The following is a 56229-nucleotide window of genomic DNA, read 5'->3' as shown; positions in this document are numbered from 1 at the left end:
GCCACCGCCCCGTCCCGGCCCAGCACCTGCCCGTCCACCAGCAGGAAGCCCACGCCGGGGTGGTTGGCCAGGGTGGGCAGCAGCGCGGGGTGCGCCCGCTCGATCCGCGCCCTCGAGGCCCGCCCGGGCACGTCGGGGAAGGAGATCAGCCCGAGGTTGCCCGAGGCCAGCACCACCGGACCGCGGCCCGGTGCCGGGTGGGCCTCCTCCCCCTCCTCCTCCACGGGCCGGTGCAGGGCGGCCAGTACCGCGGCCCGGGCCTCGGCCCCGCTGCGGGTGCGGCCGGCCCGGCGGGAGACGGGCAGTCCGCACCCGGCCCGGACCAGGTCCTTCAGGCTGAGCCCGTACCGGCCGAGGAAGGTCTCCCCGGGGCTCTGGCCGTGGTCCGACAGCAGCACGACGCGGTACTCGCGCGGGGCGTGCTCGGCGACCCGGGCGATGAGGGCGAGGCTCCGGTCCAGCCGGGCCAGCACCCGGTCGGCGTCCCTGCTGTGGGGGCCCGAGTGGTGCGCGACCTCGTCGTAGGCGACCAGGTCGGCGTAGACCGCGGCACGGCCCGCGAGCATGTCGCCGATCACCGCGGCGACGACCACGTCCCGCTCGACCACCGTCGCGAAGGCCCGGATCAGCGGGTAGAGCCCGCCCCGCGCCACCCGCGGGCGGTCCCCCCGGATCCGTGAGCGCAGCGACTGGCCGATCTCGCGGCCCACCTCGGCGACGAAGGACAGCGCGGTGCGCACGGCGTTGGCCGGGTCGGAGAAGTACGCGAAGTAGCCCGCGCGGGAGCGGTTGGCGCGGCCCCGCCGGGCCGCGACGGACAGCACCAGCGCCAGCTGGTCGGCGCCCCCGCCGAACAGGTTGCCCCGGCTGGCGCCGTCCAGGGACAGCAGCCCGCCGTCCCGGGTCCGCGCGACCGCCCGGCGCTGGAGTTCGGCGGCGCTGGTGGGCCGGTTGCAGACCATCACCTCGCCGGTGTCCTTCTCGTACCAGCGGAAGGCCGGCACGTCGAAGTTGGAGCCGTGCAGGAGGGCGAGCTGGCTGGCGCCGGTCTGGCTGGACCAGTCCGTGTGCCAGGGCATGACCCGGTGGCTGCGCTCCAGCCAGCCGGCGGCCGTGGGCATCAGCCCTTCGGCCACGGCCCGGCGCAGCGCCTCGTACCCGACGCCGTCGAGCTGGAGGAAGACCAGCCCGGGGCTGGTGGCGGTGGGCGCCCCGAACCGGCGGCGGCGCCGGTCCGCGAGCCGGTACAGCCGGCGCCGGTAGGCCTCGTCGTCGCGCACCGCGAGCGCGGTGGAGGTGGCCGAGGCCACGGCGGACATCGCGGCGGCCACGACCACCGCCGTCTCGGGCGCGGCAGCGGCGCCCCGCCCGGCGGGGATGAGGCTGAGGGCCATCAGCAGCAGCGAGCCGTTGAGGAAGAAGACGAGCAGCCCGAGCACGAGGGCGGGCACCAGCAGCAGGGCGCGTACGAGGACCGGCCACACCAGCGCGCTCAGCACGCCGAAGGCGCCGGCGCCCCAGGCTGCGGTCAGACCCGTCCGGGTGATGCTGGCTCCGTCGGCGGACTGCAGGCGGAAGTCCGGCAGGAGCCCGGCGAGCGCGAGCATGGTGAGGGTCGACGCCGCCCAGACGAGCACCACGCGTACCAGCGCCCGGCCCGCCGGCCGCCAGCGCAACCGCTCCCGCCACACGCCGCACCCGCCTCGCTCCCCGGCCCGCGCCCGGCCCGCGGTCCCCTCGCCAGCGTCGCACAGGGCGGCGGGGGCGACCGGTCGACACGGGTGGCGCACGGGAGTACGGGACCGGCGGGCGGGTGGCGGTCAGGTGCCGTCGTAGCCGGCGGTCGGCATGGACAGCCGGCGGTGCACCTCGGCCTTCATGGCGGAGGTGTAGGCCGGCTCGTCCAGCCCGGCCGTCTCCAGCCGTACGCCGCGCCGCCGGCACTCGGCGGTGAACTCCTCCACGGAGCGCAGGGCGCGGGCCAGGACCCGGTGGTTGGGGGCGACGAACAGGTCGATCTGCCCCGCGTCCACGTCGCGCCAGAGCCCGCAGTGGTCGGTCCGCAGTCCGTAGAAGAGCAGCTGCCGGGTGACCACGTACCCCTGCTCGGCGGCCCACCGCACGCACATGGCGTGCTGGCTGCGGGTGTCCACGGTGAAGGGGTCGGCGTCGAGGTCCTCGAGCGGGGCCAGGCTGGCGATAGCGGCCACGCGCAGCGCATCCATGGCGCCCGACCCTACTCCGATCCGGGCCCGGGGAGGAGGGGGCCGGCGGGTTCCGCTTCCGCTCGGACGGCGGGCGGCCGGGCGGGGGAGGTCCTAGGCTCGTCCTGTCGAGGGAAGGGGTGCGGGGGTGCCGGTGGAGATCACCTGGTGGGGTCATGCCACGTGCGCGGTACGGGACTCGGGGGTGCGGGTGCTGACCGATCCGCTGTTCGCCCGGCGGCTGGCACACCTGCGGCGGCGGCGCGGGGCGGTGCCCCCGCCGGAAGCGGCGGAGGCGGACGTGGTGCTGGTGTCGCACCTGCACGCCGACCATCTGCACCTGCCGTCGCTGGCGCTGCTGGCTCCCGGCACCCGGCTGGTGGTACCGCGCGGGGCGCGCCGGGCGGTGCCGGCACTGGCGCGGCTGGCGGGGAGCCGGGGACTGGTGGTGACGGAGGTGGTCCCGGGCGAGGAGGTCGGCGTGCGGGAAGGCGTGGGGGCAGGCGTAGGGGCAGGCGTGCGGGTGCGGGCGGTGAGCGCCCGGCACGACGGGCGGCGGATGCCGTTCGGGCCGCAGCGGGCGCCCGCGCTGGGGTACGTGGTCGAGGGTTCGGCGCGGACGTACTTCGCCGGGGACACCGGGCTGTTCGCCGCGATGGCCGAGGAGGTCGGTCCGGTGGACGTGGCGCTGCTGCCGGTCGGCGGCTGGGGCCCGTACCTGGGGCCGGGGCACCTGGACGCGGAACGCGCGGCGAGGGCCGTGGCGGAGCTGGCTCCGGCGGCGGCGGTGCCGGTGCACTACGGGACGTACTGGCCGATCGGCATGGACGCGGTGCGGCCGTACGAGTTCCACGCGCCGGGCGGCGAGTTCGCCCGGCGGTCGGGGCTGCTCGCGCCGAAGGTGGCCGTACGGGTCCCCGCGCACGGGGAGCGGGTGCGGCTGCCGTGACGCCGTGGCGGGTGGCGGCGGACGTGGTGGGGCGGGTGCCGCCGGAGACGGCCCAGCAGGCGGTCGGTTACCCGGCGTTGTTCGTGCTGGTGGCGCTGGGGGCGCTGGTGCCGGTGATCCCGACGGGGGCGCTGGTGAGTTCCGCGGCGGTGGTGGCGCTCCATCAGCGCTCGCTGTCTTCGGCGGTGTTGCTGGTGGTCGTGGTGGCCGCGCTGGCCGCCTTCGCGGGCGACGTCGCGCTGTACTGGCTGGGTTCGCGCGGGGTGCGCTCGCGGGGCGGTTCGCGGTGGCTGGAGTCCCTGCGGGGGCGGACCGCGCCGGAGCGGCTGGAGCGTGCGCGGCTGAAGCTGGACGAGCACGGGGTGCTGGTGCTGGTGCTGTCGCGGCTGGTCCCGGCGGGCCGGATCCCGGTGATGCTGGCCTGCCTGCTGGGCGGGCTGCCGCTGCGCCGCTTCGCCCGGGGTGACGCGCCCGCCTGCCTGGCGTGGGCCGGGACGTACGGGCTGATCGGGATCCTGGGCGGCTCGCTCTTCTCCGAGCCGTGGAAGGGCGTGGTGCTGGCGGTGGCCCTGACGGTGCTGATCGGCGCGGCTCCGGGGGTGTGGCGGCGGCTGCGGCGGGGCAGGGTCGGGCCGTGAACTCCACCTCCTGGGACACCGTCCGCGCCCTCGCAGACCGCTTCGAGGTGGCCGCGGCCGCTCGCGGGGTGCACCCTCCGCAGAGCCACCTCCTCCAAGTGCTCAAGATCGGGGAGGAGTTCGGCGAGGCCGCGCAGGCGGTGATCGGCGCCACGGGGAGCAACCCGCGCAAGGGGTACTCGCACAGCTGGGACGACGTGCACGACGAGGTGTGCGACGTCATCATCACCGGCATGGTGGCGCTGGCCCGGATGCGGCCCGACGCGGCGGCCTACTTCGGGGACCAGCTGGCCCTGAAGGCCGCCCGTTTCCTGCCGGAGCGCGCGCCCTGACCCCGCCGGGCCGGCGCCCGTCGGCTCCGGTCGCGGCGGCGGCCCCGTGTTGCCGTTTGCGGGACGGTCGGGTGGAATGCCCGCATGGACGCGCGCCCGGATGCCCACCCGCACGCCCGCACGCGAGCCCTCCCGGACGGACCGCCGTCCCACCGCGCCGTCCTCGACGAGGTCGGCCCCCGGCTGAGGCGGATGCGGGACCGGCACGGCCTGACCCTGGCCGCCCTGTCGGAGGAGACCGGCATCTCCAAGAGCACCCTGTCCCGTCTGGAGTCGGGGCAGCGCCGGCCGAGCCTGGAACTGCTGCTGCCGCTCGCCCGTGCCTACCGGGTGGCCCTGGACGACCTGGTCGGGGCGCCCCCGGTGGGTGACCCCCGGGTGCGGCTGACGCCCCGCGCGATGCGGGACGGCGGTACGTCGGTCGCACTGACCCAGGGCCTGGGCCCGCTCCAGGCCTACAAGATGGTCATCCCGGACCGGGGCACCGAGCCGGACCCGCGCACGCACGAGGGCTACGAGTGGCTGTACGTCCTGAACGGCCGCCTGCGGCTGGTCCTGGCCGGCCACGACCTGGTCCTCGGCCCGGGCGAGGCCGCCGAGTGGGACACCCGGACCCCGCACTGGTTCGGCAGCGCCGACGGGCGGCCCGTGGAGATCCTCAGCCTGTTCGGCCGGCAGGGCGAGCGGATGCACGTGGTGGCGAAGCCGAAGACGGCCCGGCAGTGACCCGGGTCCAGGTCCGGCCCGTGACCCGTCGGGGATGCGAGGGCGGTGAGCCACCGCTCGGCCGGGTCGAGGAGAATCGGGTGCGGGCCACCGGCCCCGGGCTGTTTCCTCGGCTCGTGAACACGGCGGGACCCGTACGCCTCCGCCCCTGGGCGGACAACGACCTCTGGCTGCTGCGGCGGCGCAATACCGCGGAGATGACGGCGCACCTCGGCGGCCCCGAGTCCGACGCCGCACTCCTCGCCCGTCACAGCCGCTGGACGGTCATGAACTCGAACGCCGCACACGGGGGCGGGTGTTCCGGGTCGGGTCCCCGGCGGGGGACACCGTGGCGAACTCGGCCTCGAACGCGGTCTCCCGCGCGGTGGGCTTCACCCTGATCGCCGAAACGGTGCACGCCTACCCGCCGGGCCGGTACCACGCCGGCAACAACTGCGCTTCCCCCTCCCGTGAAGGCCCGGGAGGAACCCGGGCCGGCCGGTCGTGTTGCCGGCGAGGAGGTGAGGGCTGCCGCAGCGCTCGTCAGGAGCCCTCAAGGGTCCGGGAGGCGCCGATCGGGAGGTCCCAGAGGTCCTCGCGGGGCAGGCCCGCGCGGGTCCAGGCGGCGCGGGCGCGGTGCAGTGGCTCCGTGACGGGCTCCGCCGACAGGACGAAGGTGGCCCAGTGCATCGGGGCCATCCTGCGGGCCCCGAGGTCCAGGCAGGCCCGCACCGCCTCCTCCGGGTCGGTGTGCACGTCGCGCAGCCACCAGCGCGGGGCGTAGGCGCCGATCGGCAGGAGCGCGAGGTCGATGCCGGGGTGGCGCCGGCCGATCTCGCCGAACCAGTGGCCGTACCCGGTGTCCCCCGCGAAGTACACCGTGCGCCCGGCGGTGGTGTCGGTGAGCACCCAGCCGCCCCACAGGGTGCGGCAGGTGTCCAGCAGGGAGCGCTTGGACCAGTGGTGCGCCGGGACGAACTCGAAGCGGACGCCGCCCAGTTCGGCGTACTCCCACCAGTCGAGTTCCGTCACGTTCGTGAAGCCCCGGCGGCGGCACCACCGGGCGAGTCCGGCCGGGACGAAGAGCGCGGTGCCGCGGGGCAGCCGCCGCAGGGTGGGGGCGTCGAGGTGGTCGTAGTGGTTGTGGCTGATCACCACGGCGTCCACGGGCGGCAGTTCCTCCCACGGCACCCCGACGGGCGTCATCCGCGCCGGAGTCCCGAGGATCCGCCGGGACCAGACCGGGTCCGTGAGCACCGTCAGGCCGCCGGTCCGCAGCACCCAGCTGGCGTGCCCGGCCCAGGTCACGGACACCGTGCCCGGCCGCGCCGCCGGCAGCGGTGCGGGCTCGTACGGCAGCTCGGGGATACCGTTCAGCCCGTCCGCGCCGGGCCGGAGCGCGCCCTCGCGGGCGAGCCGGGCGAAGGCGCGCAGCCCCGGGAGCGGGGTGGTCAGCCGGTCCGCGAACGAGCGCGGCCAGAGCCGGTGTTCGCCGAGCGGGCGGGGTGCGGACGGGGCCGGCGCAGGGCCGGGCGGGGATCCGCAGGGCGCGGCGGGGGCCGGCGGCCGCGCGGGCGGGCGGCCCGGCAGCGCGGCCGGGCCGGGGCCGCCGGGGCCGCCGGCCGGCGGGGCGGTCGTCACGGGGGCGTCCGGCTGGTCCCTCATCGCGAAGTCTCCGTTCGGCGGCGGGCGGCCGGCACGGGCCGCACGTCAGTCGGCCAGTCCGGCGAGCACCGACCCGAGCCGGTCGAGCGCGCCCCGGACCTGTGGCAGCGTCAGCGGATCGCGGGCGCCCAGCGCGGCGAGCCGCTCCTGCGGGGTGGCCCCCAGCAGCGGTCCGGTCGACAGCCGTACGCGCAGGGCGCCCAGTTCGTCGGCGAAGCGCTGTCCGCCGGGTGTCGGCGCGCCCAGCCGGGCGCCGAGCCAGTCCTCCAGTTCCATGGCGTCTCCCACGCCGTGCCGGGCGAGTCCGGCACGCAGCGGGGTGAGGTCGGCGTACAGGTGCCGGCCGGCCTGCGGGGGCCGGGCGAGGGCCCCCGCGGCCAGCAGCTCCCGGTGGGCGGCGGCGGCCACCGCGCCGTGCAGGGCGGCGGCGGCGTAGGCGCGCCCGGCGACGGCGTCGGTTTCGTCGAGGGCGTGTGCGGCGGCCACCGCGACGGGGCCCGCGACCAGGGCGCCGGTGGCGGTGAGGACGTCGAGGGTGCGGGCCCTGAGCCAGGTGCCGCTCGGAGTGCCGGGGAAGCGGACCACCGCGGCGGGCCAGCCGCCCGGGAGCAGTGCTCCGGCGAGGTCCACGAGTACGGCCGCCCGGTCGGGGAGCATCTCGGCGGGGCTCAGCACGAGCGTGTGGTGCGGCCGGTGCACGGTGTCGCGCCAGCTCTCGTCGCTGACGACGAACAGTCCGGCGGCCTCGGCCGCCTCGCAGGCCTCGCGCACCATCTCGGGCGGCGGCACGCTGGCGGTCGGGTCGTCGGCCACCGAGAGCAGCAGGACGCGCGGGTCGCCGCCCTCGGCGCGGACCCGGCGTACGGTCTCGAGCAGGGCGTACGGGTCGGGGACGCCGCCGCACTCCGCGGGGGTGGGCACGTGGTAGGCCCGCCGTCCCAGCAGCCGGACTTGTGGGGTCCACCAGGCGGGACAGGGTCTGGGGAGGAGCACGTCGCCGCCGTACGCGCCGAGCAGCGCCAGCAGCAGTGCGGGCGCGCCGGGGCCGGCGGCCACGTTCTCCGGGGCGGTGGGGAGGCCGCGCCGGGCCCAGTGGCGGCAGGCGGCCTCACGCAGCGACGGTCCGCCGCCGGGGGGTTCCGGAGCGGGCCGGTCCGCGGCGGCGGCGAGTACGGAGGTCAGCTCGGGCAGCACCGGGAGCCCCGGCTCGGGGGCGGGCGGACCGTACCTGACGGGGCCGCGCCCCTCCGGGGCCGGGCGTTGCCAGAGTCCGGCGAGCCCTTCCGTCATGCCCTCGGCCATCCCCGACACGTGCCCGCCTTCCGTCTCCACCACCCACCGACCTGCCCTTTATACGATTATTTACAGCGATACGCCCGTTAACCGTCTCGCCACCCCTGCCGTCTCGGCGGCGGCCTCCCGTCGGCCTCGGCGCTCACCCCTTCCTGCCCAGGAGGGCGAGCAGCCGGGTCTGCGCGTCCGCGCCGGGCGGAACGTCCAGCGGCTCCGCGTACATCCCGCTGGCGGCGAGGCCGTCGGCGTACGGCATGACTTCCTTGAGGGAGAACTCGACCAGGTCGCCGGGCAGCCGGTCGTCGGCCCCGATGGCCCGCGAGAGGTCCCAGGCGTGCACGACGCAGTCCGCCGTCAGTTCCGAGCAGTACGCCGACACGCGCGCCGGCCCGTACGAGAGCGTGACCGTCCGCTCCAGCGCGCCCGGCGCCGCGAAGGCGGCGTGCCCGGCGGCCGCGGCCCGCTCCCAGGCGGCCGCCGGGTCCTCGCCCAGCAGGTCGCCGGAGAGCTCGTCTCCGACCTCCGCCACCGTGCGCCCCTCGGTGACCAGCGGCGGCACCCAGAGCTGCTCCCCGGTGACGTGGTTGACCAGGTCCCGCACGGTCCACTCGGTACAGGGGGTGGCCGCGCCCCACTGGGAGGCCGTGACCGCCCGCACCCGCTCACCGAAGAGCCTCAGCGCCGCGGCGTGCCATTCCGGCAACGTCTTCGGCATGGGTCTCACCGTCCTTCACCTCGGGGTGCCCACCCCCGGGGCCCACTGTCCTCGCCCCTCCTCTGCCCTGCCACCGACCCGGCCAATCCCCTTGCGCCACACCCGTGGTGTCCACATGTCAAAACGCACATCTCAAATTACGGGCCGATCCCCTACGGTGATCACCACGCCCCATCGATCCGCCACGACGACGAGGAGTGAGCCATGAGCACCGCCGCCCACGACGGGCACACAGCCCGCGCACCCCACGAGACGGCCGTCTACACCCACGGCCACCACGAGTCGGTCCTGCGTTCGCACCGCTGGCGCACCGCCGCCAACTCGGCCGCGTACCTGATCGGCGAACTGCGCCCGGGCATGCGCGTGCTGGACGTGGGCTGCGGCCCGGGCACCATCACGGCGGACCTGGCGGAGCTGGTCGCGCCGGGCGGCCACGTCACCGGGGTCGACGCGGCGGCCGGCGTGCTGGACCGGGCGAGCGCCCACGCGGCGGAGCGGGGGCTGTCCGGGGCGGTGGACTTCGCCACGGCGGACGTGCACGCGCTGGAGTTCCCCGACGGCTCCTTCGACGTGGTCCACGCCCACCAGGTGCTCCAGCACGTCGGCGATCCCGTGCGGGCCCTGCGCGAGATGCGCCGGGTGTGCCGGCCGGGCGGGATCGTCGCGGTGCGGGACGCCGACTACGCGGCGATGACCTGGTACCCGGCGACCCCGGGCCTGGCGGAGTGGCTGGACCTGTACCGGCGGGTCGCCCGGGCCAACGGCGGCGAACCGGACGCCGGGCGCAGGCTGCTGTCCTGGGCGCGGGCGGCCGGGTTCACCGACGTACGGGCGTCGGCGACGGCCTGGTGCTACGCGACGCCGGAGGAGGTCGCCTGGTGGTCCTCCCTGTGGGCGGACCGCACCACCGCCTCCTCGTACGCGGCCACCGCCACGGACGGCGGCCACGCCACCCCGGAGGCCCTGGCGGCCGCCGCGGGAGCCTGGCACACCTGGGGTGCGGCCCCGGACGCCTGGTTCTCGGTCCTGCACGGCGAACTGCTGTGCCGCGCCTGACCGCCTGACCCGTCCGGCCGCCCGGCCGCCCGGCGGTCATGCTCGCGGCGGGCGCATCCGGAAGTCGTACTCCGGGGGCAGCGGCCGGTCCGTCAGGGCGGCCCACACCTCGGACAGGGTCTCCTCGCCCTCCCGCAGGTCGGCGATCTCGAAGCCCTCCTCGAAGACGCGCCGGGCCGCGCCCACGTGACCCTCGGCCGCCAGGAGCCGGGCGGCCAGCAGCCGGAAGCGGCCCTGCTCGCGCAGCGACGGGCGCAGCCGGTCCCAGACGGCCCGCGCCTCCGCGAGGCGTCCGGCGCCGAGCAGGGCGGTCATGGCCTCCCGTCCCAGCGCGGCCTCGGCGGCCGTCCAGCTGTCGCCGCCCCGGCTCTCCCCCGCCAGGCCCTCGAAGGCCGCCGCGTAGCGGTCGGCGGCCCGCTCCGCGTTCCCGGCCAGGGCGTCGGCCGCCGCCAGACAGCGCAGCAGCGGCCAGCGCGAGGGCGCCTGCGCCAGCCCGCGCTCCCAGCTGCGTACCGCCTGGGCCACGTCGCCGGCGTGCCACTGGGCCACCCCGAGGTGGTACTCGGTCAGCGGGTCCGCCGGGGCGGTCTCCAGCATGTCGCGCCAGTGCGGGGCCACGAGGCAGGTGCCGGGCGGGGCGGCCGCGCGGGGCGCCGGGAGGACTCCGGTGCGCCACAGCTCCAGCCAGGGCTGCTGCTCCTCCTCCAAGGTGGACTCCGGGAAGGGGGTGCCGGGCAGGTCCAGGCCCCCGCACAGCACCTCCAGCGCGCCCCAGCCCGAGCCGTCCGCCAGCCGCTCCCCCGGTTCGGTGTCGGCCTGCCCGCGCCACGCCTTGTACGCCGCGTCCAGGGCCCCGGCCGGCAGGACGGCGTCGAGCGCCGCGGACGCCGCCCCGCGCGCCGCCGTCCAGTCGGCGCCGTGCACCGCCGAGGGCTCCGCCGACAGCGGCCCGTACGCCTCCAGCCAGCTGACCTCCGCGCCGGCCTCCAGCCGTACGTGTTCCAGCTGGGTCCGTGCCAGCCCGGCCTGGATCTCGGCGTAGCCGCCCGTGCCGGGCTCCGTCAGCCACTCCTGCCAGCGCCGGCCGCCCGGTCCCGCGCCCCACACGAACAGCTTGCGCCCGCGCAGGCGTCCGGTGGAGGCCTGCACCAGGCCGTGCCCGTCGGCGTCGAGGGAGGCGATCCAGGGACGGTCCGCGTCCTCGGCCAGGACCTCGTAGAAGAAGTCGGCGGGGTAGGTGCTGTTCAGCGGGTACGTACGGTCGGCGTCCTGCCAGTGCGGCACGGGGACGCGGTGCAGCGTGCGCTCGTAGCCGAAGTGCCAGGCCTCCTCGGCGGGGGCCAGGACGCGGGTTCCGGCGTCCTCGGGGACGGCGGTGTTCGACCACCAGTAGAGGGGGGCGGGCCGTTCGTGCGGGTTGCGCACGCGGACGCCGACGTACAGGAAGTCCGAGTCCGCCGGCAGCCACAGGTCCACCTGGAAGGGCAGGTCGCGCAGCCGCTCCCACTCCCACAGCCGCACCATCACGCCCCCGTCGGGCGCCGGCACGAGCGCGGCGTGCAGCGGGGCACAGGACAGTGCGGTGTGTCCGGTGGCGCCGATGTTCCATTCGACGCCGCCGGAGTACCAGGCTCCGTTGAGCGCGAAGTGGGCGGGCTGGAACACCGGGTTGCGGTAGAGGAGTTCGCGCCCGGTGGGGAGGTGGACGAGGGAGTGGATCCGGCCGCCGAGACCGGGCAGGACGGTCACCCGCAGCCGCCCGTTCTCGATGACGACCGCCTCGAACTCCCGCTCCGCGCGCCGCCGCCCGTACCCGTCGCGGAGCCGGACGGGCAGCAGGGAGCGCAGCGGTTCGTAGCCGATCTGGCGCGCCATGTCGCGCGGCAGCCCGTCGCGCGAACGCTCGTCCAGTTCGTGCACCCCGTCGGGGGCGCGCAGCGCGGGGAGCGGGTTGTCGGGGCCCAAGGGGGCGGCGGGGAGGGTCAGCTGGGCACGTCGGACTGTGGTGGCCATGGGGGAATGGAACACGCGGGTGCGGCCTCGTGCACAGGGGTTCCGCACATCACCACCGGTCAGGATTACGCAAAGGCCCGCGCGGCCGGGTCGTCGCGGTGGCCGGTGCCCGGGGCGGTCAGCGCCCAGCGTTCGTGGTCGCGCCAGGCGCCGTCGACGTAGAGGAACTCGGGGGAGAGGCCCTCCAGGCGGAAGCCCCGGCCCCGGACCAGGGCGAGGGACGCGTCGTTGCCCGGCTGGATGTTCGCCTCCAGCCGGTGCAGGCCGAGACCGGCCCCCTGCTCGGCGAAGGCGTGCGCCAGCAGCAGGTCGAAGCCCTCGCCGAACATCCCGCGCCCCGCGGCGTGCGCGAAGGCCCCGTAGCCGAGCGCCCCGCACTGGAAGGCGCCGCGGACGATGTTGTTGACGTTGACGAAACCGGCGGCGGCCCCGGTGGCGAGCTCGCAGACGAGGAACCCGGCCCGGCTCCCGTCGTCGCCGGTCAGCCGGGCCGCGTAGGGCCCGTACTCCTCGGGGGTCAGCGGCGGGAACAGCCAGGGCCGGTGCAGGGCGCGGCTCTCCCGGACCCGGGCCGTGAACTCGGGGCCGTCGGCGGGCGACAGCGGCCGCAGGCCGACGCGCCGGCCCGTGCGGACGTACTCGGTGGAATGAGGCATCGCCCCAGGTTAAGCACTGTGACAGCATCCCGGTGTGATCATCCTCCCGAGCACCGGCGAGCTGCTGCGCGCGGCCGCCCGCAACAACGCCGAGTGGTGCGCGGCCGTTTCCCGCTCCGGCCACTTCCGCGGCTCGCTCTGGTGCAGCCCGAGGCGTACCCCTCCGCTGTACCCCGACGCCGTCACCCTCGCCCCGGACGTCACGGCCGCCGAGGTGGTCGCCGGGATCGACACGGCCGCCCCCGGCTGTTCGGTGAAGGACAGCTTCGCCTCGGTGGACCTGGCCCCGGCCGGCTTCGAGGTGCTGTTCGAGGCGCAGTGGATCCACCGCCCGGCGGGCGCCGCCGTTCCCGGGGCGGCGCGGGGCGGCCGGCTGGAGTGGGACGAGGTGGCGAGCCCGGCGGAGCTGGCGGCCTGGGAGGCCGCCTGGGACGGCGAGGGGAGCACGGGCCTGTTCCACGAGGGCCTGCTGCGGGAGGGCCTCGTCTTCCTCGCGGGCCGTGACGGGACCCGGATCACCGCCGGGGCCGTCGTCAGCACCGGCGGCGGGGCCGTCGGTGTCTCCAACGCGTTCGCCCACGACGACGCGGACACCGGCGCCGTCTGGGCGGCCGCCCTCGACGCGGCCGCCCGCCACTGGCCGGAACTGCCGGTGGTGGGCTACGAGCACGGCGAGGACCTCGGCACGGCCGTACGCGCCGGGTTCACCCCGCTCGGCCCGCTGCGCGTGTGGCTGCACACCGCTTAGGCGTCTCTGATCGCCCCTCGTATACGCTTCCGGGCGATGACGTACCAACAGGCCGATGGCACCTGGGACTCGACCCTGTCGGCCCGGGAGTTCGCCGCGGTCTCCGGCGTCGGGTTCGAGCCGGTCGGGCAGGTGATGGGCACGGCCGTGTTCCACCTGGGCGACACCGGTGCCTGGGGATGCCCCGGGGCGTGGACGGCGACCAGCGGCCCCTCGGGGCCGTCCTCGCCGTGGAGCCCCTCCATGGCGCCGCTGACGAGGGCCGTCCACGCGGCGCGCAGGCTGGCGCTGCGGCGCGCGGTGGCCGAATGCCGCGCGCTGGGCGGCGACGGCATCGTCGCGGTACGGCTGGTGTCACGCGAACACCGCGACGACGCGACGGAGTTCACCGTCATCGGCACCGCCGTCCGGGCGCGCTCCCGCGTCCGCCCGCAGCACCCCTTCACCTCGCACCTCGGCGGACAGGACCTCGCCCGGCTGCTGCACGGCGGCTGGGTCCCCACCGGCCTCGCGTTCGGCGTTTCACTCGCGATCCGGCACGACGACTGGCGCGGCTCCCGGCCGGCCGGCCGCCGGTTCGTGGGGAATCAGGAGGTCGACGGCTACACCCGGCTGATCGGCCACGTCCGCCAGGACGCCCGTGCCCGCCTCGCCCTCGACGCCCGCAAGCACGGCGCCGGCGACGGGATCGTCGTGGACGAGGTCCGCCTCCGGCTGCGGAGGACCGAGTGCCTGGGCTCCCAGAGCGGGAGCGCACGGGACGTCATCGCGGAAGCCGTATGCGTCGGCACGTCCATCACCCGGTTCGGCCGGTCCCGGCGGCCCGCCGCGGCAGAGCCGCTGACCATCATGAGACTGGAGCGCGAGCACTGACATGACAGGGCAGAACACCACCGGAGGAACGGAACGGATACCGGACGGGCGGGACCTGTCCGAGGACGCGATGCGGCGCCTGGCGCAGCTCCGGCCGGACGACGACAGCGGCCCCGTGTTCACCTCGGACCTGACGGTGAACGAGTTCCTGCTGGTGCGGGAGGCCGGCTTCCGCCCCCTCGGCCTGGTCTTCGGCTGCTCCGTCTACCACGTCGGCTTCCAGGTCGGCCGCTGGTCGAAGAACCAGGAGCTGACCAAGCTGTCCCAGGCCATGTACGACGCCCGCGAGCTCGCGATGAGCCGGATGGAGGCCGAGGCCGGCGCGCTGGGGGCGGACGGGGTCGTCGGCGTCCGGCTGGACATCGAGTTCAAGGAATTCGGTTCGGACCTCGCCGAGTTCATCGCGGTGGGCACGGCCGTCAAGGCGGCGGGCGCCGACCCGGGGCCGGCCGGGACCTGGCTCAACAACAAGGGCAAGCCGTTCACCTCGGACCTCTCCGGCCAGGAGTTCTGGACGCTGGTCCGCGCCGGGTACGCCCCGCTGGACCTGGTCATGGGTTGCTGCGTCTACCACGTGGCGCACCAGGGCTTCGTGCAGGCGCTGGGCAACACGGGTCGCAACGTCGAGATCGAGCCGTTCACCCAGGCCCTCTACGAGGCCCGCGAGCTGGCGATGGGCCGGATGCGGGCGGAGGGGAAGGCCCTGGGTGCCGAGGGGATCGTGGCGGTGCGGCTGGAGCAGCACGAGCGCGGCTGGGGGTCGCACACCACCGAGTTCCTCGCCGTCGGGACCGCGGTGCGGCCGCTGCGCGAGGACCACGTCATCGACCGGCCGACCATGGTGCTGGGCCTCGATGACTGACGACACGGGGGCGGCCCCGGTGGACGTGGGACTGCTGGCCGCGGCACTGCGCCGGGACAGCGCCGACCTGGAACTCCATGCCGGCGTGCTGTCGGCGAGCCTCGCCGACGCGCTGCCGCCCGGCGCGGTCCGGGTCCGGCGCAGGCGTTCCGTGGCGCGGCGGCTGGTGGGGCGGGAGGGGCCGGTCGAGGGACTGGACGTCGTGCTCGGGGAGCAGCGGCTGTCCCTGCGGACGGACCGGGGCCGGACCATCGGCGAGGTCTGCCACGAGGTGCGGGGGATCGTCCTCTCGCGGCGCCGGGTGGGCCTGGACGAGTGGATCGGCGCCCTGGCCGGGGCCCTGGCGGACGCCGCGGCCTCGAACGCCCGCGCCCGGGAGGCCCTCGAACGGTTCCTGTCCTAGCCGTCTTTTCCGGATCTTGCCCGACCCGCGCTCACCGGCAAGATCCGGAACAGACGCCCCAGGTGTTCCGCGGGCCGCTCACTCCGTACGCAGCTCCAGCCGGGGCACGTCATCGCGTTCGATGCCGAAGACCTGGGCGTACAGCGACAGCTCCGCCTCCAGGGCCCGCACCATGGTGTCCGCGCGGCGGAAGCCGTGGCCCTCGCCCTCGAAGGTGAGGTAAGCGTGCGGGACCGCCGGCTCGCGGCCGCGGAGGGCGGCGAGCAGCCGTTCGGCCTGCGCGGGCGGGCAGACGGGGTCGTCCAGCCCCTGGAGCAGGACGAAGGGGGCGGCGATGCGGTCGGCGCGGGCCACCGGGGAGCGTTCCCGGCAGCGCACCGCCAAAGTGCCCGGCGGTCCCGCCAGGCCGTCGGTGTAGTGGGACTCCAGGTCGTGGGTCTCGGCGGCGAAGCCGCGCAGGTCGAGCACCGGGTAGATGACCGCCGCGCAGGCGTACAGGTCGGTGGCGGCCAGGGAGGCCGCCGCCGTCCAGCCGCCCGCGCTGCCGCCGCGGATCGCGAGCCGGGCGGGATCGGCGGTGCCCTCGGCGGCCAGGGCCCGCGCCACCGCCGCGCAGTCCTCCACGTCCACCACGCCCCACTGTTCGCGCAGCCGCTCGCGGTAGGCGCGTCCGTAGCCGGTGGACCCTCCGTAGTTGACCTCGACGACGCCGATCCCGCGTGAGGTGAAGTAGGCGATGTGCAGGTCGAGCACGGGCGGCACGTGGTCGGTGGGTCCGCCGTGCGCCCACACCACGTACGGGGGCAGTTCGTCGGCGGGCGGCCGCAGGAAGGGGTGGTGCGGCGGGTAGACGTGGGCGTGGATCTCCCGGCCGCCGGGGCCGGGGAAGGCGCGGGTCTGCGGCTCGGGGTAGTACGCCGGGTCCACCGGGTCGGAGGCCGGGGCTCCGACGACCCGGGCGTGGCCGGTGGCGGTGTCCAGCTCGACGACCTCGTAGGCGCTGCGCGGGCTGGCGGCGACCCCGTAGACGCGGGTGCCGCTGACGGCGAGGGACGGCTGCCAGGCCGTCCAGGGCCCGGCCGCGTCGACCAGGTCGCCGGTGTCGGGGTCGAGGACGCCGAGCACGGGGGCGCCCAGCCCGTGCAGCACGGCCACCGGCCCTTCGGGCAGCGGGGCCAGCCAGCTGAGCCCCGGCTTCCACAGCGGGCCGCCGAACTCCTCCTCGCGGGGGCACAGGTTGACGGCCTCCCCGCTGCCGGGGTCCACCCGGTACGGGTTCCACCAGCCGCTGCGGTCGCTCACCGCGAGCAGGGTCCCGTCGGCCGCCCACGCCACCTGGGCCACGGCCTCGGCCGGTCCGCCCAGTACGGTACGGGGCGTGCCGAGCGTTCCGTCGGGGCGTACCCGGGCCAGCTGGAGTTCCGTGCCGTCCCAGGGCATCCGGGGGTGGTCCCACACCAGCCAGGCCGCTCCGCGCCCGTCGGGGGAGAGCTTCGGCCCGGTGCGGAAGCGGTGCCGGTCGTCGGTGAGTTCGCGTACGGCGGCCCGGTCCCCGGCGGCGGAGCCGTCCAGCGGGACGGCGGCCGCCACCCGCCGTACGTCGGCGGGCCCGGGGCCGGTGAACTCCTCCAGCACGCACCAGACCTCGTCGCCGCGCAGCACCGGGTCGGCCCAGCGCAGGCCGCCGCCGGTCTCCGAGACGGGGGTGAGCGGGCGCGGCCGGGGGGTGCCGGGCGCGTCGGGTTCGTACGCGTACAGCCGCTGGTCGGCGTGGTGGACGAACACCACCAGCGGGCCGCCGCCGACGCGTTCGGTGCCCGCCCAGGGCAGGCCGCCGTACTCGGTGAGGCGGCTGCGCACGTTCCACGGCGCGGGCAGCACCGACCGGGGGGCCGCGCCGCCGGCGGGCCGGCGCACCAGGGTGCGGCGGCCGCCCTCCGCGGGGCGGGGCTCGGTCCACCACACCTCGGCCCCCACGGTGCCCACGTACTCGGGCCGGCCGTCGTGCGCGGCGGCGTGCGCGGCGTCGATCGGGGAGGGCCAGCTGCCGTAGGGGCCCGCGACGCCGGCCGCCGCCCTCACCGGGGCCCCCTCACAGGGCCCGCAGCGCGCGGTCGAGGACGCGGACCCCGAAGCGCAGGGCGTCGACGGGGACCCGTTCGTCCACGCCGTGGAAGAGGGACCAGTAGTCGAAGCCCGGCGGCAGCTTGAGCGGGGAGTAGCCGTATCCGGTGATGCCGAGCCGGGAGAACTGCTTGGCGTCGGTGCCACCGGCCATGCAGAAGGGGACCACGTGCCCGTCGGGGTCGAAGTGTTCGACGGACTCGCGCAGGACCGCGTACGTCCGTCCGTCGACCGGGGCCTGGAGGGCCACCTCGCGGTGCTCGTACTCCCAGTGCACGCCGGGGCCGGTGAGTTCGTCGAGGGTGGCGGTGAACTCCGCCTCGCCGCCGGGCACCGTGCGTCCGTCGACGTACGCGGTGGCGTGGCCCGGGATGACGTTGATCTTGTAACCGGCGCTGAACATCGTGGGGTTGGAGCTGTTGCGGAGGGCCGGCGCGACCAGGGCGGCGGCCGGGCCGAGCTTGCCGAGGAGGCCGTCGAGGTCGGTGCCCGGGGCGCGCGGGTCGACGGTGAGGCCCTGGAGGGCGGCGAGTCCGCTGATGCAGGCGGTGACGGTGTCGGTGAGGCGGACCGGCCAGTCGTGGGCGCCGATGCGGGCCACGGCGGCGGCGAGCCGGCTGACGGCGTTGTCCCGGTTGGGCTTGGAGCCGTGTCCGGCGGTGCCGTGGGCGGTCAGCTTGAGCCAGGCGGTGCCGCGTTCACCCGCGGCGATCGGGTAGAGGGCCTGGCCGGGCCGGGGGTGCACGGTGAAGGCCCCGGACTCGCTGAGGCCCTCCGTACAGCCTTCGAAGAGGTGCGGGTGCTCGTCGGCGAGGTAGCCGGACCCGTCGACCGCGCTGTCCTCCTCGTCGGCGGTGAAGGCGATCACGACGTCCCGGCGGGGCCTCACCCCCCGGCGCGCCCAGGCGCGTACGACGGCCAGCACCATCGCGTCCATGTTCTTCATGTCGACGGCCCCGCGGCCCCAGACCACCCCGTCGCGGACCTCTCCGGAGAAGGGGCCGACGCTCCAGTCGGCTGCCTCGGCGGGGACCACGTCCAGGTGTCCGTGGACGAGGAGGGCGGGCGCGGAGGGGTCGGTGCCCTCGATCCGGGCCACCACGTTGGTGCGGCCCGGGGTGCGTTCCAGCAGCACGGGTTCCAGTCCGGCCCCGGCGAGGCGTTCGGCGGCGTACTCGGCGGCGGGCCGCTCGCGGCAGTCGCCGCCGCCGCGGTTGCTCGTGTCGATCCGGATCAGGCCGGAGGTGAACTCGACCACCTCGTCGAGGGCGGCGGCGTCGAGGCCATCGCCGGGGCCGCCGTCCCGGGGTGCCGTTCCTCCGTGTTCCCCGTGGGCGGCCTCCCGGGGGGCGCCTTCCACCCGCTGCATGTCAGCCATACTGCTCCTCCACGGCCGCCGAGACGACCGTCGTGACCGCTTTGAAGGTCCGGATCCCCTCGTACATCGTCGCGCTGGTGTACGCGACCCTGCGCTCCGCGCAGCGCTCGACGCCGGGGACGACGGTCGCGGCCATCGACAGGTGCTCGGCGTCGAACTCGACCTCCACCGCGAACGGGCCGCCGCGCACCGGCTCGTGCCGGACCGCGAGCTTGACCGCCTCGGCGGCGGCGGCGCGGATGTCCGCGGCGGTGCGGGCCGGGGTGCGGCAGACGGCCGCGTAGCGCGAGACGTGGTCCTTCACGGCGACGGTACGGGCGTCCGGGGCGTACCCGGCGGCGTCGGCGCAGGTGAGGTCGTCGCCGGTGACCAGGATGACGGGAACCCCGTACTCGGCGACGACGTGGGCGTTGAGGACGCCCTCGCTCGCGCGCAGGCCGTTCAGCCAGACGCCGGTGATGGAGTTGGCGAGGTAGGTGTGCGCGAGGACCCCTTCGCTGCCGGCGCCGGTGTGGTAGCCGACGAAGGCGATGCCGTCGACGTCTCCGTGCTGGACCCCCTCGACCATGGAGAGGGACTTGTGGCGGCCGGTGATCATCTCGGCGCGGGCGTCGAGCTTCTCCAGGAGGAGGTTGCGCATGGTCCAGTGGGCCTCGTTGACGAGGACCCGGTCGGCGCCGCCGTCGTGGAAGCCGAGTACGGCGGCGTTGACGTCGGAGGTGAACATGCCCCGGCAGCGCTCCCATTGGGGGGTCCCGGGCAGCACGTCGGCGGGCCAGGTGACGCCCGTGGCGCCTTCCATGTCGGCGGAGACGAGGATCTTCAACGGGCCCCCCGGCGGGTCGGGTCGCGGAGCCCCACCCTAGCCCCCCGGAGCCCCGCGGGCCCCGGGCCACGCCCGGGCCGGGCGCGGGTGCGCGCCGGTTCGGGGGCGGCTCACGGCGGGCGGGAATTCCACCCGAACCGGTGAGCCGTCCCCGGGGGTCGTGCCGTCGTGGGCCCCCGGCGCGCGCCGGGCCCCGCCGGTCAGCCCTTGACTTCCCTGGCGAGGTTGTCGAGCACGGTGTCGTAGATGCGGCCGAGGCCCTTGGGGGCGAAGGTGCGCTCGAAGAAGCCGCCGATGCCGCCGGCGCCGTTCCACACGGTGCTGACGACGGCCCGGGAGCGGCCCTCGCCGGCGGGGGTGACGGTCCAGGTGGTGACCATGGAGGAGTTGCGGTCCTTCTCCACGAGCTGGCCGTCGGTGGGCTCGGTGACCTCGAGCAGGCAGTCCCGGACGCGCTTGCTGGTGGCCTGGAGCTTCCAGTGGACGAGGGTGCCCTCGCCGTCGCCGCCCTCGCGCACCTCGTACTCGCTGAAGTGCTCGGGGAGCAGCTTGCCCCGGGTGCCGGTGTAGTCGGCCAGCGCGTCGAACACGGTGTCCGCGTCGGCCTCGATGATGCGCTCCGTGGTGGCCTCGACCTGCGCCATACCTGTTCCTCCAGCAGTTGGGATCGTGCGTCGCGGCAAGCCAACCACCTCCGGGGCGGCCGCCCAAATCCGGGGGGCGGCGCCCCGCCCGGCCGTACGGGGCGCCGGCCGGGCTCCGGGCCGGGATCCCGGCCGGCCTCCGCCCGGGCTCCGGCCGGGTGGAGGCTCGCGCACGATCATGGGAACGTTTGTTCTATTCTCGGGATCCCGTCACCGAGGAGGCATCCATGCGCTGGGAGAATCTGACCGGGGCACCGGGCAGCGGTCCGGCGGCCCTGTTCGGGGCCGGCTCCGTCGTCACCCGCACCTTCGACACCCCCGAGTTCCGCGGGATCACCTTCCACGAGGTGCGGGCGCGCTCGGTCCTCAACCGGGTGCCCGGCGCCTCGCGGATGCCGTTCGAATGGACGGTCAACCCCTACCGCGGCTGCAGTCACGCCTGCGTCTACTGTTTCGCCCGCAAGACCCACGGCTACCTCGACCTGGACACCGGGACCGGCTTCGACTCCCAGATCGTCGTCAAGGTCAACGCCCCCGAGCTGCTGCGCCGCGAGCTGGCCGCGCCGCGCTGGACCGGCGCGCACGTCGCCATGGGCACCAACGTCGACTGCTACCAGCGCGCCGAGGGCCGCTACCGGCTGATGCCCGGGATCATCGGGGCGCTGCGCGAGCGCGCCAACCCCTTCTCCGTCCTCACCAAGGGGACGCTGATCCTGCGCGACCTCCCCCTGCTGCGGCGGGCCGCCGAGGTCACCGAGGTCGGCGTCTGCGTCTCGGTCGGGTTCACCGACACCGGCCTGTGGCGGACCGTGGAGCCCGGCACCCCCTCCCCCGCCGCCCGGCTGGCCGCCGTACGGGCCCTGACCGACGCCGGCCTGGAGTGCGGGGTGCTGATGGCGCCGGTGATCCCCTTCCTCGGCGACTCCCCCGAGCAGCTGCGGGCGACCGTCCGGGCCATCGCCGCGTCCGGGGCGACGTCCGTGACACCCCTGGTACTCCATCTGCGGCCCGGAGCACGCGAGTGGTTCACGGCCTGGCTCGGCCGGCACCACCCGCACCTGACCGGACGGTACGAACGGATGTACGCGGGCGGGTCCTACGCGCCCACCTGGTACCAGCGCCGGATCACCCGCCAAGTCCACGAGTTCGCCGCCGAATTCGGCATCGGCCCCGCCCGGAGCGGGCCGGCACGGGCCGCCGCCGCGCGGGAGCGGACGGACGGCCCGGCCCCCGCCGGACCGACGCAGCTGACGCTGATGTGAGCGCGCCGCGCGCCGCGCCGTGACCCGGACGCCTCCCGACGGGTCATCACATCGGGCCAATGAGCGGCCCAATCCCGTCTTCCCGCCAGGGTTTCCGGGACGATTCCGCCCAGAACCCTCGGCTGGGAGGCCCCATGCTCCACCCCTCGAAGCTGCGCCCCGCGAAGAAGCGCGCCGCCGTCCTGCTCGCGATCTCCACCGTCGCCGCCGCCCTCGCGACCCCCGTCACCGCCGCCGCGCCCGCCGCCGCGCCCGCCCCGGCCGCCGCCGGGCTCCACTGGACCGGCTGCTCGACCCCCCGCTACCCGACCCTGCAGTGCGCCTCCCTCAAGGTCCCGCTCGACCACGGGCAGCCCGCCGGACGGCAGATCACCCTGGCCCTGACCCGCGTCCCGCACACCGCCGCCACCTCCCAGGGGCCGCTCCTGGTGAACCCCGGCGGCCCGGGGGGCAGCGGCCGCGCCCTGGCGGGGTTCGTCGCCTCCGCCCTGCCCAAGGACGTCGCCGCCCAGTACGACGTGATCGGCTTCGACCCGCGGGGCGTGGGCAAGAGCGAGCCCGCCCTGGACTGCGGGCCCGGCCACTTCACCCCGGTACGGCCGGACTCCGTGCCCAGGGACGGGGCGACCGAGCGGGCCAACCTGGTGCGGGTGCGTTCCTTCGCGGTGTCCTGCCAGGAGAAGCACGCGGACGTGCTCCCGCACGTCGGCACCGTCTCCGCGGCCCGCGACCTCGAGGTGCTGCGCACCGCCCTGGGCGCGGCGAAGCTCAGTTACTTCGGCTACTCCTACGGCACCTACCTGGGCGCCGTGTACGCCAAGCTGCACCCGGAGCGGGTGCACCGGCTGGTGCTGGACTCCGTGGTCGACCCGGGCGGCGTGTGGTACGAGGACAACCTCGCGCAGGACCTGGCCTTCGACGCGCGCCACAAGGCGTTCCTGGCCTGGGTCGCCCAGTACGACTCCACGTACCACCTGGGCACCGACCCGGCCCGGGTCGAGGCCCGCTGGTACGAGATGCGCGACGCGCTGCGCGCCGCCCCGGCGGGCGGGAAGGTGGGCCCGGCCGAGCTGGAGGACACGTACATGCCGGGCGCCTACTACAACGGCTACTGGCCGTCCCTGGCCGAGGCCTTCGCGGCGTACGCGGGGAAGCGGGACGCCAAGCCGCTGGTGACGGCGTACGAGCGGCTGGGCGCGGTGGATCCGGCGGCGGGCAACAGCTACAGCGTGTACACGGCGGTGCAGTGCCGGGACTCGGCCTGGCCGAGGGACTGGAACCGCTGGCGGGCCGACATGTGGCGCACGCACGCGAAGGCGCCCTTCATGACCTGGAACAACGCCTGGTACAACGCGCCGTGCGCGTTCTGGCCCGCGCAGCCCCTCCAGGCGACGGACGTGACCAACACCGAGCTGCCCCAGGCGCTGCTGTTCCAGGCGACGGAGGACGCGGCCACCCCCTACGGCGGCGCGGTGAGCATGCGGGAGAAGCTGGCGGGCTCGGCGCTGGTGGTGGAGGAGGGCGGCGGCAACCACGGCATCGCCCTGAGCGGCAACAAGTGCCTCGACGAGAAGCTGGCGGCGTACCTGAGGACGGGCCGGGCGGCGGACGCGACCTGCCCGGCGCCCGCGGCCCCGAAGCCGACCGCGGCGACGCGCGCGGTACCGGCCTCGGCGGGCGGTGCGGCCCTCCACGGCCTGCTGGGCTTCCGCGGCTGACACCTGGCGGGCAAGATCGTCCGCATGACCTCGTTCGAGCAGAGCAGCAACAGTGGTACCAGCGGCAGCAGCCACCTCACCCGTGTCGCCGCGCCGGAGGGCGTCAGCCCCGGCACCGGGTACAGCCACGTCGTCTGGGGCACCGGGCGGTTCGTGGCCGTCTCGGGGCAGTGCGCCTTCGACGAGAAGGGCGAGGTGGTCGGTGAGGGCGACCCGGCCGCGCAGGCCCGGCAGGTGTTCGAGAACCTGCGGCGGTGCCTGGCGGCGGCCGGGGCGGGCTTCGACGACGTGGTGAAGCTGACGTACTTCGTCACGGACGTGGCCCACCTCCCGGCGGTCCGCGCGGCCCGGGACGAGGTCATCGCCCCGGACCGGCTGCCGGCCTCCTCGGCGGTCCAGGTCGCGGCCCTGTTCCGCCCGGAGCTGCTGCTGGAGGTCGAGGCCTTCGCCGTGGTGCCGTCGGCCGGGTAGGCCGCCCCTTCCCGCGCGGGCTACGCGTCCGGGTGCCGGACCGTCAGCCGGTTCAGGGCGTCCGTCGCCGCCAGGGCGAGCCGGGGGTGGGCCTGGGCGCGGACCAGGACGTCGCGGGCCCGGGCGTCGGCGAGGACGCCCAGGCCCTCGACGCAGGCCAGGGCCACCCGCCAGTACGGGTCGTGCGGGGCGAGCAGCCGCGACAGGGTCTTGATCAGGGCCGGGGCCGACTCCGGCGCCCGCAGCGCGGTCAGCAGCCGGACGGGGTGCAGGGCGTAGGCCGTGCGCAGGGAGTTCGTCGCCAGGGCGGCCGCCGCGCGGGCGGTGCGCGGGTCCCCGAGGACTCCGAGTGCCTGCGCGGCGGCGGCGCAGCGGGCCGGGTCCCGGTGGTTGAGGAGCAGGACCAGGGGCTCGAAGGCCCGCCGGTCGCCTCCCATCCCCAGCCGGTAGGCGGCCAGTTCGCGGGCCCACAGGGGCAGTCCGGCGGAGGTCAGGGAGGCGGCCAGCGCGTCCGGGCCGGCCGCGCACAGGTGCGCGTACGCCGCCGATCCGCCGGCCTCCGCCCGCAGGCGTTCCAGGACGTCGTTCACGCCGCCACCCTAGGGGTACGCGCGCCCCCGCAGGCGGCCTTCCGGCCACCTCGTTGATCGATGATCGATGATCGGTACATTTGGGCGGTACAGGTCACATCTCCGCGCTCTGGCGGACCAGTTACCACCGGGTTAATGTCACTGCACACGTACGGAGCCGGCCTGGTGACGCAGCCGCCCCGTACCAGTCGGTTCGTCCGCTCGTCCGTTCCACAGCCACGGCTGGACCCCGGGACAGGGTTCCGCCGTTCCGCCCGCCGCGCCCTCTCTCCCTCTCCCGGGCGCATCGCCGGGCGTGCTCCGCACGGCTTTTCCGTACGGCATCCGCGCGCGCTGTGCGCCGCGCGCTCCCCAGTCGTCACCCTCTTCCACTGGAGTCCCGCGATGGACCTTCCGTCCACGTCCAGTCAGTCATCCCTCCGCACCGTCGCCGTCGTCGGCCTCGGCACGATGGGCACCGGCATCGCCGAGGTCCTCGCCCGGGCCGGCCGCGAGGTCGTCGGCATCGACGTCAGCGAGGCCGCCACCCGCCGCGCGGCCGCCTCCCTCGCGGCCGCCACGGCGCGCTCGGTGGCCAAGCAGAAGCTCACCGAGGAGGAGCGCGAGGCGGTCCTGGCCCGCTTCCGCACCTTCACGGACCTCGGGGCCGCCGCCGAGGCCGACCTCGTCATCGAGGTGGTCCCGGAGGACTACGACCTCAAGCGCCGGGTGATCGGCGAGCTCGACGCGATCGTCCGGCCCGACGCCGTGCTGGCCACCGGCACCAACGCGCTGTCGGTGACCCGGCTGGCCGCCGAGTCCCTGCGCCCCGAGCGGGTGCTCGGCATGCACTTCTTCAACCCGGCCCCGGCGATGAAGCTCGTCGAGGTCGTCTCCAGCGTGCTGACCGCGCCGACGGCCGTGGAGGCCGTCACCGGGCTGGCGCTGGAGCTCGGCAAGCAGCCCGTCGCGGTCGGCGACCGGCCGGGCTTCGTCGCCGACGGCCTGCTCTTCGGCTACCTCAACCAGGCCGCCGCGATGTACGAGGCCAAGTACGCCTCCCGCGAGGACATCGACGCGGCGATGAAGCTGGGCTGCGGTCTGCCGATGGGCCCGCTCGCCCTGCTCGACCTGGTCGGCGTCGACACCGCGCGCACCGTGCTGGAGGCCATGTACGCCTCCTCCGGTGACCGGCTGCACGCCCCGGCGCCGATCCTGGGCCAGCTCGTCGAGGCGGGCCTGACCGGGCAGAAGGCCGGGCGCGGCTTCTACACGTACGAGGCTCCGGGCAGCCCGGTGGTCGTCCGCGACCTGCAGACCCCGCTGGACGGGTCCCTGCTCGGCGCGGGCCGTGCGGTCTCCTCGGTCGGCGTCGCGGGCTCCGGGACCATGGCGAGCGGTATCGCCCAGGTCTTCGCCCAGGCCGGCTACGACGTGGTGCTGGCCGCCCGCAGCGAGGAGAAGGCCGGGGCCGCCAAGGCCGCGATCGGGAAGTCCCTGGACCGTGCGGTGTCCAGGGGCCGCCTGACCGAGGAGGCCGCGGCGCGGACGCTGGAGCGGATCACCCCGGCCGGTTCGCTGGAGGCCTTCGCCGACGTGGACCTGGCGGTCGAGGCGGTCGCCGAGGACCTGGAGGTCAAGCAGCAGCTCTTCGCGGGCCTGGACAAGGTCTGCAAGCCGGGTGCGGTGCTGGCCACCACCACCTCCTCCCTGCCGGTGATCGCCGTCGCGCGGGCCACCTCGCGTCCGCAGGACGTGATCGGCATGCACTTCTTCAACCCGGCGCCGGCCATGAAGCTGGTCGAGGTGGTCCGGACCGTCCTGACCGCCGACGACGTGCACGCCACCGTCCGGGAGGTCTGCGCCAAGGTGCGCAAGCACCCGGTGGACTGCGGGGACCGGGCCGGCTTCATCGTGAACGCGCTGCTGTTCCCGTACTTGAACAACGCCATCAAGATGGTCGAGCAGCACTATGCGGGGATCGACGACATCGACGCCGCGATGAAGCTGGGCGGCGGCTACCCGATGGGGCCCTTCGAGCTCCTCGACGTCGTCGGCCTGGACGTGTCGCTCGCCATCGAGAAGGTCCTCCACCAGGAGTTCCGCGACCCGGGCCTGGCGCCGTCCCCGCTGCTGGAGCACCTGGTGGCGGCGGGCTGCCTGGGCCGGAAGACCGGCCGCGGATTCCGTGAGTACGCCCGCCGGTAACCCCCGGCCGGGCCCTGAGCAGGATGCGTGGGGAGGGCTGCTCGGGTCCGCCGGACCCTCACGGCGGACACACCCTCCCGAGCCCAGTGCGGGCCCTCCCCCGCATCCACCCCCCTCTCACCCCCCTCCGGCGCGCGCGCCTGCGCGGATGAAGTACTTTCGCTCTATGTCCCAGCCCGCCAAGACCTCACCCCGCGCCGCCTCGGCCGGCGACTCCCAGGAGAGCGCCGCCGGCACCCGGGCGGCCGCCCAGCGGCTCAAGATGCGGCGCGAGCTCGCGGCCGCGGCCATGGAGCTCTTCGCGACCAAGGGGTACGAGGCCACGACGGTCGACGAGATCGCCGCGACCGCCGGGGTGGCGCGCCGGACCTTCTTCCGGCACTTCCGCTCGAAGGAAGAGGCGATCTTCCCGGACCACGACGACACCCTGACCCGTGCCGAGGCCGTTCTGGACGTGGCCCCGGCGCACGAGCACCCGCTCGACACGGTGTGCCGGGGGATCAAGGAAGTCATGAAGATGTACGCCGCCTCGCCGGCGGTGTCGGTGGAGCGCTACCGGCTGACCCGCGAGGTGCCGGCGCTGCGGGAGCGGGAGATCGCCTCGGTGGCCCGCTACGAGCGGCTCTTCACCCGCTATCTGCTGGCCCACTTCGACGAGACCGACCACCACGACGGCAACGACGACCCGCTGCTGGCCGAGGTGGCCGCCTCCGCGGTGGTGACCGCCCACAACCACGTGCTGCGGCGCTGGCTGCGGGCGGGGGGCCAGGGGGACGTGGAGGCGCAGCTGGACCACGCCTTCGCGATCGTGCGCAAGACCTTCGGCTCCGGGATCGGCGCCGGCCGCACGCCGGGCGCGGGTGGCGGGGTGCCGAGTGCGGCGGTGCGCACGGAGGGTGAGGTGCTCGTCGCGGTGGCGCGTACGGACGCTCCTCTCGACGAGGTCATGCGGACCATCGAAGAGGCGCTCAAGAACAAGTAGGCGGTCGTCCCCGGAACACCACCGGGCGACCCTCGTCACAGCGGCCGCTCCCGTTCCGGGGGCGGCCGTTTTCGTTTGTCCGAGTTGCCCCTACTCGCCGGTAACTCTGATCGATCATCGCTCATCTGCGCAGGTCAATCGGCAAGTGAGAGAAATTTTTGGCACGCAGTGCCTTGCCGAGTGACACGGGGTGCCATACGTTGAGTTCCGTCCGGATGTCCCCGCGGCCCGCGCCCACTCGGCAAGGAACGCGCCCCGGATGCCTGCGTCACCAGGCCCCCGCCCGCCCCACCACAGGCGCGCCAGCACCACAGCTCCTCCCCCGGTCCTCGGCCGGGGACCAGGACCGACGGCACCCGCACCACCCGTCACACACGTACCCCGCGCACCCGCGTATCCCCTCAGCGCACCCTCATCAGCGCCCTCCCCCAAACTCCGGCCGGGGAGACCCTCAGGAGGCAATACCGTGAAGGACATCCTGGACGCGATTCAGTCGCAGTCCGCCACCGCCGCAGACTTCGCCGCGCTGCCGCTCCCCGACTCGTACCGCGCGGTCACCGTGCACAAGGACGAGGCGGAGATGTTCGCGGGGCTCACCACCCGCGAGAAGGACCCGCGCAAGTCCCTGCACCTGGACCAGGTCCCGGTTCCGGAGCTCGGTCCGGGCGAGGCCCTGGTCGCCGTCATGGCCTCCTCGGTCAACTACAACTCGGTGTGGACCTCGATCTTCGAGCCGGTGTCCACCTTCAGCTTCCTCGAGCGCTACGGCCGCCTGTCGGAGCTCACCAAGCGCCACGACCTCCCGTACCACGTCATCGGCTCCGACCTGGCGGGCGTCGTGCTGCGCACCGGCCCCGGCGTCAACTCCTGGAAGCCGGGCGACGAGGTCGTCGCGCACTGCCTGTCGGTCGAGCTGGAGTCCTCCGACGGCCACAACGACACGATGCTCGACCCCGAGCAGCGGATCTGGGGCTTCGAGACCAACTTCGGCGGCCTCGCCGAGATCGCCCTGGTCAAGTCGAACCAGCTGATGCCGAAGCCGGGCCACCTCAGCTGGGAGGAGGCGGCCTCACCCGGCCTGGTCAACTCGACCGCGTACCGCCAGCTGGTCTCCCGCAACGGCGCCGGGATGAAGCAGGGCGACAACGTCCTGATCTGGGGCGCCAGCGGCGGCCTCGGCTCGTACGCCACCCAGTTCGCGCTGGCCGGCGGCGCCAACCCGATCTGCGTCGTCTCCTCCCCGGAGAAGGCGGAGATCTGCCGCAAGATGGGCGCCACCGCCGTCATCGACCGCAACGCCGAGGGCTACCGGTTCTGGAAGGACGAGCGGACCCAGGACCCGCGCGAGTGGAAGCGCTTCGGGTCGAAGATCCGCGAGCTGACCGGCGGCGAGGACATCGACATCGTCTTCGAGCACCCGGGCCGCGAGACCTTCGGCGCCTCGGTCTACGTCACCCGCAAGGGCGGCACGATCACCACCTGCGCCTCCACCTCGGGCTACATGCACGAGTACGACAACCGCTACCTGTGGATGTCCCTCAAGCGCATCATCGGCTCGCACTTCGCCAACTACCGCGAGGCGTGGGAGGCCAACCGCCTCATCGCCAAGGGCAAGATCCACCCCACCCTGTCCAAGGTCTACTCCCTGGAGGAGACCGGCCAGGCGGCCTACGACGTCCACCGCAACCTCCACCAGGGCAAGGTCGGCGTCCTCGCGCTCGCCCCCGAGGAGGGCCTCGGCGTCCGCGACCACGAGATGCGGGCCGAGCACCTCGACGCCATCAACCGCTTCCGCAACGTCTGAGTCCGCTCAGAGGCCATAAGGATCGCCTGAGATGACAGAGCGCCAGAAGGACCGTCCGTGGCTCATGCGGACGTACGCCGGCCACTCCACGGCCGAGGCGTCCAACGAGCTGTACCGCCGCAACCTCGCCAAGGGCCAGACCGGCCTGTCGGTCGCGTTCGACCTCCCGACGCAGACCGGCTACGACCCCGACCACATCCTCGCCCGCGGCGAGGTGGGCCGGGTCGGGGTCCCGGTCTCCCACCTGGGCGACATGCGGCGGCTGTTCCAGGACATACCCCTGGAGCAGATGAACACCTCGATGACGATCAACGCCACGGCCATGTGGCTGCTGGCGCTCTACCAGGTGGCCGCCGAGGAGCAGGGCGCGGACATCTCCCAGCTCCAGGGCACCACCCAGAACGACATCGTCAAGGAGTACCTCTCGCGCGGGACGCACGTCTTCCCGCCCGGGCCCTCGCTCCGCCTGACGACGGACATGATCGCGTACACGGTCAACCACATCCCGAAGTGGAACCCGATCAACATCTGCTCGTACCACCTCCAGGAGGCGGGGGCCACCCCGGTCCAGGAGATCTCGTACGCGATGTCCACCGCGATCGCCGTGCTCGACTCGGTGCGCGACTCCGGCCAGGTGCCCGAGGAGCGCTTCGGCGAGGTGGTCGCGCGCATCTCCTTCTTCGTGAACGCGGGCGTCCGCTTCATCGAGGAGATGTGCAAGATGCGCGCCTTCGGCCGCATCTGGGACAAGGTCACCAAGGAGCGCTACGGCATCGCGGACGCCAAGCAGCGCCGCTTCCGCTACGGCGTCCAGGTGAACTCCCTCGGCCTGACCGAGGCGCAGCCCGAGAACAACGTCCAGCGGATCGTGCTGGAGATGCTCGCGGTCACCCTCTCGAAGGACGCCCGGGCGCGCGCGGTGCAGCTGCCCGCCTGGAACGAGGCGCTGGGCCTGCCCCGGCCCTGGGACCAGCAGTGGTCGCTGCGCATCCAGCAGGTCCTGGCCCACGAGAGCGACCTGCTGGAGTACGACGACATCTTCGCCGGATCCCACGTCATCGAGGCCAAAGTCGACTCCCTGGTCGCCGACTGCCTGGCCGAGATCGACCGGATCCAGGAGATGGGCGGCGCGATGGCCGCCGTGGAGTCCGGGTACCTGAAGTCGCAGCTGGTCTCCTCGCACGCCGAGCGCCGTGCCCGGATCGAGGCGGGCCAGGACAAGATCGTCGGCGTGAACTGCTTCCAGCAGACCGAGGAGAACCCGCTCACCGCCGACCTCGACGGCGCCATCATGACCGTCGACCCCGCGGTGGAAGCGCTCACCGTCGAGCGCATCGTGCGCTGGCGGGCCGAGCGCCAGGAGTCCTCCGACCGGCAGGGCGGCGGCGACCCGTTCGTCTTCCCGACCGCCGGGCAGGCCCTGGACCGGCTGAAGGAGGCCGCCGCCGGGACCGAGAACCTGATGGAGGCCACCCTGGAGTGCGCCCGCGCCGGTGTCACCACCGGCGAGTGGGCCGGTGCCCTGCGGGAGGTCTTCGGCGAGTTCCGCGCCCCGACCGGGGTCTCCTCGGCGCCCGTCGCGGTCACCGCCGAGGAGGGCACGCCGCTGGCCCTGGTCCGCGAGAAGGTCTCCCGGACGGCGGACGAGCTGGGCTCCGGCCGGCTGCGCCTGCTGGTCGGCAAGCCCGGCCTGGACGGGCACTCCAACGGCGCCGAGCAGATCGCCGTGCGGGCCCGCGACGCCGGCTTCGAGGTGGTCTACCAGGGCATCAGGCTGACCCCCGAGGAGATCTCCTCGGCGGCGCTGGCCGAGGACGTGCACTGCGTGGGACTGTCCATCCTGTCCGGTTCGCACAGCGCGCTCGTCCCGGACGTCCTGGAACGCCTGCGCGCGGCGGGGGCGGGCGACATCCCGGTCATCGTCGGGGGCATCATTCCGAACGCCGACGCCGTCACGCTGAAGGCCGCCGGGGTGGCCGCCGTGTTCACCCCCAAGGACTTCGGCATCACGGAGATCATCGGACGTATCGTCGACGAGATCCGCAAGGCCAACAAGCTCCACCCCCTCACCATCGCTGAAAGCACGGAGGTCCCCGCATGACCACGCCCCTCTCCCCCGTGAACCGGCTGCGTCCGCGCCGCTCCTGCCTCGCGGTCCCGGGCTCGAACCCGCGGTTCCTGGAGAAGGCCCAGGGCCTGCCGGCCGACCAGGTCTTCCTCGACCTGGAGGACGCCTGCGCCCCGCTCGCCAAGGAAGGCGCCCGCCACACGATCGTGGACGCGCTGAACAACGGCGACTGGACCGGCAAGACCCGCGTGGTCCGCGTCAACGACTGGACCACCCACTGGACGTACCGCGACGTCATCACCGTCGTCGAGGGCGCCGGCCAGAACCTCGACTGCATCATGCTGCCCAAGGTGCAGGACGCCCAGCAGGTCGTCGCCCTGGACCTGCTGCTGACGCAGATCGAGAAGACCATGGGCTTCGAGGTCGGCAAGATCGGCATCGAGGCGCAGATCGAGAACGCCAAGGGCCTGGTGAACGTCGACGCGATCGCCGGTGCCTCCCCGCGCCTGGAGACGATCATCTTCGGCCCGGCCGACTTCATGGCCTCGATCAACATGAAGTCCCTGGTCGTGGGCATGCAGCCGCCCGGCTACCCGGCGGACGCCTACCACTACATCCTGATGCGGATCCTGATGGCGGCCCGTACGCACGACCTCCAGGCCATCGACGGCCCCTTCCTCCAGATCCGCGACGTGGACGCCTACCGCGAGGTCGCCGGGCGCGCCGCGGCCCTCGGTTTCGACGGCAAGTGGGTGCTGCACCCGGGCCAGGTCGACGCGGCCAACGAGGTCTTCTCCCCCTCCCAGGAGGACTACGACCACGCCGAGCTGATCCTCGACGCGTACGACTGGTGCACCTCCGAGGCGGGCGGCAAGAAGGGCTCCGCCATGCTCGGTGACGAGATGATCGACGAGGCCAGCCGCAAGATGGCCCTCGTCATCGCCGGCAAGGGCCGCGCCGCGGGCATGCAGCGCACCAGCAAGTTCGAGATCCCCGCCAACTAGAAGGGCCCTGATCCCATGCAGTTCGGACGCACGTACGAGGAGTTCGAGGTCGGGGCGGTCTACAAGCACTGGCCCGGGAAGACGGTCACGGAGTACGACGACCACCTCTTCTGTCTGCTGACCATGAACCACCACCCGCTCCACATGGACAGCAACTACGCGGAGAACACGACCGACTTCGGCAAGAACGTGGTCGTGGGCAACTACGTCTACTCGCTGCTGCTCGGCATGTCCGTGCCGGACGTCTCCGGGAAGGCCATCGCCAACCTGGAGATCGAGTCCCTGCGGCACGTGGCGCCGACCTTCCACGGCGACACGATCTACGGCGAGACCACCGTCCTGGACAAGACGCCGTCGAAGTCCAAGGACGACCGCGGCATCGTCTACGTGGAGACCAAGGGCTACAAGCAGGACGGCACCCTCGTCTGCGTCTTCCGGCGCAAGGTGATGGTCCCGACCGAGACGTACATCACGGCGCGCGGCGGCGAGCAGCCCGGCCGGCCTCAGCTGAAGGAACAGGGGAAGTAGCCATGGCACGACTCGCCCAGACCGCCGGGCTCACGGACGTCCAGCGGGAGATCCTCAAGACCGTCCGGGAGTTCGTCGACAAGGAGATCATCCCGGTCGCGACCGAGCTGGAGCACCGCGACGAGTACCCGCAGCAGATCGTCGACGGCCTCAAGGAGCTCGGCCTCTTCGGCCTGATGATCCCCGAGGAGTACGGCGGCCTGGGTGAGTCGCTGCTCACCTACGCGCTGTGCGTCGAGGAGATAGCGCGGGGCTGGATGTCCGTCTCGGGCATCATCAACACCCACTTCATCGTGGCGTACATGCTCAAGCAGCACGGCACGCAGGAGCAGAAGGACCACTTCCTCCCGCGCATGGCGCTGGGCGAGGTGCGCGGCGCCTTCTCGATGTCGGAGCCGGGGCTGGGCTCGGACGTGTCGGCCATCACGTCCAAGGCGGTGAAGGACGGTGACGAGTACGTCCTGAACGGCCAGAAGATGTGGCTGACGAACGGCGGCTCCTCGACCCTCGTGGCCGTTCTGGTCCGGAGTGACGAAGGACACCCCGAGGGCACGGCGCCCCACAAGTCGATGACCACGTTCCTCGTCGAGAAGGAGCCGGGCTTCGGGGAGGTCCGTCCGGGCCTGACCATCCCGGGCAAGATCGACAAGATGGGCTACAAGGGCGTCGACACGACCGAGCTCATCATGGACGGACTGCGCATTCCGGCCAATCGGGTCCTCGGAGGCCGGACGGGCCGGGGGTTTTACCAAATGATGGACGGCGTCGAGGTCGGCCGCGTCAACGTGGCGGCCCGTGGCTGCGGCGTCGCTCAGCGTGCTTTTGAGCTGGGTGTCTCGTATGCCCAGCAACGTCACACTTTCGGCAAGGCGATCGCCGAGCACCAGGCCATCCAGTTCAAGCTGGCCGAGATGGCTACCAAGGTCGAGGCCGCCCATGCCATGATGGTGAACGCGGCACGCAAAAAGGACTCCGGGGAACGAAACGACCTCGAAGCCGGGATGGCGAAGTACCTCGCCTCCGAGTACTGCAAGGAGGTCGTCGAGGACGCCTTCCGTATCCACGGCGGGTACGGGTTCTCGAAGGAGTACGAGATCGAGCGCCTCTACCGCGAAGCACCGATGCTCCTGATCGGTGAAGGAACCGCCGAGATCCAGAAAATGATCATCGGGCGACGCCTGCTCGAGGAGTACCGACTCCAGGGCTGAATGTCCCTTTTGCGGTGGATCATCCGATGATCCACCGCAGAAGAGTCACCAGCAGTCACTGGCCGACGGCCATCGACTCGGCTTCTGGCTTGCCCAGTTGTTGCGCGCAACCGATAGCATTCCAGTAAAGCCGCCGTCCCGTCCCCCCGTTTGCGGCGCGGCAATCACCCGCTACGAAGGTCATCCATGCCCCACAGCCAAACCTCTGCACACCGCGACAGCCTTACCGGCGTACGCCTCGCGCGCGGAGCATCGCCGTGGCTTCTGCCGACCGTCGCCACCGCGGCGCTCAGCCTCACCCGGGCCCGCAAGTCCGGACGCTGGGCCGCGGCGGCCGTGCCCGTCACCGCTCTCGCGGCCGGCATGCTGTGGTTCTTCCGCGACCCCGAGCGCGAGATCGCCCAGGGCCGTGTCATCTCGCCCGCCGACGGTGTGGTGCAGAGCATCATGCCGTGGAAGGACGGGCGCACCCGCGTCGCGATCTTCATGAGCCCGCTGAACGTCCACGTCAACCGCGCGCCCCTGGCGGGCACGGTGACGTCCGTGGAGCACATCCCCGGCGGGTTCGTCCCGGCGTTCAACAAGGAGAGCGAGAACAACGAGCGCGTCGTCTGGCACTTCGACACCGAGCTCGGCGACATCGAGATGGTGCAGATCGCCGGCGCCGTCGCGCGCCGCATCGTCCCGTACCTGCCGGCCGGAACCAAGGTGGAGCAGGGCGAACGCATCGGTCTGATCCGCTTCGGCTCCCGCGTCGACATCTACCTCCCGGAGGGCGTCGAGGTCGCGGTCGAGGTCGGTCAGGCCACCACCGCGGGGGTGACCCGAATTGACCGTGACTGACCCCGAGACTCCTGCCACCGGCTGGGTGCCCGAGTCCGCGGAGGAGGAGTCCGCCGAGGACGACATGCCGCTCTCGCTGCGGCTGTCGATAGCGGACACCCTCACCCTCGGTAACGCCACGTGCGGATTCATGGCGGTGTACTTCACCACCACCGGAATCCTCATCCCGCACCTCACCGGCAGCGGCGAGTCGGGCATGGCCCGGCACAGCGCGGCGACCGCGGTGATACTGATGCTGCTCGCGGCGGTCTTCGACCTCTTCGACGGCATCGTCGCCCGCAAGCTGCGCAGCTCGCCGATGGGGGCGGAGCTGGACAACCTCTCCGACCTGATCAGCTTCGGGCTGGCGCCCGCGTACTTCGTGCTGGTCTACGGCATGGTCGCCGACGACGCGCACCAGAAGATGTCGGCGCTCGCGGCGATCGTGGTCCTGCTGGCGGTCGTCCTCAGGCTCGCGAGATTCAGCTGCGTGACGATGAAGGACGGCATGTTCCAGGGCATGCCGAGCCCCTTCGGCGCGCTGACGGTGGTCTCCATCGTGCTGCTGGAGCTCCCGTTCGTCCCGACGCTGCTGGCGATCATCGGGGTGGCGTGGCTGATGGTGAGCCGGGTCGAGTACCCCAAGCCGCGGGGTGTCCTCGCGGCGGCGATGCTGAGCTGGATCGTCGGGGCGATGGGCCTCCTGGCGGCCTGGGCGTTCGACGCCCCGGGCGGCCAGCTGCTCCTCCAGACGGGCTGCGCCCTCCAGATCGCCCTGGCGGCGACCATCCCGCTGTTCGCGACGACCCGTCGCGCGAACACGTTCCGCCACAACCGGCGCGAGGCGCGCGCGGCGCAGCTGCCGTAACGCCGCCGCTCGGCCGTACGGGAAGGCCCCGGGTCCCAGGGACCCGGGGCCTTCCCGCGTCCGCGGCCGCCCGGGCCGCTCGTGAGCCCTGGCGCCGCCATGGCCGGCGCTAGTCTTGATGTCGGAAAACCGCCAGCCCCGGCCGGGGCCGGCCGGGATGCTGGAGCCATGTACACCGACACCGACCGCTGCGTCAGGGCCGTGCAGTCGAAGGACGCCCGGTTCGACGGGTGGTTCTTCACCGCGGTCCGGACGACCGGCATCTACTGCCGGCCCAGCTGCCCGGCCGTGCCGCCCAAGGTCGAGAACATGAGCTTCCTGCCCAGCGCCGCCGCCTGCCAGCAGGCCGGGTACCGGGCGTGCAAGCGGTGCCGCCCCGACACCAGCCCGGGATCCCCCGAGTGGAACGCGCGCGCCGACGCCGTCGCCCGCGCCATGCGCCTGATCCGGGACGGCGTGGTCGACCGCGAAGGGGTACCGGGCCTGGCCGTGCGGCTCGGGTACTCGACCCGGCAGGTGGAACGGCAGCTCAACGCCGAGCTCGGGGCCGGGCCGCTGGCCCTGGCGCGGGCGCAGCGCGCCCAGACCGCCCGGCTGCTCATCGAGACCTCCGAGCTGCCGATGGGCGACGTCGCGTTCGCGGCCGGCTTCTCCTCGATCCGGAACTTCAACGAGACCGTGCGGGAGGTCTTCGCGCTGACCCCCGGCGAACTGCGGCTGCGCGCCGCGCGGGCGGGGCGGCGGGAGCCGCGGGTCCCCGGGACGATCAGCCTGCGGCTGCCCTACCGGGCCCCGCTCAACCCCGACAACCTCTTCGGGCACCTCGCCGCGACCGCCGTCCCGGGGGTCGAGGAGTGGCGTGACGGGGCCTACCGGCGGACGCTGCGGCTCCCGTACGGCTCCGGGGTGGTCGCGCTGTCGCCCGGCCCCGACCACATCGGCTGCCGGCTCGCGCTGACCGACCTGCGGGACCTGACCATCGCCATCAGCCGCTGCCGGTGGATGCTGGACCTGGACGCCGACCCGGAGGCCGTCGACGGTCAGCTCCGCACGGATCCGCTGCTGGCCCCGCTCGTGGACCAGGGCCCCGGGCGCCGGGTTCCCCGTACCGTCGACGCGGCGGAGTTCGCCGTACGGGCGGTCCTCGGGCAGCAGGTGTCCACCGCGGCCGCGCGTACGCACGCGGCCCGGCTGGTGACCGCGTACGGGGAGCCCGTCGAGGACCCGCACGGCGGGCTGACCCACCTGTTCCCCTCCCCCGCCGCGCTGGCCGCCATCGACCCGGAGTCCCTGTCGATGCCGCGCAGCCGCCGCACCACCCTCACCACCCTGGTCGCCGCCCTGGCCGACGGCTCGCTGCCGCTCGGGATCGACAGCGACTGGGAGGCGGCCCGCGCCCGGCTGTCCGCGCTGCCCGGCTTCGGGCCGTGGACCACCGAGATCATCGCGATGCGGGCGCTGGGCGACCCGGACGCCTTCCTCCCCGCCGATCTGGGGGTCCGCCGGGCGGCCCGGGGGCTGGGGCTGCCGTCCACGCCCGCCGCCCTGACCGCCCGCGCGGGCCACTGGCGGCCCTGGCGCGCGTACGCCGTCCAGTACCTGTGGGCCACCGACGCCCACCCGATCAACCGCATGCCCGAACGAGGAGCACAGTCGTGAGCAGCACCGGCAGCAAGCAGCACACCGTCGTGGACAGCCCCTACGGGCCGCTCACCCTGGTCGCCACGGACGGGGTCCTCAGCGGGCTCTACATGGCCGGCCAGCGGCACCGGCCGGCCGAGGAGTCCTTCGGCGAGCGGGTCGCGGCCGCCGAGGAGCCGTTCCCGGAGGTGGTGCGGCAGCTCGGCGCGTACTTCGCCGGCGAGCTGACCGAGTTCACCGTGCCGGTGCGGCTGGAGGGCACCGACTTCCAGCGCAGCGTCTGGGAGCAGCTCGTACGGATCCCCTACGGGCAGACGTGGTCGTACGGGCGGCTCGCCGCGGAGCTGGGCAAGCCGAACGCCTCGCGCGCGGTCGGCCTGGCCAACGGCAAGAACCCGGTCGGGATCATCGTCCCCTGCCACCGGGTGATCGGGGCCTCGGGCTCGATGACCGGGTACGGCGGTGGCATCGAGCGCAAGGTGCGGCTGCTGGAGTTCGAGAGCGGGGCGGCGCCCCTGGCTCAGATCACCACCAGCGGGACGAGCAGGGCGAAGCCGGCGCCGGCTTCGACGGCGTAGGCGTAGAGGGACGGGTGCTGGACGGGGGCGGCGAGCAGGACCACGCCGTTCTGGGCGGCGGCCGCCTTGATCCAGTCGTCGTCGGCGCCGAGCCGGCCCTGGTACCAGCCCTCGCAGGCGCCGGGGCCGGTGACGGCGAGGACGTCGTCCTCGCGGCGGTAGAAGGCCTGCCAGCCCTCGGCGGGCGCGGACCAGCCCTCGAAGTCCTCGAAGGAGGACCAGCCGCCCTCGCGTATCGCGGTGTCGAACAGCCAGACCGGCATTCCCTCGTCGGAGACCTCGCCGCCCGACTGCTCGTCGGTGGTGAAGTGGACCATGGGAAGGGCGTCGGGCCCGTCGGCCGTGCTCGGCCAGGCGTACATCGTGATCATCTGTTGATTCTGCCCTGGTCGCAGGAGTGCGGATGTGCGGGGTTCAGCGGTTGACGGGCCGTCGGCCGTTCTCCAGTTCCACGGTGCCCTCGCCCGACTCCAGGGCGCGGTACGCCTCTTGGGCGCGCAGGCCGAGCGGTCCGAGGAGGTAGTGGGTGAGTTCGTCGGGTCCGACGAGCTTCCAGGAGAGCAGTTCGTCCTCCTGGAGGGTGAGGGAGGCGAGCTGTGCGGCGTCGAGCACGCCGCCGTCGTAGAGGTAGGCGACCAGCGGCGGGCGGCCGGCTCCCAGGCTCCAGTCGACGGCGAGGAGCCGGCCGAGCGGGACGTCGATGCCGATCTCCTCGGCGCTCTCGCGCCGGGCGGCCGTCCGGGGCGACTCGCCCCGGTCCGACTCGACGGTTCCGCCCGGCAGGGCCCAGCCCTCACGGTAGTTGGGCTCGACGATCAGGACGCGGCCGTCGGCGTCACGGTAGAGGGCGGCGGCGCCGGCCAGCACCCGGGGCAGGCTCGCGACGTAGGCGGCGAAGTCATCCGTGGTGGTCACGCGGGCCACCCTAGCCGCCGTGCGGGACCGTCGTCCCGGGCGGGCCCGCACCTGTGCCGGCGGACGGCCTACGGGGTGTCGCCGTCGTGCTCCCGGTCCCGTCCGCGGGATTCGGCGACGCGGCGCAGCCGGGCGTGGCGGGTCTGGCCCCGCTCGGTGATGGCGTCGCCGACCATGACCTTGACGGCGTCCCGCAGTCCGTGGAGGGCGGGGTGGCGGGCCGGTCCCGCGCCGGGGTCCGCGCGCAGCTCCTTCAGCAGGGCCCAGCACAGCACCAGCATGACGATCACGAAGGGCAGGGCGACCAGGATGGTCGCGGTCTGCAAGGACTTCAGCCCGCCCGCGACGAGCAGTACGGCGGCCACGGCGGCCATCAGTACGCCCCAGGTGACGACGAGCCAGGTCGGCGGGTGCAGGGAGCCCCGGCTGGTGAGGGAGCCCATGACCAGGGAGGCGGAGTCGGCGCTGGTGACGAAGTACGTCATGACCAGGGCCATGGCCACCCACGAGGTGAGGGTGCCGAGCGGCAGCGCGTCGAGCATGGCGAACAGGGAGGCCTCCGCGCCCTCCTTGACCTTGGAGGCGAGGTCCGCGGCGCCGGTGGAGTCGAGGCGGATGGCGGTGCCGCCCATGACGCAGAACCAGACGACGGTGGCTCCGCTCGGGACCAGCAGGACCCCGACGAGGAACTCCCGGATGGTGCGGCCGCGGGAGATGCGGGCGATGAAGGTGCCGACGAAGGGAGCCCAGGAGAGCCACCAGGCCCAGTAGAAGATCGTCCACGCGCCGAGCCAGGCGCTGTCGGTGAAGGCGCCGGTGCGGGAGGCCATGGGCAGCAGCTCGTGCAGGTAGCTGCCGACGCCGGCCGGGATGACGTCGAGGACGTAGACGGTCGGGCCGAGGACGAAGACGAAGACCATCAGGGCGGCGGCGAGCACGATGTTGAGGGTGCTGAGCCATTTCACGCCCCGGTGCAGGCCGGAGAAGGCGGACAGGACGAAGGCGGCCGAGAGCGAGGTGATGATGATCAGCTCGACGCCGGTGGAGTCCTGGATGCCGGTGGTGATCTCGAGGCCCTTGGCGACCTGGAGGGCGCCGAGGCCGAGGCTGGTCGCGGTGCCGAAGACGGTGGCGAAGACGGCGAGCAGGTCGATGGCCTGGCCGGGCCGGCCGTTGGCCCGGGCCTCGCCGATGAGGGGGACGAAGGCGGAGCTGAGGCGGTTGCCGCGGCCCTTGCGGAAGGTGGCGTAGGCGAGGGCGAGGCCGGCGATGCCGTAGATGGCCCAGGGGGTGAGCGTCCAGTGGAAGAAGGAGTAGTCCAGGGCGGCGCGGGCGGCGGCTCCGGTGCCGGGGGCGGCGCCGCTGGCGGGCGGCGGGTTCAGGTAGTGGGTGAGCGGTTCCCCCACTCCGTAGAACATCAGGCCGATGCCCATGCCCGCGCTGAACATCATGGCGATCCACGCGAGGTTGCCGAATTCCGGTTCGGAGTCGTCGGCGCCGAGCCGGATCCGGCCGAAGCGGCTGAGGGCGAGGACGACGCACAGGACGAGGAAGACGTCGGCGGCGATCACGAACAGCCAGGCGAAGTTGTTCAGCACCCAGGCGAGGGCGGCGCTGGAGGCGGTGTCGAAGGAGTCCTTGCCGAGGGCCGCCCAGGCGACGACGGCGAGCACGGCGAGCACTCCGATGGTGACGACGCCGAGGTCGGGCGAGTCGTCCGCCGGGCCGCCGGGCCCCGCCGCGGGGGCGTCCGGAGCTGCTTGTTCCAGTGATTCCGCGCTCATGCGGCCACACTATGCAGGCATATATCCCTATTTAGCTGTATGGCGCGCCGCATGTGGCCCAGGCCACTCGTGGGCATAGGAGGATCCTCCGGATAAGCTCATGGTGGCGCGACTGCACTGTTCGATAGCAAGGGATAGCAAGGTGACGGACGGAGCAGTAACTGAGGCCGCGCGCGTGCTCATCGCCGCGGACAAATTCAAGGGTTCGCTCACGGCCGTTCAGGTCGCCGAGCGGGTGACGGCCGGCCTTCGCAGGGCCGTCCCGGGCGTGGAGGTCGAGACCCTCCCCGTCGCGGACGGCGGCGACGGTACGGTCGCGGCCGCCGTCGCGGCCGGTTTCGAACGCCGGGAGGTACGGGTCACCGGACCCCTCGGCGAGCAGGTCACGGCCGCCTTCGCCCTGCGCGACGGCACCGCCGTGGTCGAGATGGCGGAGGCCTCCGGGCTGCAGCTGCTGCCCGCGGGCGCCTTCGCCCCGCTGACGGCGACCACGTACGGCTCCGGCGAGCTGCTGAAGGCCGCGCTGGACGCGGGCGCGCGCTCCATCGTCTTCGGCGTGGGCGGCAGCGCCACCACGGACGGCGGCGCGGGCATGCTCGCCGCGCTGGGCGCCGTGTTCCTGGACGCGAACGGCGAACCGGTCGGTCCGGGCGGCGGCGCGCTGGCGTCCCTCGCCTCGGCGGACCTCTCCGGTGTCGACCCCCGCTTCGCGGAGGTCGACTTCGTCCTCGCCAGCGACGTGGACAACCCGCTGACCGGCCCCAAGGGCTGCGCGGCGGTGTACGGCCCGCAGAAGGGCGCCTCGCCCGAGGACGTGGCCACGCTCGACGCGGCGCTGGCGCACTTCGCGGTGGTGCTGGAGAAGTCGATCGGCGCCAAGGCCGCGGACTGCGCGGTCCTCCCCGGTGCGGGCGGCGCGGGCGGCATCGGCTACGGGGCCCTGCTGCTCGGCGCGACGTTCCGGCCCGGCATCGAGCTGATGCTGGAGGTGCTGGGTTTCGCCCCCGCGCTGGAGCGGGCCACGCTGGTCATCACCGGCGAGGGCTCCCTCGACGAGCAGACCCTGCACGGCAAGGCCCCGGCCGGGGTCGCGGCCGCGGCCCGCGCCGCGGGCAAGCCGGTGGTGGCGGTCTGCGGCCGGCTGCTGCTGGGCCAGGAGGCGCTGGAGGCCGCGGGCATCCGCAAGGCGTACCCGCTGACGGACCTGGAGCCCGACCCGGCGAAGTCCATCCCGAACGCCGGTCCCCTGCTCGAGCGCGTCGCGGAGAACATCGCCGCCGACGTGCTCTGAGGCCCTTCCGCGCCCCGCCCGGACCCGCGAGGCCCGGCACCCCGCCCAGGGGTGCCGGGCCTCGGGCGTTCCGCTCCCGGGGCCGCGCCGGGCCGCCCGCGCGCACAGGGCCGGGCCGCCGGGGCCGGGCCCGCCCCCGTCAGGCGGCCGCCGCCGCGACGCGGGCGGCGACGCCGTCCAGCAGGGCCGTCAGGCCGAAGGCGAAGAGGGACTCCGGCGACAGGGCGGAGCTCCCCCGGGCGGCGGCGAAGGCCGGGAAGGCGCCGCCGTCCACCAGGGCCGCGAGCCGGGCCTCCTGGGCCCGCATCCAGTCCTGACCGCTCACCCCGCTGGCACGGGCCGCCTCGGACTCCGGCTCCAGGTCCACGGCCTGGCCCCGGACGTAGCCGAAGAGGGTCACGGCCACGTGCATCCGGGTGTCCTCGTCCAGGCCGAGTCCCTCCAGGGCGGCCAGCGCCCAGTCGATGTGCCGGATGCCGTTGGGCACCAGCAGCGGACGGTTCAGGTTCATGGCACCGGCCAGCCAGGGGTGCCTGCCGTAGAGCCGCCACTGGACGGCCGCCGACAGCTCGAGCCGGGCGCGCCAGTGCGGCGGCGGCGACTCCGGCAGGGCCTCCTCGCCGAACACCGCGTCGGCCATCAGCACCACCAGCTGCTCCCTGCCCCGCACGTGCCGGTACAGGGACATCGCGGAGACCCCGAGCTCCGCGCCGAGGCGCCGCATGGTCAGGGCCGCCAGCCCCTCCGCGTCCGCGAGGGCGACCCCCGTGCGGACGATCCGGGCACGGTACGCGGAGTCGTCCGCCGGGCGGCGCCCGGCGGGCCCGGCGGCGGGGGCGGCCGCGACCACCGTGCCCACCCCCGGCACCGCCCGCACCAGGCCCTCCTGGCCGAGCACGGCCAGGGCCTTGCTGGCCGTGGCCATGGCGACCCCCCACCGCTGGGTGATCGCCCGCGTCGAGGGAACCCGGTCCCCCGGCCTCAGCTCCCCGCTCGCGATCCGCCGCCTCAGCTCGGCCGCGATCCGCGCGTACGGCGCCTCTTCCCTCATCCACCCTCCCAGTGCACTAGTACACCGGCATCGTAGCGCACTAGGCTGCTTTGCTCGATTCCCTTGTTCCAGTGGGGTGTTTGCGTCTGTACGTTGTACACAACACCCCGAGAGAGGAACCGGAAATGAAGAAGAACCAGAGCGTGCTGATCTCCGGCGGCAGCGTCGCGGGCCCCGCCCTCGCCCACTGGCTGCACCGCCACGGCTTCACCCCCACCGTCGTCGAGAGGGCCCCGGAGCTGCGCGACGGCGGCTACGCGGTCGACTTCCGCGGCGAGGCCCTCGACGTCCTCGACCGCATGGGCCTGCTGGAAGCCGTCCGCGCCCTGGACACGCAGATGGGCGACGCGGCCATGGTCGACGCCGCGGGCAGGCAGTACGCCACCCTCCCGGCGGCGGTGTTCGCCGGTGACCTGGAGGTCCTCAAGGGTGATCTGACCCGGCTGCTGTACGAGGCCACCCGCGAGGACGTCGCGTACGTCTTCGGTGACTCCGTCGCGAGCCTGGAACAGGACGGGGACGGCGTGCTCGTCACCTTCGAGCGCGGCGCGCCCCGCCGCTTCGACCTGGTCGTCGGCGCGGACGGCCTCCACTCGAGGACCCGGGCCCTGGCCTTCGGGCCCGAGGAGGACTACCTGCGCCACCTCGGCATCTACACGGCGGTCTTCAGCCTGGACAACTACCTGGGGCTGGAGAACACCGGCCGGCTCTACTCCGTCCCGGGCAAGGCCGCCAACATCTTCACGGCCCGCGCGAACACCGAGGCCCGGGCGGCCTTCCACTTCGCCGCCGAGGGGCTGGAGTACGACCGCCGCGACCCGGCCGCGCACAAGCGGATCGTCGCCGAGCGCTTCGCGGGCGAGGGCTGGGAAGTGCCGCGCCTGCTCGCGGAGATGGACGCGGCGCGGGAGTTCCACTTCGACGCCAACGCCCAGGTGGAGATGGACACCTGGGCCGCCGGCCGGGTCGTGCTGCTGGGCGACGCCGCCGCCTGCGCGGCACCCACCTCCGGCCGCGGGACCTCGCAGGCCCTGATCGGCGCGTACGTCCTGGCGGGCGAGCTGGCCGTCTCGGGCGGGGACCACGCGGCCGCCTTCGCCGCGTACGAGGAGCGCATGCGCGGCTACGTCGCCGAGCACCAGGCGCTGGGCCGGGAGGGCGCCGAGCGGTTCTTCGTGCCGGCCCCCGCCCAGGAGGTCCTCGACGCGCTCGCCGCGAACGCGCCCGAGAAGACCCGCACGCGCCCGGTCCGCCTCCAGGACTACGGGGTCTGAACGGCCGCGGCGGCCTCCAGCAGCCCGGCCGTGGTCACCACGCGGGCGAAGCCGCCGCCCTGGAGGTTGACCGCGGTGGCGGCGGCCAGCTCACCGGCGGTGAGGGACAGGCCGTCCGGGCCGTCCAGGTCGAAGGTGTGGGTGGCGTCCAGCGGGACCAGCACCTCGTAACCGAGGTTCCCCGCCATCCGGGCCGTGGTCTCGACGCACATGTTGGTCTGGATCCCGGTGACGACCAGCTGGCGGACACCGTTCGCGGTGAGCCATCCGGCCAGGTCCGGGGTTCCGTAGAAGGCGGAGTTGACGGTCTTGGTGACCAGCAGGGACTCCTGTCCGCGCCGGTCCTCGACGAAGTCCTTGAAGGCGTGTCCCGGGTGGTCCGGGGCCAGCACCGAGCCGGGCCGCGAGGCGTGCCGCACCAGCACCACGGGACGGCCGGTCTCCCGCCAGGCGTCCATGAGGGCGGCGATGTTCTCCTCGGCGGCCGGGTTGTCGCGCGGCCCCCAGAAGGAGGTGTCGTCGAAGCCCTTCTGGACGTCGATGACGAGCAGGGCACTGTCGGCTGCGATCTCGATCGCGTTCTCTGTCATGGCTCCATCGTGGGCCCGCGGCCGCGCCCGCCCCAGGGGCGGCGGGGCCGGGAAACGATGAGATCCTGCCAGGTTGGCAGTCACCTCCGCTCCGGCTCTGGCACAGTGGGCGCATGCAGCGCGTCGCCGTCGTCGCCCAGCCAGGGATCCGCGCCTTCGACCTCGCCGTCATCACGGAGGTCTGGGGGCCGGACCGCAGCCGCTCCGGGGTGCCCCCCTTCGAGCTGCGCCGCTGCGCCCTGGACGACGGGCCGATCCGTCTGCCCGGCGGGCTGACCCTGATGCCCGACCGGGGTCTGGACTGGCTCGGCCTGGCCGACCTGGTCGTCGTACCGGCGCTGGCCGAACCGGCCGACCCGACGCCCGAGCCCGTCCTCGCCGCCCTGCGCGCCGCGCACGCCCGGGGGGTGCCGGTGGCCGCGCTCTGCGCCGGGGCGTTCGTCCTCGCCGAGGCCGGGCTGCTGGACGGCCGCCGGGCGGTGACCCACTGGTGGCTGGCCCCCCAGCTCGCGGCCCGCTACCCGGCGGTGCTGGTCGAGGAGGCCCCGCTCTTCGTGGAGGACGGCGGGCTGTGGACCTCCGCCGGCGTGGCCTCCGGGATCGACCTGTGCCTGCACCTGGTCCGCGAGGCCCACGGCGCGGAGGCCGCCGCCGCCATCGCCCGCTCGATGGTGACCGGCCCCTTCCGGACCGGGGACCACGCCCAGTACCTCGACCGGCCCACCCCGGCGGCGGACCGTACCGCCGAGGCGCTGGCCGCCGTCCGGGAACAGGCCCTGCGCCGGCTGCACGAGCCGCTGGACGTGGCCGCACTGGCCCGGTGGGCGGGCATGTCCCCGCGTTCCTTCGCCCGGCACTTCACCGCGGCCACCGGCACCACCCCCCACAAATGGCTGCTGAGCCGCCGTCTGGACGAGGCGCGCAAACTCCTGGAGCGCACCGACCATCCGGTGCCCGAGGTGGCCCGGCGGGCCGGGTTCTCCAGCGAGGTGACCTTCCGCCAGCGCTTCGGCGCAGCCTTCGGTCTGAGCCCCCGCGCGTACCGTGCGGCCGCGGCCGACGCTCGGGCGAGCGGCGACAGTGTTAGAAAGGGCTCATGAGCGGACGTTCGGGCCGGCACAGGGAGACGCGGCCGGCGAGCCTGCCCGCGCGCCTCTGGCCGGCCCGGAACAGCATCGCCGGCCAGGTGTTCTCCGTCACCGCCGTCATCGTGCTGGTACTGATCACCGCGGCCGCGCTGGCCCTGGTGTTCCAGGCGCGCTACGACAGCCAGCGCAACGCCCGCGACCGTTCGCTGGCCGCCGCCGAGGCCTTCGCCCACGCCCCGGGCCTGCCCGCGGCCCTGAAGTCCCCCGACCCCACCGCCGAGCTGCAGCCGCTGGCCGAGGGCGCCCGCCGCGCCTCCGGGGTGGACTTCGTCGCCGTCATGACCACCGACGGGGTCCGCTACACGGACTCCCGGCCCGAGCTGATCGGGCAGCGCGCCACGGGGGACCTCGCCCGCGCGGCGGCCGGGGAGTCCTTCACGGAGGTGTTCAAGGGCGACCCCGGTGACGCGGTCCGCGCCGTGGTCCCCGTACGGGACGCGCGGGGCGCCGTCGTGGGGCTGGTCGCCACCGGCATCGAGGTGGAGAACGTCGGCGAGACGGTGGAGGGCCAGCTGCCGCTGCTCCTCGGCGCCGCGGCGGGCGCCCTGCTGCTGGGCACCGGCGGCGCCGCCCTGGTCAGCCGGCGGCTGCGGCGCCAGACCCGCGGCCTGGGCGCCGTGGAGATGGCCCGGATGAACGAACACCACGAGGCGGTGCTGCACGCCGTGCGCGAGGGTGTGCTGATCGTCGGCGCCGATCACCGGCTGCTGCTGGCCAACGACGAGGCCCGGCGGCTGCTGAACCTGCCGCCCGACGCCGAGCGGCGGCACGTCGGCGACCTCGGCCTGGACCCGCGCACCACCGAGCTGCTGCTGTCGGGGCGGGTCGCCACCGACGAGGTCCACCTGGCGGGGGACCGGCTGCTCGCCGTCAACGTACGGCCCACGGAGCCCTTCGCCGGGCGGCCGTCGGGCAGTGTCACCACCCTGCGCGACACCACCGAGCTGGCGGCGCTGTCCGGACGCGCCGAGGTGGCCCGGGAGCGGCTCCAGATGCTGTACGAGGCGGGGGTGCGGATCGGCACCACGCTGGACGTGGTGCGGACGGCCGAGGAGCTGTCGGAGGTCGCCGTGCCGCGTTTCGCGGACTTCGTCACCGTCGAGCTGCTGGAGCCGGTGCTGCGCGGGGACGAGCCCTCGCCGGCGGCGGGGGTGCACACGGAGATGCGCCGGGCGGCGATGAGCGGCAGGCGCACCGACCAGCCGCTCCAGCCGGTCGGTGACGTCATCCGCTTCGAGGTGCCGACCGCTCCGATGGCGGCGGCCCTGGCCGGCGGGCACGCGGTGCTGGCCGCCGACCTGAACGCGGCGATGGGCTGGCGGGCCCAGGACGAGGAGGGGACGAGGCAGGCCCTGGACTACGGGCTGCACTCGCTGATCTCCGTACCGCTCCAGGCCCGGGGCGTGGTGCTGGGCATGGCCAACTTCTGGCGGGCGGCGGACACCCCGGAGGCCTTCGACGAGGAGGACCTGTCCTTCGCGGAGGAGCTGGGCGCGCGGGCGGCGGTCTCCGTCGACAACGCCCGCCGGTTCACCCGCGAGCACGCGACGGCGGTGGCCCTCCAGCGGAGCCTGCTGCCGCGGGTGCTGCCGGAGCTGAGCGCGGTGGACACCGCCTTCCGGTACCTGCCGGCGAAGGCGGGGGTGGGCGGGGACTGGTTCGACGTGATCCCGCTGCCGGGGGCCCGGGTGGCGCTGGTGGTGGGTGACGTGGTGGGCCACGGGGTGCACGCGGCGGCGACCATGGGGCGGCTGCGGACCGCCGTGCACAACTTCTCCACCCTGGACATGCCGCCCGATGAGCTGCTGGGCCATCTGGACGAGCTGACCGACCGGATCGACCAGCTGGAGGACGGCGGGCCGGCCGAGGGCGCCACCGGGGGCGCGGGCCTCGCCGGCGGGGCGGAGGAGCCGCCCGCCGGGATCACGGGCGCCACCTGCCTGTACGCCGTCTACGACCCGGTGTCGGGGCAGTGCACGATGGCCAGCGCCGGGCACCCCGGGCCCGCCCTCGTGCACCCGGACGGGCGGGTGGAGTTCCCCGAGCTGCCCACCGGGCTCCCGCTCGGGGTGGGCGGCATGCCCTTCGAGACGGCGGGGCTGGTGCTGCCCGAGGGGAGCCGGCTGGTGCTGTTCACGGACGGGCTGGTGGAGGACCGCGACCGGGACTTCGACAGCGGGCTGAGGCTGCTGAGCGAGACCCTGTCGCGGCGCGGCCGCAGCCCCGAGCAGGCCTGCGCGGACGTGCTGGCGGCGATGCTCTTCCCGGCGCCGAGCGACGACATCGCGCTGCTGGTGGCCGACGCCCGGCGGCTGGAATCGGACCGGATCGCCGAGTGGGACGTGCCCGACGATCCTGCGGCCGTCTCGCGGGTGCGCCGGGAGGCCGCCGCGCAGCTGCGGGACTGGGGGCTGGACGAGGCGTCCTTCACGGCCGAGCTGATCCTCAGCGAGCTGATCACCAACGCCATCCGGTACGCGAACGAACCGATCCGCGTCCGCCTGCTGCGCGACCGGAACCTGATCTGCGAGGTCGCCGACGGCAGCAGCACCTCGCCGCACCTGCGGTACGCGGCCACCACCGACGAAGGGGGCCGGGGCCTGTTCCTGGTGGCCCAGTACGCCGAACGGTGGGGCACCCGCTACACGGAGCGCGGCAAGGTCATCTGGGCGGAGCTGTCGTCCTCGGGCGGTGAGGCCCCGCTGCCGCTGGGCATGGACCTTGACGCGCTGGAGGAACTGGGCTGGTGAGGAGCTCCGCCCGGCGGGCCGTCACCCGGCGCGGGCGGTACGGGCCAGCAGTACGGCCACGTCGTCCTGCGGGGCGGCGGGCAGCAGCCGCGCCAGGATGCCGTCGCACAGCTCCTCCAGCGGCCGGCCCGCCCGGCGCAGGACTCCGGCGAGGCGGTCCATCCCCTCGTCGAGGTCCCGGTCACGGCACTCGATCAGCCCGTCGGTGTAGAGGGCGAGCAGGCTGCCGGGGGGCAGCGGGACCTCCTCGGTGCGGAATTCCCGCCCGCCGGTGCCCAGCGGGGTGTTGGGCGGGCCCTGGAGGAAGGCGACCCGTCCGTCGGGGCCGGCCACGGCGGGCGGCGGGTGGCCGGCGCGCGCGATGACGCAGCCCCCCGCTGCCGGGTCGTGGACGGCGTAGACGCACGTCGCCATCACGTCCTCGCCGAGGTCGGCGACGACCGCGTCGAGGGAGCGGAGCAGCTGCGCGGGCGGTACGTCGTGGCGGGCGAGGGTGCGCACGGCGGTGCGCAGCTGGCCCATGACGGCGGCCGCGTGGATGCCGTGGCCCATGACGTCGCCGATGACGAGTCCGGTGCGGCCGCGGGGCAGCTGGATGACGTCGTACCAGTCGCCGCCGACGTCGTGTTCGCTGGCGGGCAGGTAGCGGCCGGTGAGTTCCAGGCCGGGCACGTCGGGCAGGGCGCTGTTGGTGAGGCTGCGCTGGAGGGTGAGGGCCGCCTGGCGCTGGCCGGTGTACATCCGGGCGTTGTCGATGTTGAGGGCGGCCCGGGCGACGAGTTCGTCGATGAGTACGCAGTCCTGCGCGTCGAAGGGCTCGCGCGAGCGCAGCCGGGTCACGGCGACCGCGCCGAGCACCTTGCCGCGCGCGACCAGGGGCACCATCCGGGCCGATCCGAGGGTGGCCAGGTAGTCGCGCAGGGCGTCCGCGCGCGGGTCGGTGATCAGCGCGGGGATGTCGGAGGCGTACAGGTTCATGGGGACGCCCTCGGCGATGACGCGCTCGTACACGGTCCCGGCGGGGAGGCGGAAGGTCTGGCCCGGTGCGAGGCGGGAGGTGGGGGCCGAGGGGTCGGGGAAGGTGGCGGCGAGCCTGCGCAGCAGCCCGTGGGTGGAGGCGGCGGCGACGGCGCTCTCGTCGGGGTCGAGCACGGCCTCGAGGAGCTGTACGTCGGCCGAGTCCGCGAGCTGCGGGACCAGCAGGTCGGCGATCTCCTGGGCGGTCTGGCGCAGGTCGAGGGTGGTTCCGATGCGGGTGCCGGCCTCGGCGAGCAGGGCGAAGCGGGCCCGGGCCCGTTCTGCCTCCAGCTGGGCCCGCTGGCCCTCGGTGATGTCGATGAGGGAGGCGATCAGGCCGAGGGGGCGGCCGCTGCCGTCGAGCAGGGGGGCGTAGGAGCAGGACCAGGTGCGGTCCTGGTCGGGGTCGGCGGGGGTGCGGCCGGTGCGGCGGACGTCGACGACGGCGGTGCCCTGTTCGAGCACCTGGCGCATCGTGGCCTCCAGGGCGGTGGCGTTGACGCCGGGTACGACCTCGGTGAGGCGTTTGCCGAGGTGGTCGGCGGCGGGGACGCCGTTCATCCGGGCGAGGGCGTCGTTGACGCGGAAGAAGCGCAGGTCGGGGCCGAGGGTGGCGAGGCCGATGGGTGACTGGGTGAAGAGGCTCTGGAGGGCGGCGAGGGAGTCCCGCATGCGCAGGACCTCGGAGGTCTCGACGGCGATGAGCATGGCGCCCGTGCGGCCCTGGGGGTCGGCGGCGGGCACGATCCACATCTCCATCGCCACCCGGTGGCCGTCGCGGTGGCGCACGGGCAGGGTGCCGACGACGGTTTCGCCGGCCTGGACGCGGCGGGTCAGGTCGTCGGCGAGCCGGCGGTTGGCCTCGGGGACGAGTACGGCGGTGCCGGGGCGGCCGAGGATGTCCTCGGGGCGGTGGCCCAGCAGGTCCTGGGCTGCCAGGGACCACTCCACGACGCGGCCGTCCGCGTCCTCCCGCCACAGGGCGATGGGGAGCAGTTCGCGCAGTACGCCGGCGTACCCGACCGCCGCCGCGGGCGGATCGGGCACCTTGCTCGTCGACTGGTAAGTGTCCAATGCACCGACCTCACCCCGAGGGGGCCTGATTCGTACCGGTTCACCCTATCCGAGGGCCCGGCGCGGGGCTCTGCGTCGTACGCCGGCACCCGGTGGGGAGTCCGGCGGCGGCCGGCGCCGCGCCGGACGGCCGGCGGCGCCGGAGGCGGCCCACGGGCCGGCCCGTCGTGGCGATCACCGTACCCGGCTTTCCGGGCCGCGGGAAGCGGCCGGAGCCGCCGCGGACGGGCGGCCCCGGGGCGAGCACGGCGGGCGGCCCCGCCCGGGGGCCCGGACCGGGGCCGCGGCGGGACGCGGTCGTCCTGCGGCGGCCCCCGGACCGGTCGTCCGTCAGAAGTCGACCGTCGCCCGGACGTCGGCCCGGCCGACCGACTCCAGCTCCCACATGGTGCAGTAGAGGTTGCGGATGTACTCGATGTCGGCGTTGCGGGCGTGGGCCTCGCGCACCGGGTACATGACCGTCAGCTCGTACGATCTCTCCCGGTTGATGTCGCCTTCCTTGTCACGCCACTGGCCACGGCCCTCCTGGAGGGTCAGCCCGGAAGGAAAGCGCGGCGTGACCACATCGGCGATGAACTGGTTGAACTGCTCCTCGGTGATGGGCGGGTGCCCGTCGTGCCTGCCGGTACCGAAGTAGAGGTGCGTCGAGACGTACGCACTGCCCGTCGCGGCGGCGTCCGCCTCCGCCGACGCCGCCGAGGCGGTGCCGGTGCCGAGGGAGGCCTGCGACACCGGTCCGCCGAAGGCGAAGAGGAGCGCGGCCGCCGCCAGCAGACCGGCGGCGGGCGTGGAGATCCTTAAGGGGCGCATGGGGTCGTCCTGTCTGTCCGTGTGTTGTCCGGTGATCCGCGGACCCGCTGGTCCGCGGCCCCGCCCGACGGGCGGTCCGGCTGCCGGTCCTGCGGGGTCCTACGCGGGCAGCGATTCCTGGAGGAAGGCCGCCGCGTCCCGCAGCCGGGCCGGAACGCCCGCGTCACGGCGGAGGGCGCGCGCCGTCCCGCCGAGGGTCTCGGTGGTCCGTACCGACCCGATGGCGGCGGCGCCCGGAGCGACCCGGGCGATCAGCTCCTCCGCCTCGCGCCAGGCCCCGGCCCCCGCGAGGGCCGCGAGCAGCTGCGCCGTGAACAGGTGCCGGTAGGAGGGGCCCGGGGCGGTGGCCGCCCGGTGCAGCAGCGGAACGGCCCGGTCCCAGCGGCGCAGCCTGGCCTGCACCCAGCCCTCGTGCCCCAGGAGTTCGGTCTCGTCGATCCACCAGGCCCAGTGCGGGTCCCGCCGGGAGACGCCGTCGAGGAACCGGCTGCGGGCGCGGGACACCAGCTCCAGCGGCTCCCCGCGGCCGCCGAGCAGGGCCGTCGCGTGGGCCTGCCGGATCAGGACGAGGCTGGCGACCCTCGCGGGGAGCGGCCGTGGCCCGTCCACGCGGGCCGCGGCCTCCAGAGCGGCGCGCGGCCGTCCGGTGTGGGCGGTGAGCATGCTGTGGTTCAGCAGGACCAGCCGGGCCGTCCAGCGGTCGCCGCACAGCTCCGCCAGGGCCAGCGCCCGCGCGTTCATCCGCCGGGCGCGCCGGTAGCGGCCCGCGTCGAAGAGGATCCAGCCGATGACCTCGCTCAGCTCGGCGAGGGCCGCGAGCCGGTCCGGGTCGTACCCGCGCAGGGCCGCCGGGTCGGCCGCCAGTTCCGGGATCCGCCGCACGGCCTCGCGTACGGCGGGCAGGGCGGCCGTCGCGCCGCGCTCGGTGTCCAGGGCCACGAGGCGGCCGATGGTGCGTACGGCGAGCCGGACCGCCGCGTCACGGGCCTCGGCGCCGCCCGGCGGGCCGCCCGGCGCCGTCATGACAGCAGGCCGGCGTCGACCCCGCCGGCGCGGCGCTGGCCGAGGTCGTCGAAGGAGGAGGCCACCTTGCTGAGCCAGTCCACCTCGTCGCGGAAGTCCTCGTACGGGGGCCGTGCGGGGATGTCGGAGGTGTCGGCCCGCTCGGCGCGCTCCGCCCGTTCCTCGGCCGGGCGGCTCAGGACGGCGCGCACCTGGAGCGCCTCGCCCAGCGGGGAGGTGGGGTCCTCGGGGAGGTCCAGGGAGCGGGCCACGCGGACGAAGTCCTCCAGGGAGAGGGAGGTGCGCAGGATGAGCTGGCCGTCGCGTATCTCGATGACGCGCCGGTAGAGGCGGTAGTGCGGGTCCCGGGGCGGCACCAGGTCGCGCAGCCAGGAGCGCGGCGGGTCCAGCGCGATGTCGGGCGTGGCCTCGTACAGCGCCCACCACAGGGGCCGCAGCCGCCGGTACGAGCGGTAGCTGCGGGCCCAGCCCCGGGCGCGGGTGATGCGGATGCCCCAGGAGGGGATGGTCCAGCCGGCGATCTGGAGGAGGGCGCCGACGCTGCCGCAGGTCCACTGGATCGGGTCGAGCGCTGCCGCGTCGAAGTCCAGGCGCGTCCCGGCGATCTGGATGCCGCGGGTGACGCAGTAGACGAGGATCATGCTGGCGCCGACGGTGACGGTGCGCATGCCGACCTTGAGCCACTGCCGGTTGGCCATCGTCGTGAAGCGCAGCGACAGCCGCACCGTCTCGAACTGGCCCACGGCACAGATCAGCAGGTAGAAGGACATGTAGAGGGCGTAGCTGCCGTGCTGGATGCTGAGCAGGATCGTGGAGGTGGCCGTCTCCGAGTGCGCCACCGGGCCGACGGCGAAGGAGGCGACGACCAGGACCGCGAGGGCCGCCCCGAAGAACAGGACGCGGCGGCGCGCCATGCGCCGGGCCTCGGCGGGCGGCGAGGACCAGTACACGAGGACGACCTGCTGCGCGGCGGTCAGCACCACCACGGCGGCCTGGGTGATCAGCGAGGTGATGTTGGGCAGGCCGAAGAAGGCGGAAATGTGCAGCCGGAGCTGGTCCAGGTCGACGAGGAAGCTGATCCCGGAGCACAGGAAGTAGGTGCACAGCGCCCACAGGGCGATGTCGTTCCTCCGGCGCAGCAGGTCCGGGAGCCGGTAGGCGAAGGCCGCGAGGCCCACGAAGGCGCAGACCCACGCGAGGACGGTGTAGATCACGCGGGCCCCTGGTCGGGCCTGCCGAGCCCGCTCTCGATCCGGGCCACGATCTCGGCGGCCTCGTCCGGCACGCCCCAGGCGCGCTCGGTCCACCGCTTGGTGGCCCGGGCGAGGATCAGGGAGGCCATGGTCTCGGCCTCCTGTTCCTCGTCGTCGCTGTAGCGGGAGCGCATCAGCACGCCGCGGACGGCTTCGGGGTCGACGTCCGAGAACAGCCCGCCGGAGCCGTCGGCACCGGCTGCCGGTGCCTCGGCGGGGCCGCCGAGCTGATCGAGCTGGACGGATCCGTTGTGGTCGAAGGCGATGTGGGCGAGCTCGTGGGCAATGATGTGTTCCTTGTGCGACGCCGAAGCGGCCTTCTCGAAGGCGATGATGTCGAAGTCATCGGTTTTCAGCCATACACCGAAGAGATGCCGCTCGGGGAAGGCCGTCGGAATCAAATGGATGGGGCGTCCGCGCTGCTCGCTGAGATATGCGTGGAGTTCGTCGATGCCGCATCCGTGCTCCATGCCCCACTGCGCGAGCAGTCCCTCGCAGGTGTGGCGGACCTTCTTGAGACGGCGCCTGAGCCGCCTGTCCTCCGACGCCGGTAACGCGGAGCCAGGTAACTTCATCCCTCAGTCCTCCGGCGAACCCAGCGGTCGGACAATGCGGCCATGATGCCACACCCCAACTCAGCCCTGCGCAAGGCCAGTTCTATCCGGCCATTCGCTCCGGGATTTCATCCGCCCATTCCCCTTGACTACGGGATGACGCGGAGGAAAATCGGTGATACACCGGAATACCGGAAAGAGCCGCACCTCCCTCGGGAGACGTCCCGGGGCCCGCGTGACCCTTGTCCAGGCTCTGGCCAGGCCCCCGGCCGTTCTCGCGGACCACGGGAGCCATCGGCGACGGCGGATGGCTCATGGCACCGGCGGGACGACCGGGGACTGTCACGTCCGGGGGTGTGCGCGGAACGGTCCGCGCGTTCCCTCACTTCCGCGCTCCGCCGTCCGCGCGCCCCCGGCGCTTCCGCTCCACGCCGGCCGCCGCCCCCTCGGCTCGTCAGCGGCCCGCCAGCACTCCCCCGATGCCGCGCGCGAGGCAGGGGATCCGGTCGGCCGGGATGCCCGCGATGTTGATGCGCCCGGCGGTGGTCCCGTAGATCGCGTACTCCCGGCGCAGCCGGAGCATTTCCTGTGCCGTCAGCGGCAGCATCGAGAACATGCCCCGCTGCCGGGCGAGGGAACGCGCCTGCGCCCGGTGTCCCATGGCGTCGAGGCGGGCGGTCAGGTCCGCCCGGTTGGCCTCGATGCGGCCGCGCATCGCGTCGAGTTCCGCGCGCCACAGGTCCCGCAGCCCCGCGTCGTCCAGGATCGTGGTGACGACGGCCGCCCCGTGCTCGGGCGGCATGGAGTACAGGGTCCGGGCGGCGTTCTGCAGGGCCGTCTCGGCGTGCCGCACCGCCCGGGCGGACGCGCCGAGGACGATGGCGCAGCCGGTGCGGTCGCTGTAGAGGCCGAAGTTCTTGGAGCAGCTCACGGCGATGAGCATCTCCGGGACCCGCTCGGCCAGCAGGCGCGTGCCCGCCAGGTCGGCCTCCAGCCCGTCGCCGAGTCCGTGGTAGGCGAGGTCGACGAAGGGGACCCAGCCATTCCGGGCCGCCAGTTCCGCCAGCGCCGCCCAGTCCTGCGGCGCGGGGTCGGCCCCGGTCGGGTTGTGGCAGCACCCCTGGAGCAGGACGACGTCGTCGCGCCGCGCCCCCGCGAGGCCGTCCAGGACGCCGGCGGCGTCGAATCCGCCCTCGGCGTCGCACCAGCCGAAGGTGCGGACCTCCAGGCCCGCGGCCTCCAGGATGGGGCGGTGGTTGACGTAGGCGGGGTCGCTGATCCACACCGTGGTGCCCGGGCGCGTGCGGCAGACCAGGTCGGCCAGCAGGCGCAGCGCTCCGGAGCCGGCGACGGTCTGCACGGCCGCGGCGCGGTCCGACGGCCCCTGCGGTCCGAGGACCAGGTCCAGCAGGGCCCGGTTGAAGGCGGCGTTGCCGGAGAGCCCCCGGTACTCCTTGGACTCGGAACGCTCGGCGAGGCGTATCTCGGCCTCGCGGACGGCCGCCATGACCGGGGTGCGGCCGGTGTGGTCGCGGTAGACGCCGAGGACCAGGTTCAGCCGCTCGGCCCGCTCGTCGGAGCCGAACTCGTACGTCAGGTCCCACAGCGGGTCGGTGGGGGGCGGGGGAAGGAGCTCAAGCATCTGCGGGGACCTCGGGGCGGGGACGCGGACGGACGGGGGGACGGGCAGGAACGGCGGTACGGCGCCGGTTGGCCAGCACCACCCCGGCGGTGATCAGCGGTACGCCGATCAGCACGGCCGGGGTCGGGGACTCGCCGAGGACGGGAACGGCGAGGAGGACGACGGCGACGGGGCTGAGGCTGCCGACGACGGAACTGCGCTCTGCGCCGAGCCGGCGGATGGCGAAGGCGTACAGCAG

At 74.1% G+C, this 56229-nt stretch carries 51 protein-coding genes (2 of these 51 cut by a window edge); 27 read left to right on the top strand and 24 right to left on the bottom strand.

Going from position 1 to position 56229, the window contains the following annotated elements; all coding sequences use genetic code 11:
• Both ACZ514_RS00775 and ACZ514_RS00770 read right to left on the bottom strand, forming a co-directional pair.
• On the bottom strand, positions 1-1607 hold the 5' portion of the coding sequence (locus ACZ514_RS00775; RefSeq protein WP_468698396.1) for an alkaline phosphatase family protein. 469 nt of this gene lie to the left of the window's left edge; 1607 of the gene's 2076 nt are visible here — the first part of the coding sequence; it begins with the start codon at positions 1605-1607; the stop codon falls past the left edge of the window.
• 213 nt (positions 1608-1820) lie between these two features.
• Positions 1821-2225, bottom strand: coding sequence for a hypothetical protein (locus ACZ514_RS00770; protein ID WP_468172943.1), 405 nt, complete (start codon positions 2223-2225; stop codon positions 1821-1823).
• A 127-nt stretch (positions 2226-2352) separates the two neighbouring features.
• Here ACZ514_RS00770 and ACZ514_RS00765 point away from each other — a divergent pair, with 127 nt between their 5' ends.
• The 4 genes from ACZ514_RS00765 to ACZ514_RS00750 all read left to right on the top strand — a co-directional run bounded on the left by ACZ514_RS00765 (position 2353) and on the right by ACZ514_RS00750 (position 4849).
• The gene (locus tag ACZ514_RS00765; RefSeq protein ID WP_469123732.1) at positions 2353-3153 is read left to right on the top strand and encodes an MBL fold metallo-hydrolase; all 801 of its coding nucleotides are present in this window, start codon (positions 2353-2355) and stop codon (positions 3151-3153) included.
• Positions 3150-3791 carry a DedA family protein gene (locus ACZ514_RS00760; RefSeq protein ID WP_468172937.1) on the top strand — a complete coding sequence of 214 codons (642 nt, stop codon included), beginning with the start codon at positions 3150-3152 and terminating at the stop codon, positions 3789-3791. The genes ACZ514_RS00765 and ACZ514_RS00760 overlap by 4 nt, the downstream gene beginning before the upstream one ends.
• Positions 3788-4123 (top strand): MazG-like family protein, encoded by a 336-nt coding sequence (locus ACZ514_RS00755; RefSeq protein WP_388942611.1) that lies wholly within the window; start codon positions 3788-3790, stop codon positions 4121-4123. Before ACZ514_RS00760 ends, ACZ514_RS00755 begins: the two co-directional genes overlap by 4 nt.
• A 192-nt stretch (positions 4124-4315) precedes the next feature.
• The gene (locus ACZ514_RS00750; RefSeq protein WP_469124171.1) at positions 4316-4849 is read left to right on the top strand and encodes a helix-turn-helix domain-containing protein; all 534 of its coding nucleotides are present in this window, start codon (positions 4316-4318) and stop codon (positions 4847-4849) included.
• Positions 4850-5371: 522 nt separating this feature from the next.
• Here ACZ514_RS00750 and ACZ514_RS00745 read toward each other — a convergent pair.
• The 3 genes from ACZ514_RS00745 to ACZ514_RS00735 all read right to left on the bottom strand — a co-directional run bounded on the left by ACZ514_RS00745 (position 5372) and on the right by ACZ514_RS00735 (position 8501).
• Positions 5372-6493: an MBL fold metallo-hydrolase gene (locus tag ACZ514_RS00745; protein ID WP_468172934.1), complete on the bottom strand. Its 1122-nt coding sequence runs from the start codon at positions 6491-6493 to the stop codon at positions 5372-5374.
• A gap of 45 nt (positions 6494-6538) precedes the next feature.
• On the bottom strand, positions 6539-7783 hold the full coding sequence (locus ACZ514_RS00740) for an aminotransferase class I/II-fold pyridoxal phosphate-dependent enzyme (RefSeq protein WP_468173111.1): 1245 nt from the start codon (positions 7781-7783) through the stop codon (positions 6539-6541).
• A gap of 145 nt (positions 7784-7928) precedes the next feature.
• Positions 7929-8501, bottom strand: a complete 573-nt coding sequence (locus ACZ514_RS00735) for a TIGR03086 family metal-binding protein (RefSeq protein ID WP_469123731.1) — start codon at positions 8499-8501, stop codon at positions 7929-7931.
• A gap of 204 nt (positions 8502-8705) precedes the next feature.
• Between ACZ514_RS00735 and ACZ514_RS00730 the strand changes: the two genes are divergently transcribed.
• On the top strand, positions 8706-9557 hold the full coding sequence (locus ACZ514_RS00730) for a methyltransferase domain-containing protein (RefSeq protein ID WP_468172928.1): 852 nt from the start codon (positions 8706-8708) through the stop codon (positions 9555-9557).
• A 36-nt stretch (positions 9558-9593) separates the two neighbouring features.
• Here the strand turns inward: ACZ514_RS00730 and ACZ514_RS00725 are convergent, their stop codons facing one another.
• Both ACZ514_RS00725 and ACZ514_RS00720 read right to left on the bottom strand, forming a co-directional pair.
• Complete coding sequence (locus ACZ514_RS00725; protein WP_469123730.1) at positions 9594-11570, bottom strand: DUF5107 domain-containing protein; 1977 nt, start codon at positions 11568-11570, stop codon at positions 9594-9596.
• A gap of 65 nt (positions 11571-11635) precedes the next feature.
• Positions 11636-12226, bottom strand: coding sequence for a GNAT family N-acetyltransferase (locus ACZ514_RS00720; protein WP_469123729.1), 591 nt, complete (start codon positions 12224-12226; stop codon positions 11636-11638).
• Positions 12227-12260: 34 nt separating this feature from the next.
• On the opposite strand from ACZ514_RS00720, the gene ACZ514_RS00715 reads away from it, so the two are divergent.
• Genes ACZ514_RS00715 through ACZ514_RS00700 form a run of 4 tightly spaced genes read left to right on the top strand, consistent with a single transcriptional unit; the run spans position 12261 to position 15112 of the window.
• Positions 12261-12974 carry a hypothetical protein gene (locus ACZ514_RS00715; RefSeq protein WP_469123728.1) on the top strand — a complete coding sequence of 238 codons (714 nt, stop codon included), beginning with the start codon at positions 12261-12263 and terminating at the stop codon, positions 12972-12974.
• 36 nt (positions 12975-13010) lie between these two features.
• Positions 13011-13847, top strand: a complete 837-nt coding sequence (locus ACZ514_RS00710) for a heavy metal-binding domain-containing protein (protein ID WP_469123727.1) — start codon at positions 13011-13013, stop codon at positions 13845-13847.
• 1 nt (position 13848) lies between these two features.
• The gene (locus tag ACZ514_RS00705; RefSeq protein WP_469123726.1) at positions 13849-14709 is read left to right on the top strand and encodes a heavy metal-binding domain-containing protein; all 861 of its coding nucleotides are present in this window, start codon (positions 13849-13851) and stop codon (positions 14707-14709) included.
• Positions 14702-15112: a hypothetical protein gene (locus ACZ514_RS00700; RefSeq protein WP_469123725.1), complete on the top strand. Its 411-nt coding sequence runs from the start codon at positions 14702-14704 to the stop codon at positions 15110-15112. Before ACZ514_RS00705 ends, ACZ514_RS00700 begins: the two co-directional genes overlap by 8 nt.
• 78 nt (positions 15113-15190) lie before the next feature.
• Here ACZ514_RS00700 and ACZ514_RS00695 read toward each other — a convergent pair whose 3' ends face one another.
• The 4 genes from ACZ514_RS00695 to ACZ514_RS00680 all read right to left on the bottom strand — a co-directional run bounded on the left by ACZ514_RS00695 (position 15191) and on the right by ACZ514_RS00680 (position 20084).
• Positions 15191-17194: a prolyl oligopeptidase family serine peptidase gene (locus ACZ514_RS00695; RefSeq protein WP_469123724.1), complete on the bottom strand. Its 2004-nt coding sequence runs from the start codon at positions 17192-17194 to the stop codon at positions 15191-15193.
• A gap of 10 nt (positions 17195-17204) precedes the next feature.
• Positions 17205-18605: a M20/M25/M40 family metallo-hydrolase gene (locus ACZ514_RS00690; protein ID WP_469124170.1), complete on the bottom strand. Its 1401-nt coding sequence runs from the start codon at positions 18603-18605 to the stop codon at positions 17205-17207.
• Position 18606: 1 nt separating this feature from the next.
• Complete coding sequence (locus tag ACZ514_RS00685) at positions 18607-19440, bottom strand: M55 family metallopeptidase (RefSeq protein ID WP_468698170.1); 834 nt, start codon at positions 19438-19440, stop codon at positions 18607-18609.
• A 200-nt stretch (positions 19441-19640) separates the two neighbouring features.
• Positions 19641-20084 (bottom strand): SRPBCC family protein, encoded by a 444-nt coding sequence (locus tag ACZ514_RS00680; protein ID WP_468172904.1) that lies wholly within the window; start codon positions 20082-20084, stop codon positions 19641-19643.
• A gap of 227 nt (positions 20085-20311) precedes the next feature.
• On the opposite strand from ACZ514_RS00680, the gene ACZ514_RS00675 reads away from it, so the two are divergent.
• The 3 genes from ACZ514_RS00675 to ACZ514_RS00665 all read left to right on the top strand — a co-directional run bounded on the left by ACZ514_RS00675 (position 20312) and on the right by ACZ514_RS00665 (position 23535).
• On the top strand, positions 20312-21346 hold the full coding sequence (locus ACZ514_RS00675) for an Rv2578c family radical SAM protein (RefSeq protein ID WP_468172901.1): 1035 nt from the start codon (positions 20312-20314) through the stop codon (positions 21344-21346).
• Positions 21347-21480: 134 nt separating this feature from the next.
• Positions 21481-23064: an alpha/beta hydrolase gene (locus ACZ514_RS00670; protein WP_468698186.1), complete on the top strand. Its 1584-nt coding sequence runs from the start codon at positions 21481-21483 to the stop codon at positions 23062-23064.
• Positions 23065-23088: 24 nt separating this feature from the next.
• The gene (locus ACZ514_RS00665; protein WP_468172895.1) at positions 23089-23535 is read left to right on the top strand and encodes a RidA family protein; all 447 of its coding nucleotides are present in this window, start codon (positions 23089-23091) and stop codon (positions 23533-23535) included.
• A 20-nt stretch (positions 23536-23555) separates the two neighbouring features.
• On the opposite strand, the gene ACZ514_RS00660 is transcribed toward ACZ514_RS00665, so the two are convergent.
• Positions 23556-24125: a HEAT repeat domain-containing protein gene (locus tag ACZ514_RS00660; RefSeq protein ID WP_468172892.1), complete on the bottom strand. Its 570-nt coding sequence runs from the start codon at positions 24123-24125 to the stop codon at positions 23556-23558.
• Between the two features lie 384 nt (positions 24126-24509).
• On the opposite strand from ACZ514_RS00660, the gene ACZ514_RS00655 reads away from it, so the two are divergent.
• The 11 genes from ACZ514_RS00655 to ACZ514_RS00605 all read left to right on the top strand — a co-directional run bounded on the left by ACZ514_RS00655 (position 24510) and on the right by ACZ514_RS00605 (position 37815).
• On the top strand, positions 24510-26312 hold the full coding sequence (locus ACZ514_RS00655) for a 3-hydroxyacyl-CoA dehydrogenase family protein (RefSeq protein ID WP_468172889.1): 1803 nt from the start codon (positions 24510-24512) through the stop codon (positions 26310-26312).
• Between the two features lie 166 nt (positions 26313-26478).
• Positions 26479-27294, top strand: coding sequence for a TetR family transcriptional regulator (locus tag ACZ514_RS00650; protein ID WP_468172886.1), 816 nt, complete (start codon positions 26479-26481; stop codon positions 27292-27294).
• A 466-nt stretch (positions 27295-27760) separates the two neighbouring features.
• Positions 27761-29098, top strand: a complete 1338-nt coding sequence (gene ccrA, locus ACZ514_RS00645) for a crotonyl-CoA carboxylase/reductase (protein ID WP_468172883.1) — start codon at positions 27761-27763, stop codon at positions 29096-29098.
• A gap of 31 nt (positions 29099-29129) precedes the next feature.
• The gene (locus tag ACZ514_RS00640) at positions 29130-31199 is read left to right on the top strand and encodes a protein meaA (RefSeq protein WP_468172880.1); all 2070 of its coding nucleotides are present in this window, start codon (positions 29130-29132) and stop codon (positions 31197-31199) included.
• Complete coding sequence (locus tag ACZ514_RS00635) at positions 31196-32170, top strand: HpcH/HpaI aldolase/citrate lyase family protein (protein WP_468172877.1); 975 nt, start codon at positions 31196-31198, stop codon at positions 32168-32170. The genes ACZ514_RS00640 and ACZ514_RS00635 overlap by 4 nt, the downstream gene beginning before the upstream one ends.
• A gap of 15 nt (positions 32171-32185) precedes the next feature.
• Positions 32186-32698 (top strand): MaoC family dehydratase, encoded by a 513-nt coding sequence (locus ACZ514_RS00630; protein ID WP_388942681.1) that lies wholly within the window; start codon positions 32186-32188, stop codon positions 32696-32698.
• Between the two features lie 2 nt (positions 32699-32700).
• Positions 32701-33906 carry an acyl-CoA dehydrogenase family protein gene (locus ACZ514_RS00625; RefSeq protein WP_388942684.1) on the top strand — a complete coding sequence of 402 codons (1206 nt, stop codon included), beginning with the start codon at positions 32701-32703 and terminating at the stop codon, positions 33904-33906.
• A 186-nt stretch (positions 33907-34092) separates the two neighbouring features.
• A complete protein-coding gene (locus ACZ514_RS00620) occupies positions 34093-34749 on the top strand; it encodes a phosphatidylserine decarboxylase (protein WP_388942687.1) in 657 nt (218 codons plus the stop codon).
• Entirely contained in the window at positions 34736-35596 is an 861-nt protein-coding gene (pssA, locus tag ACZ514_RS00615) for a CDP-diacylglycerol--serine O-phosphatidyltransferase (RefSeq protein WP_185911220.1), read from the top strand. The genes ACZ514_RS00620 and pssA overlap by 14 nt, the downstream gene beginning before the upstream one ends.
• 168 nt (positions 35597-35764) lie before the next feature.
• Positions 35765-37255, top strand: a complete 1491-nt coding sequence (locus ACZ514_RS00610; RefSeq protein WP_468172875.1) for an AlkA N-terminal domain-containing protein — start codon at positions 35765-35767, stop codon at positions 37253-37255.
• Entirely contained in the window at positions 37252-37815 is a 564-nt protein-coding gene (locus ACZ514_RS00605) for a methylated-DNA--[protein]-cysteine S-methyltransferase (RefSeq protein ID WP_468172872.1), read from the top strand. Before ACZ514_RS00610 ends, ACZ514_RS00605 begins: the two co-directional genes overlap by 4 nt.
• On the opposite strand, the gene ACZ514_RS00600 is transcribed toward ACZ514_RS00605, so the two are convergent.
• From ACZ514_RS00600 to ACZ514_RS00590, 3 genes are all read right to left on the bottom strand, one after another.
• The gene (locus tag ACZ514_RS00600) at positions 37758-38186 is read right to left on the bottom strand and encodes a hypothetical protein (protein WP_468172869.1); all 429 of its coding nucleotides are present in this window, start codon (positions 38184-38186) and stop codon (positions 37758-37760) included. The genes ACZ514_RS00605 and ACZ514_RS00600 overlap by 58 nt on opposite strands.
• Before the next feature lie 43 nt (positions 38187-38229).
• Entirely contained in the window at positions 38230-38730 is a 501-nt protein-coding gene (locus tag ACZ514_RS00595) for an NUDIX domain-containing protein (protein WP_469123723.1), read from the bottom strand.
• Between the two features lie 68 nt (positions 38731-38798).
• The gene (locus ACZ514_RS00590; RefSeq protein WP_468172863.1) at positions 38799-40514 is read right to left on the bottom strand and encodes a BCCT family transporter; all 1716 of its coding nucleotides are present in this window, start codon (positions 40512-40514) and stop codon (positions 38799-38801) included.
• A gap of 142 nt (positions 40515-40656) precedes the next feature.
• Between ACZ514_RS00590 and ACZ514_RS00585 the strand changes: the two genes are divergently transcribed.
• Entirely contained in the window at positions 40657-41805 is a 1149-nt protein-coding gene (locus ACZ514_RS00585; RefSeq protein ID WP_468698197.1) for a glycerate kinase, read from the top strand.
• Positions 41806-41944: 139 nt separating this feature from the next.
• Here ACZ514_RS00585 and ACZ514_RS00580 read toward each other — a convergent pair whose 3' ends face one another.
• On the bottom strand, positions 41945-42856 hold the full coding sequence (locus ACZ514_RS00580) for a GntR family transcriptional regulator (RefSeq protein ID WP_469123722.1): 912 nt from the start codon (positions 42854-42856) through the stop codon (positions 41945-41947).
• Positions 42857-42981: 125 nt separating this feature from the next.
• On the opposite strand from ACZ514_RS00580, the gene ACZ514_RS00575 reads away from it, so the two are divergent.
• Positions 42982-44130, top strand: a complete 1149-nt coding sequence (locus ACZ514_RS00575; RefSeq protein ID WP_468172854.1) for an FAD-dependent monooxygenase — start codon at positions 42982-42984, stop codon at positions 44128-44130.
• On the opposite strand, the gene ACZ514_RS00570 is transcribed toward ACZ514_RS00575, so the two are convergent.
• Positions 44118-44720 (bottom strand): cysteine hydrolase family protein, encoded by a 603-nt coding sequence (locus tag ACZ514_RS00570; RefSeq protein ID WP_468172852.1) that lies wholly within the window; start codon positions 44718-44720, stop codon positions 44118-44120. The two genes, ACZ514_RS00575 and ACZ514_RS00570, sit on opposite strands and share 13 nt — an antisense overlap.
• Before the next feature lie 113 nt (positions 44721-44833).
• Between ACZ514_RS00570 and ACZ514_RS00565 the strand changes: the two genes are divergently transcribed.
• Together ACZ514_RS00565 and ACZ514_RS00560 are read left to right on the top strand one after the other, a co-directional pair.
• Entirely contained in the window at positions 44834-45820 is a 987-nt protein-coding gene (locus ACZ514_RS00565; protein WP_468698203.1) for a GlxA family transcriptional regulator, read from the top strand.
• Positions 45817-48618, top strand: a complete 2802-nt coding sequence (locus tag ACZ514_RS00560; RefSeq protein WP_468172846.1) for a SpoIIE family protein phosphatase — start codon at positions 45817-45819, stop codon at positions 48616-48618. Before ACZ514_RS00565 ends, ACZ514_RS00560 begins: the two co-directional genes overlap by 4 nt.
• A 21-nt stretch (positions 48619-48639) precedes the next feature.
• Here the strand turns inward: ACZ514_RS00560 and ACZ514_RS00555 are convergent, their stop codons facing one another.
• The 7 genes from ACZ514_RS00555 to ACZ514_RS00525 all read right to left on the bottom strand — a co-directional run.
• Positions 48640-50709, bottom strand: a complete 2070-nt coding sequence (locus ACZ514_RS00555) for a SpoIIE family protein phosphatase (protein WP_469123721.1) — start codon at positions 50707-50709, stop codon at positions 48640-48642.
• 330 nt (positions 50710-51039) lie between these two features.
• A complete protein-coding gene (locus tag ACZ514_RS00550) occupies positions 51040-51519 on the bottom strand; it encodes a DUF3574 domain-containing protein (protein WP_468172841.1) in 480 nt (159 codons plus the stop codon).
• 99 nt (positions 51520-51618) lie between these two features.
• Complete coding sequence (locus ACZ514_RS00545) at positions 51619-52542, bottom strand: DNA-binding protein (protein ID WP_468172838.1); 924 nt, start codon at positions 52540-52542, stop codon at positions 51619-51621.
• A complete protein-coding gene (locus ACZ514_RS00540) occupies positions 52539-53756 on the bottom strand; it encodes an MAB_1171c family putative transporter (RefSeq protein WP_468172835.1) in 1218 nt (405 codons plus the stop codon). Before ACZ514_RS00540 ends, ACZ514_RS00545 begins: the two co-directional genes overlap by 4 nt.
• A complete protein-coding gene (locus ACZ514_RS00535) occupies positions 53753-54370 on the bottom strand; it encodes a hypothetical protein (RefSeq protein WP_468172832.1) in 618 nt (205 codons plus the stop codon). The genes ACZ514_RS00540 and ACZ514_RS00535 overlap by 4 nt, the downstream gene beginning before the upstream one ends.
• Before the next feature lie 433 nt (positions 54371-54803).
• The gene (locus tag ACZ514_RS00530) at positions 54804-55991 is read right to left on the bottom strand and encodes an amino acid aminotransferase (protein ID WP_468172829.1); all 1188 of its coding nucleotides are present in this window, start codon (positions 55989-55991) and stop codon (positions 54804-54806) included.
• Positions 55984-56229, bottom strand: partial view of a DMT family transporter gene (locus ACZ514_RS00525; RefSeq protein WP_469123720.1) — the final stretch only. 771 nt of this gene lie beyond the right edge of the window; only the last 246 of its 1017 coding nucleotides appear in the window; its start codon lies off the right edge, out of view; the stop codon is at positions 55984-55986. Before ACZ514_RS00525 ends, ACZ514_RS00530 begins: the two co-directional genes overlap by 8 nt.

It is taken from the genome of Streptomyces sp. NPDC034086 (assembly GCF_055575515.1).
The sequence above is the reverse complement of the archived record's forward strand: the minus strand, read 5'-3'. Positions and strand labels throughout refer to the sequence as shown.

Excerpts from the sequence above, each read along its gene's own strand:
- ACZ514_RS00770 (WP_468172943.1), bottom strand. The coding sequence starts at position 2,225 with ATGGATGCGCTGCGCGTGGCCGCTATCGCCAGCCTGGCCCCGCTCGAG.
- ACZ514_RS00750 (WP_469124171.1), top strand. The coding sequence starts at position 4,316 with ATGCGGGACCGGCACGGCCTGACCCTGGCCGCCCTGTCGGAGGAGACC.
- ACZ514_RS00745 (WP_468172934.1), bottom strand. The coding sequence starts at position 6,493 with ATGAGGGACCAGCCGGACGCCCCCGTGACGACCGCCCCGCCGGCCGGC.
- ACZ514_RS00740 (WP_468173111.1), bottom strand. The coding sequence starts at position 7,783 with ATGACGGAAGGGCTCGCCGGACTCTGGCAACGCCCGGCCCCGGAGGGG.
- ACZ514_RS00735 (WP_469123731.1), bottom strand. The coding sequence starts at position 8,501 with ATGCCGAAGACGTTGCCGGAATGGCACGCCGCGGCGCTGAGGCTCTTC.
- ACZ514_RS00730 (WP_468172928.1), top strand. The coding sequence starts at position 8,706 with ATGAGCACCGCCGCCCACGACGGGCACACAGCCCGCGCACCCCACGAG.
- ACZ514_RS00725 (WP_469123730.1), bottom strand. The coding sequence starts at position 11,570 with ATGGCCACCACAGTCCGACGTGCCCAGCTGACCCTCCCCGCCGCCCCC.
- ACZ514_RS00720 (WP_469123729.1), bottom strand. The coding sequence starts at position 12,226 with ATGCCTCATTCCACCGAGTACGTCCGCACGGGCCGGCGCGTCGGCCTG.
- ACZ514_RS00710 (WP_469123727.1), top strand. The coding sequence starts at position 13,011 with ATGACGTACCAACAGGCCGATGGCACCTGGGACTCGACCCTGTCGGCC.
- ACZ514_RS00705 (WP_469123726.1), top strand. The coding sequence starts at position 13,849 with ATGACAGGGCAGAACACCACCGGAGGAACGGAACGGATACCGGACGGG.
- ACZ514_RS00700 (WP_469123725.1), top strand. The coding sequence starts at position 14,702 with ATGACTGACGACACGGGGGCGGCCCCGGTGGACGTGGGACTGCTGGCC.
- ACZ514_RS00690 (WP_469124170.1), bottom strand. The coding sequence starts at position 18,605 with ATGCAGCGGGTGGAAGGCGCCCCCCGGGAGGCCGCCCACGGGGAACAC.
- ACZ514_RS00680 (WP_468172904.1), bottom strand. The coding sequence starts at position 20,084 with ATGGCGCAGGTCGAGGCCACCACGGAGCGCATCATCGAGGCCGACGCG.
- ACZ514_RS00675 (WP_468172901.1), top strand. The coding sequence starts at position 20,312 with ATGCGCTGGGAGAATCTGACCGGGGCACCGGGCAGCGGTCCGGCGGCC.
- ACZ514_RS00670 (WP_468698186.1), top strand. The coding sequence starts at position 21,481 with ATGCTCCACCCCTCGAAGCTGCGCCCCGCGAAGAAGCGCGCCGCCGTC.
- ACZ514_RS00665 (WP_468172895.1), top strand. The coding sequence starts at position 23,089 with ATGACCTCGTTCGAGCAGAGCAGCAACAGTGGTACCAGCGGCAGCAGC.
- ACZ514_RS00655 (WP_468172889.1), top strand. The coding sequence starts at position 24,510 with ATGGACCTTCCGTCCACGTCCAGTCAGTCATCCCTCCGCACCGTCGCC.
- ACZ514_RS00650 (WP_468172886.1), top strand. The coding sequence starts at position 26,479 with ATGTCCCAGCCCGCCAAGACCTCACCCCGCGCCGCCTCGGCCGGCGAC.
- ACZ514_RS00640 (WP_468172880.1), top strand. The coding sequence starts at position 29,130 with ATGACAGAGCGCCAGAAGGACCGTCCGTGGCTCATGCGGACGTACGCC.
- ACZ514_RS00635 (WP_468172877.1), top strand. The coding sequence starts at position 31,196 with ATGACCACGCCCCTCTCCCCCGTGAACCGGCTGCGTCCGCGCCGCTCC.
- ACZ514_RS00630 (WP_388942681.1), top strand. The coding sequence starts at position 32,186 with ATGCAGTTCGGACGCACGTACGAGGAGTTCGAGGTCGGGGCGGTCTAC.
- ACZ514_RS00625 (WP_388942684.1), top strand. The coding sequence starts at position 32,701 with ATGGCACGACTCGCCCAGACCGCCGGGCTCACGGACGTCCAGCGGGAG.
- ACZ514_RS00620 (WP_388942687.1), top strand. The coding sequence starts at position 34,093 with ATGCCCCACAGCCAAACCTCTGCACACCGCGACAGCCTTACCGGCGTA.
- ACZ514_RS00610 (WP_468172875.1), top strand. The coding sequence starts at position 35,765 with ATGTACACCGACACCGACCGCTGCGTCAGGGCCGTGCAGTCGAAGGAC.
- ACZ514_RS00600 (WP_468172869.1), bottom strand. The coding sequence starts at position 38,186 with ATGATCACGATGTACGCCTGGCCGAGCACGGCCGACGGGCCCGACGCC.
- ACZ514_RS00590 (WP_468172863.1), bottom strand. The coding sequence starts at position 40,514 with ATGAGCGCGGAATCACTGGAACAAGCAGCTCCGGACGCCCCCGCGGCG.
- ACZ514_RS00580 (WP_469123722.1), bottom strand. The coding sequence starts at position 42,856 with ATGAGGGAAGAGGCGCCGTACGCGCGGATCGCGGCCGAGCTGAGGCGG.
- ACZ514_RS00575 (WP_468172854.1), top strand. The coding sequence starts at position 42,982 with ATGAAGAAGAACCAGAGCGTGCTGATCTCCGGCGGCAGCGTCGCGGGC.
- ACZ514_RS00570 (WP_468172852.1), bottom strand. The coding sequence starts at position 44,720 with ATGACAGAGAACGCGATCGAGATCGCAGCCGACAGTGCCCTGCTCGTC.
- ACZ514_RS00565 (WP_468698203.1), top strand. The coding sequence starts at position 44,834 with ATGCAGCGCGTCGCCGTCGTCGCCCAGCCAGGGATCCGCGCCTTCGAC.
- ACZ514_RS00560 (WP_468172846.1), top strand. The coding sequence starts at position 45,817 with ATGAGCGGACGTTCGGGCCGGCACAGGGAGACGCGGCCGGCGAGCCTG.
- ACZ514_RS00550 (WP_468172841.1), bottom strand. The coding sequence starts at position 51,519 with ATGCGCCCCTTAAGGATCTCCACGCCCGCCGCCGGTCTGCTGGCGGCG.
- ACZ514_RS00545 (WP_468172838.1), bottom strand. The coding sequence starts at position 52,542 with ATGACGGCGCCGGGCGGCCCGCCGGGCGGCGCCGAGGCCCGTGACGCG.
- ACZ514_RS00535 (WP_468172832.1), bottom strand. The coding sequence starts at position 54,370 with ATGAAGTTACCTGGCTCCGCGTTACCGGCGTCGGAGGACAGGCGGCTC.
- ACZ514_RS00530 (WP_468172829.1), bottom strand. The coding sequence starts at position 55,991 with ATGCTTGAGCTCCTTCCCCCGCCCCCCACCGACCCGCTGTGGGACCTG.